This is a genomic window from Terrabacter terrae (genome assembly GCF_039529575.1).
GTDB lineage: Bacteria > Actinomycetota > Actinomycetes > Actinomycetales > Dermatophilaceae > Terrabacter > Terrabacter terrae.
The window spans coordinates 1-56,666 of sequence record NZ_BAAANB010000006.1 but is presented as its reverse complement, the minus strand read 5'-3'; the positions used below and the strand labels follow the sequence as shown (position 1 = coordinate 56,666).

The window sequence follows — 56,666 nt, the reverse complement described above, 5'->3', positions numbered from 1 at the left end:
CTGAAGCGGCTCGTCGTCGATGAGCTGTCGGCAGAGCGCGGCGACGTCGTGTCCGCCCCGATGGGCGTGGTCGAGCATGGTGGCCAGGGCGGGCCAGTCGCTCTGTGCGGCGAGTCGGTGGTCGAGTTCCCGGGCCAGTTCGTGCCACCGGTCGACCGGCTGCTGCTGCGCGGCGCTCTCGAGCCGCGAACGGACCTCGCGGATGGCGGTCAGCTGCTGCTGGGCGGCGGTCCGCGGGTTGCGGTTCCAGTCCTCGGCGTGGCCGGCGAGGCAGGCGCGGGCGGTCTGCAGCGGGACCCCGAATCGCTGCGCGACGTATCCGCTCCCGCTGGCCCATGTCGTGCTGGGTTGCGCGGCGAGGATCTGGCTGGCCTGTCGCAGAGCCGTCTGCTGGGGAAGGTTGTCGAGTCGCTCCTCGACGAGCAGCGAAGCCAGGGGCCGGGCGCGGTGGAGGGTATCGAGCAGCGCCTGCTGGCCTTCGCGGGTCAGGACGTCGGCGGGGTCGGATCCGTCGGGGAAGAGGGCCACGGCTGGGGCGAGTCCGTGCGGTGCGAGCATCCAGAAGTCCCGTTCGGCCGCGACCCGGCCGGGCAGGTCCCCGTCGGTGGCCACAAGCAGAGGTCGGCCCATCGCCGCCAGCTGCGCCGCCTGCTCGTGGGTGAGGGACGTGCCCAGGGTGGCGACGCCGACGAAGGCTCCACCGCCGGCCAGGGTGACCGCGATCGCATCCATCGGACCCTCGACGAGAACGAGGGCCGTGTCCTCGGGCAGCGGCCACGGCGGTAACCCGTAGAGCTGGGCGCCCTTGTGAAACAGGGGCGTGTCCGCGGTGTTGAGGTACTTCGGCACCGCAGGTTGGTCATCGCCAGCCGGTCCAGCAGGCGGCGTGTGGTCGAGGTTGGGGTGGCGGCGTCCGACGAAGCCGAGGACGTCGCCGTCGTGGGTGATCGGGAGCATGACCCGGTCCCGGAACCGGTCGATGAGTCTGCCGGTGCGGGCGCGGCTGGCGACCCCCGCGGCGAGCATCTCGATGTCGGTGACGCCGGCACGGCGCAGGGCGGTGACGAGAGAGGTCCACCCGGCGGGCGCGTACCCCGGCCCGAACGCGGACAGGGCAGTCGCAACGGGCCCGGTCGGGCGCCCGGCCGCCGATTCGGTTGCGGGCCCGAAGCGTTCGCGTAGGTAGGTGTCCGCCCAGCTGCCGGGCAGCTGGCCACGGAAGTAGTCCAAGGTGAGCTGGTTGACCTCGAGCATCCGCTCGCGGCTGACCGGGCTGTCGTCCCAGAGCGCGGCACGGGCCACCATGGCCTCCACGTCATCGTCGGCGGGGTCCAGGGCTCCCATCGTCTCGCGGACCATGGCGGCGAGCTGCAGCCGCACCTCAACCGGGGGAGCGGCCCCATCCGTGTCGCTGTCGTCACGGTGCGTGCTGGGTTCCAGGAGGTCCGGCCACTGGTCTGGGGTGGGTGTTTCACTCATGACCCCTGCACCGAAGACGATGCGGGCGGGTGGGAGTTCGTCCTCGGGTGGTGGGTCGTCGTCCAGGTCCTCGATGGGTGGGGGAGGGTCGGTGAGGACGGTGATCCGCCACACCATGGCTTGGCAGTCGTCCAGGTCACCGGCTTGGGGCTCGGGCCCGGCGGCTTGGTGGTCAGCTCCGGGGTTGCGGCCGGGGTTGGTGTCGAGCAGGTCCTGCAGGGCCCAGCCGCGTTGCAGGGCGTGGTCGATGCTGGTGACCAGAGCCGGCCACCACGGGCTGGCCTGCAGCTGCCCGGCGCGGGCGGGGCCGTAGGTGGCGGTCAGGCGGGGCACCCACGACGCCGTGAGTGCGGCATGGTTGTCGCGACGGTGGTGGTCGAGGTCGGCGGCGACGGCCGGGAAGATGTGTCGGCTGATCCGCCACCAGAGCGCGGCGGCGGCATGGTCATCGGGCAACGCCCCGACGGCCGTGGCGCGGCGGAGTAGGCCGAGCGCGTCGAGCCCGGCCCGGGCCATGGCGGCGAGCCGGTCGGCCAGGGTCGGGGTGAAGTCGTCGTGGCGGATTCCGGGTGCGGCGGCGTGAAGGAGCTCTTGCCATTCCTGCAGGGCGGGGGAGCGGGTGCCCCGCAGCGCGGTGGTGAGTCGGCGCTGCCACAGGGCTGCGGCCTTCTGCAGCTGTGGGGGCCCGGTGGGGCGCCGGTCGGTGTTGGGGACCTGCGTGGCGGCCCGCCAGACCTGCACGTCGGCGAGGACGGTGGGGTCGGGGCGGGCGGCCGTGTGGGTGACCCATGCGGGTGTGTGGGCCGCGGCGGCGTCTTTGACCTGGGCCGTGAGGGTGGTGACGAGCTCCGCTCTGCGGGTGAGGTATTCGCCCCACGTCGGGTGCTTCGCCAGGGCCGGCGGGATGCCAGGAAGCCAGGGGAGCGGGCCGGTGCTGGGTGTGTCACTGCCAGCGTGGCGCGGGTAGGTGGTTGGCAGGCTGGGGTCGTCGAGGCGCCAGTCGATGACGGCGGCCGGGTCGGCTGCGGTGTCGAGCTCCCGGGTGAAGGCGGCGGCACGCAGCGCGGCTGTGGTGTGGTCGTGGGCGGCGAGCAGGATCAGGTGCGCGCGCAGGGTCGGCCAGGCAGGCTGGTCGGTCAGTCCGGGGACAGCTTGGTCGGCGTCGCGTTCGAGGCCGCGGACGGTATCGGGGCCGAGGAGGTCTTCGGCGGCGTAGTGGACGGCGTCGGTGTAGCGGGCGGTCGCCTGGCCGAGCAGCAGGGCGGGGTCGGCGGCGACGCGGAGCTGGGTGGTCGCGGAGACGGGGGAGTGGTCCCGGGCCAGGATCGTCTCGAGGATGTCGGTGGCGGTCGGTGGGGCGAGGGTGTCGGGGTGGACCGCGGTGTGCGGGTCGCCGTCGCCGACGACCTGGACGTGCACGTGGTTCGCGAGCCGGCCGCGGGTGAGCATCGTGTAGAGCTGCTGGCGTGACTCCTGCCCGCTGGCGAGGCCGTGCATGGTGTCCGCGGAGACCCCTTGGGCGGCGTGGACGGTAGTGGCGTAGCCCAGCTCCGTGGACGCGGTCACGTAGCCGGCGGGGAGGGTGATGGTGTGTCGGTTCCTCACGTGTTGGACTCGTAGCCGGCCGTCGTCGCCGACGTCGAGGACGGTCCAGCGGTCGCCGTTCTTGACCCAGTCCGTCGGGGTCAACCTGAGTCGGCGGTCGTTGGAGCGGGTGATCACGACGTCCCCGACCGAGGCGGCGTTCCCGTCCGCCAGCGTGACCTCAGGGCCGGGATCGTGCCCTGGCTGCTGACTGTGGAGCCGGTGGGTGCGGGCACGCTGGTTGAGCTGGGCGACGAGCTCCCGGGTGGGGGCCAGCATGATCGCGTCCAGCCCACTGACGACGTCGTTCTGCCAGGCGGTGAAGACGTCCTCCGTGGTCGTGGCGCCGTCGCCGACGTGGACGCGGTGCTGGTCGAGGTAGAACCCGAGCGCCTCGGGTGCGCCGTCGCGCAGGGCGAGGGTGGCGGCGGCTTCGGCGGGGTCGGTGAAGCGCATCAGCTCGGTCAGGCGCAGCGCGCCCTGGCTGTGGGCGATGTCGCGCAGGACGCCACCGGCGCCGATCGCGGCGAGCTGCTGGTCGTCCCCGATGAGGCGGACCGATGCGCCGCGGGCAATGACGAACTGGACGACGGTGTCGAGGGTGAGGGTGTCGGCCATCCCCGCCTCGTCGATCAACACAAGGGTGGCGGCGTCGATGTGCGCTGCCCAGTCGGGCAGGTCGCCGTGGTCGATGGACCAGGTGAGCTTGGCCAGGGTGTCCGTCACCGCCGACGCCTGGCCCGGCGTCATGATGCTGCCGACGCTGCGAGTCGCGTCCGACGTCGGTGCGGCTGCGGGTGCGGGTGCGGGTGCGAGGGTGCTGATCTGGTCGCGGAGGACGGCCGCTGCGGCCGCGGACGGCGCAAGGCCGATGACGTGGCCGCCGCCGTTGGCCCAGGCGGTGGACAGTGCCCGGAGGGCGGTCGTCTTCCCTGCTCCGGCGGGTGCGATCGCCAGCTGCACCCGGGCGCCGGAGGTCGCCATGCCGCGCACCAGGGCGGCCTGGCCGGCGTTGAGGGTGGCCCCGTTCGCGGCCGACTCGAGCAGCGCCAGATCGACCGCTGGGGTGTCGACGGTGGGCCCGTCGAGGCGCCCGGCAGCATCGAGCAGGCGCTGCTCGGCGGCCAGGACCACGGCGGAGGTGTAGTGGTCGGCGCCGTGGACCGTGTAGACGCTGGAGTCGTCCCGGCGCCGCAGCTGCGCCGGCTCACGGATCCCGTCGCCCTGGCCGGTGAGGCGTACCGAGCGGCGCTCGAGGACGTCGTCGACGATCAGCCCCACGACGGCGTCCACGTCCCTGACAGCGAGGTCGGCGGGGTCGGTGGATCTCACCCGACGCTGCGCCTCGGCGCGGACGTGCCACACCTGCCATGTGCTCCGGGAGGCCTCCAAAGTGGCCACGATCGAGGCGGCCGTCGCGTCCATCCACGCCGCGTCGACCGGCCTCCGGGCCACCCCGGCGGCTGCCTTTCCGGGTGCTTCCGGTGTTGTGGTTGCGCGTAGCATGGCGTCGATCGCGTGGTCGTCGCCGAGGACCTCCACGGCTTGGCGCCGCCACGTGATCCGTTGCTCGGCGAGGGTGCGTGGGTCCTTCTTCGCCTGCCGGGTTTCCAGGGTGGCCTGCTGCGCGAGCTGGATCGACTCCACTGCTGTCGGGGGCCGGCCATGGTCGCGTTGGAAGGCTTGGGCGAGGTCGCTGCGGCGGGCCACGACGGCCGCCCGGCGGGCCGACCAGCGCTCGTTCAGGCGCGGGTCGACACCCACCACCTCCCGGACCGGACGCTTCCCAGCATCGGGGCTCTCACGCTCGGTGAAGCGCAGGCCGAGGCCGGCGTGGAGGTGTTTCTCGAGGGCGGTGTTGTAGGTCTCGGAGGCGGACACGTTGGCCTTGAACAGCACCCGCCCGTCGATGCTGAGCCACCCCCCGTCGAGGGTCTGGACCTTGTTCGCGACGGCGACGTGGGTGTGCAGGTCGGGGTCGCCGGCGCGGGAGTCGCGGTGCGTGAAGCTGGTCGCTACCAGTCCCCGGACCTCGACCTGACGGACCCCGTTGGTGCCTGTCCTGGTGAACAGGGCGTGCTCCTCGAGGAACCGCAGCGCGTCCCCGACGGCGGCCAGGTGGGCTCGTTCGATGGCGGCGGCGGTGGCCGGGTCGGCCACCGCCCACAGGGCGCTCACGCTCTTGACGGGGGAGAAGGTCAGGTCGTAGCCGGCGACCGCGGTCGTGCGGGGGCGGGAGTGTTTCGCGATCGTGGCGGCGATCTCACGCGCGCCGTCCGACCCGGGGGCGGGGTCGCGGCCGTGCTCGGCGCGGAAGAGCTCGGTGGCTAACTCGGTCCGGATCCGCGCCCGCTCCTCCAGCGGAACCACGGCGTCCGAGCCGTCACCGAGGTCGTCAGTGACGTCGGACCCCAGTTCCGTGGCGAGCTCCTGGATGCGGCGGGCCACCTCGATCCGGAAGGCGCTGACATCACTGGAGTACACCTTGTACGGCGCCCCGAGCCGGGTCACCGCCTGGTAGTCACTCTGGGTCAGGTCCGGGCCCGCGAGCCGATCCAGTCGTTGTTGCGCGAGGGGGTGGTGGCCGGAGCCGAAGAGCGCCTGCATCTGCTCTTGCGTGACGACATCGCCAGCCGCAAGGCCGTCGATGCCGACCATCCCGGACCCGACCCAGACCCCGGGCGTCTCGCCCTTCTGCGCGTAGTAGCTGGCCAGGCCGGTGTGGCCCTTGTCCGTCGCATCCTGGGCCGCGACCTGGCGGGTCAGGTAGTCGTACCCGCTCCCGGCCGTGAGCTTGTGGATGGACATCGTCACACCGACCAAAGCGTCCAGCCGGGGCTCTGGCGATCAGGTGGTTGAAACGGAAACGACCGGGAATGCATGAGGTGTGTGTGACATGGGGTTGCGGTTTCGCTGGGGGTTCGCGCCTGGCACGGCGGCGTCGATCACGCCAAGGATCCGGGACTTGGGGTGTGGCGGTTGGCCGGGACGGCACCTCGGCGTCTCTGGCGACGACATCGGATAGCACGGACTGATCCATTGGGAGTGATCGCCGGGGGCGATCCCGCGGCTTAGGTCGATGACAGGAGCCGTGCAGCAGAAGGGCCCATCATGAGTGAACAACCCCCCGGGCGACAGGAGCGGCCGTCGGTGCGTCAGGCGGCGCGCCGCGCCGCGCTGGACGCGCAGGCGAAGCTGCGCGCTAGCCGGCAGGAGCGGGACAAGCGGTTGGCTGCCAGTGCGACAGAGGTCCTCGTCGCGCTGGGGGAGCGGGACGCCGCCGTCGTCAGATTCGAGCAGCAGGCGTGTGCAGCGCTGCGGCAACTGCTCGACGATGAGCACCTCACGCCGGCCGAGGTGACGCAGTGGTGCGGCCCCAGCCTGACCCGGCAGGAGATCGCGCGGCTGCGCCGGCTCGGCGGCGGCCAGCAGCGCACTGACCGGAACCTCTCGCGGAAGCAGGTGGGCGACCCAGCGCCGGAGAGTTCCTCAGGTCTGGACCGCCCTTAGCGGTGACCCAGAGGCGATGCCGCAGCAGCAAGTGCCAGGTGATCGCCGACGGGCCCATGCGTGGCTTTGGGAGGTGACCGTGCCGTCCGACGCGAAGGAGAGCATCGTGAGCCAGGAGAACCTCGTGCTGCACAACATGAGCGAAGTGGTTGCCGCGGTCCCGCACTTCCTTGGAGTGCACCCGCAGGACTCCCTCGTGGTCGTCCCCGAGGTGACCGGCGGCGCCCCGGTCGCGAGGGTGAACCTGCCCCCTGGCGTCACCCAGACGGTGGCGGTCGCCGAGGGGCTCGCCCGGGCGTATGCCGGCGCCGGCGTCGGTGTCGTGCTGCTCGCGTACACCGACCAGCCGGACCTGGCACGCGAGGTGTGCGACACCGTCCGTGAGCGGCTCGAGCCGAAGATCCCGGTAATCGGCTCCGTGGCGGTCGACGGCGACGGCTGGGTGCGCCTGGACGGACCGCACCGCGGTCAGGTGACCCAGAGCGACCGAGACCTGATGACGGCAGAGTTCCTCCTGCTGGAGCGTCCGACACCGTTCGCGACCCCGCGGCAGCTGCGGCAGGCGTACGCCCCCGGCCCCCCAGTCCCGGACGAGCTGATGGTTCTGGCGGGCGAGCGTGCCGCAGCCGCTGCGCGCGGCGGCCGCCTGGGCGAGGTCGAGCGGGAGTGGATCACCACCACGCTGGGCCACGCGGCAGCCGGCCACACCGCCGTGGCGGACGCTGATGCGGCACGTCTGATCGCCGACGTGCAGCACACCCCGCTTCGGGATCATGCCTGGGCCTCGATGGAACGCTCGACCGCGCCCCGTCACGCTGAGCTGTGGCGCGACCTGCTGACGCGGTGTCCCGAGAATCCGACGTCACCGGAGTCCACCGTGGCTCCGGTGGCTCCGGTGGCTCCGGTGGCTCCGGTGGCGTCGTTGACCGCGTTCGCGCACTGGCTCGACGGCGACGCCGTCAAGGCACGCGCCGCCCTGGACCGGGTTCCGCCGGGCTCCGTGTACCAGATGGCGCGCCTCATCGACGTGGCCTTGGAACTGGGGATGGACCCACGGACCTGGACCGTCCCGGACGACCGGGAAGGTCCAGACCACGACCCGTCCGCATCGTCCAAGTCCGTGGGGCAGAGCCACGCGATCCACGAGCCGCCGAAGGCCCCACCCGGCCGCGGCCCTGCTGGACCACCCCGGTGAGACGCGGAGAACTGGTCGCCAGCCAGCCGGTGGCGCCGGCCGGCCGGGGCGCCGCGGCGAGGCCGGTGCGCCGGGCATGAGGCATCGACTCGTGATGAAGGCGATCGAGCCCCCGAGGGCCACCCTCCACGTGGGTGTCAATGACGACGATCACCGTTGCCGCGTGCGGTCGGGCGTGGGCGGGAGGTTCGATGGCCCGGCGTGCCAGACCCCGCGCTCGACCCGTTCGAGTCGCCTGTCAGCGTCGCGTCGACCTGACCGGTGGAATCGGCGGCTGCAGGGAGGCGTGAGCGAGATCGAGAGCGTGGACCCGTTCGAAAGTGGCGGCCGAGCGTGACTGCCGCAGCAGGAAATCAGCTAACGCCGGCGCCAGACCGGCGTGCGCGAGCTGTTCGTCCCCCAAGGCCTGCAGCCCCGCGGCCCACGCCTTCTCCCACCAGGGCACGAGGTAGCTCAGCCCGACGACAGCCGCACTCAACACGCCGGCCACGACCGCCTCGGGCTGCCCGGCAGTCACGCCTTGGCCGAGGGCGATCAGGCCCAGGACGAAGCGGGCCCGCCACATCAGGGCAACCACCGGCAGGCGCCCGCCGGCAGCGCTCACCAAGAGAGCGAGGCCGCACAGGAACCGCCAAGGGATGGTCCACAGCTGCATCGCCAGCTCGGACCGGAGCGCGCCGACCCGGACGAGACCCGCCGCGTGGGCGATCACGGCAGCCGCCTGATCCGGCGGGAGCCGGCCCAGACGAACCTGCGACACGAGCTCGCCGGAGACGAGACCGGCGCGGCGGCCGGCTCCTCTCGCGGACACCGACCGCACCCCGGGCCAGAGGTACAGGCGAACCAGCGGCGGACCCAAGCCGCGCTGGCAGAGCCGGACGACCGCAGGCGCCAGCGCTGCGCGCTCCGCGGGCGTCAACGCTCGTGCACCGAACAGCCCACGTACCGCAACGGGTTCGCCGGCGCCGGCGAGCAGGACGATCGTCAGAGACAGGACGCCGAGGAAGACGAGCGAACCGAGTGGGCCCGGTAGCGACGCGGCCAGCGCCGCCGTCACAACGGTGCTGACGACAATGCCCGGCGTATGCGCCAGCACCCTTGTCAGCGGTACTCCCATCACACCCACCCCCAAAGCCGAGCGACAACGCCCCCAGTCGCGTCGTGCTCCGGCTGATCGTCAGCACGCGGCTGCCCAGCTTTCGTCCGTGAGACCAGTGTCCGACCACGCACCGACACCCCGTGGGTTATCCACAGGCCCCCACCGGGGCGGCCCGCCCCGGCCGCTGTCTGCGTGGATGAAGACGGCCATCAGAACCGACAAAGAGAGGACGCGCCATGGCGCCGAGGGTGCAGACGAGGAGAACGGGCAAGGACGGCCTGGTGGTGCTCGAAGGGGCAGTCCTGCTGCTGGAGGCTGCTGCGGATCGCTGCCTGAGCATCTTGGCCGCCGACCCGGCCCCCGGGCCCGAGGAGTCCTTCGCCCTGTCGGATCTCGGCTTGGCCGTCAGGCTCGCAGCAGGCCAAGCCCGAGGCCTGCTGCCCGTCCACATCGAGCCCGACGACGTCCAGGCCCCCGGGTCGAGCCAGCACCGAGACAATCCGGTCGAGCTGGTGCGCGCGGCGGAAGCCCTGACTCGCACGGTCCCGATCGAGGCGCTGCCCGTAGGCAGCAGCCGCGTAGTCGTCGCGCTCTGCGACCTCCTTCGGGAGCACGGCTGATGCCCGCCCTCGAGGGCCGCAGCGTGGGGGAGCTGCTGCTGGACTCGGACCTGCTGGTGCGCGAGGTGCTGATGGACACCACGCTGATGGACGGCCGGGTCATGCTCCGGACCTGGGGCGAGGTCGTCGAAGCCGCCGCCGACCTGTGGCGCGCGTTCCCCAAATCCTCGCTAAGCGCAGCCCATTCCGAGCGCCGGGAGGTGGGGCTCATGGAGCGGCTCGAGACGATGAACGCCGACCTGATGAAGGCGGCTCGGAGGCGCCAATGGCCCGGGACTGGGCCCGCCGACGAGCGGCTGATCACGGTATGCGAGAACCTCACGATCGCGGCCGAGCTGTTGCCGAGGCGTCGCACCGACGTCCGCCCAATGCGCCCCGAGGTCGAAGCGGATCTCGACGCGGCAAAGGCACGGTTGATGCACGTCCTCTATGTCGGCGCCCACGGTGTGCAGGTCGCCCTGAACCGGGACCTGCGCGACCTCGCAGTCGCGCCCGCGGCGAAACGCGCCGCGCTGCCGGCCGAGTCGCTGAAGCGCACCGTGGAGGCGCGCGACCGGGTGGCGGCCTTCGAGCAGCTGGCCGGCGCCTACGTATCAGGCACCTTCCCCGCAGCGCTAGACGGCGAGTACAAACCGGGGGCGGAGCCGGATCGGCTGCGGCAGGCGCTGGCCAGCTGGGACATCCAGGCCCACCGCGCGCTCGTAGGAACCCCAACGGCCGCGACGATGATGCTCATCGCACAAACCCAGGGGCACACCGCCTTCGCCAGCCAGACACTGCTGCGCGCCGCGGCCGAGACCGGCTCGGTCGAACCCGGCCAGTACCGCACTCGCCTCGCGCCCGCGCTCGAGTCCGCCCAAGCGAGCTGGGTCGGGCTCGCGACGACTTGGGCGCAGCTTGCACCTCAGCGCGGACGCCGCGTCGGCCCTGACCTGGTCTTGGCAGCCAACGAGATCCGCGCCGCGATGCTCGAGATCATTCACGAGCGCACCGGTGTTGCGAGTGTTGAAACCCTCGCCGCGACAGTCGATCTGAAACGGGTCGCCCAGACACTGCAGCTCGGGCTCGCGACCTCCACGGACCTCGCGTACGCCCTCCGGGAGGCGACAGCGGCCCCGCATCTGCTCGCGTCGGCCCGCGGCGTCAACGCCATAGCCATGGCACTCGAGGCGCGCGGCTCGAACGGCAATGTCTCCACAGAGGCCTGGGTGCGGCCCGTCGACCACGCCCAGGACCGACCCATCGCGCTCCCCGACATGGTCCGGGATTCACTCACGCGCGCAGCCGATCAGGTCACCCAGGCAGTCAAGACAGCTGCCGGAGCCGCAGCCTTCGTCAGCGCCCCCGAAGGCATACTGGCGGCGAGAACCTTTGCCAGGCACTCCGATTCGTCAGCGCCTTGCCGTCCAGGCGGGGGCAACAAGCGGCCCACACCCTCACTAGTGGCCATCAACGCGACGCCCTCGGTTCAGGGGAGGACCGAAGGCGTCGCGCGCCGCCGGTAGCGGCTCGGCTCCCGAAGGAGGTGGTCCTGCTCTGGGCTCGACCCCGAAGGTTGCTGCGCGACGCATGCTCGTGATTGCAACCGAAGAGAGTACGCCGACGCTCCGGGTGAAGGGGTGGTAGTCACTGGTGGCGCGTGGGCCGGATCTTCAGGCTGGCTGGGACACCGACACCTTCCGACTGATGCAGAGACCAGCCTAAGCCGAGGAGGTCGACGGCCTGCTCGGGCTAACCGCCGACGTCGTCGCGCCTTGATGGACGCGACATCTCGTGAATGAGTTGAGCGATGGCCCGACCGCTGATGGCTAACTCCCGGCGGCATAGAAAGACGTTCTGCGCGGTCGGGTCTGGCGTGGCGAACGTCCTCCTGATGCGCTTGTCGGGCTTGGTGTCCCATCGCATCGAAGGAGGACGTTCATGTCTCACGGTAGTGGTGTTTCACGCGGGATCGGAACCGGAACGCGAGGCTTTCCCGGCTGCGAGAGGCGGTCCCGACCATGAACGCGATCGTGGGGATCGACCTGGCCGACCGCAAGCAGATGCTCGTCGTGACCGATCACGACTCGAAGGTGCTGGCGCGGCGGACGTTCCGGTGCAAGGCGTGGGACCTCGGCGCCGCGCTGGACTGGGCCGCCGACTGGGCCTCGTGTGCCGGGTTCGCCGGCGTCACGGTCGCGTGTGAGCCGACCGGCCACCGGTGGATGGTCCTGGCGCAGCTCGCCGACGAGCGGGGGATGTCGTTCGTGTGCGTGCAGCCGGCCGCGTCGTCCTGGGCGCGGAAGAGCGAGGACCTGACGACCGACAAGACCGACGACAAGGACGCCGTGCTGATCGCCCGGCTCACCGCGCAGCTGCGCTGCTACCTGCCCGAACCGGTCGACGACTCGAACGCGACCTGGGCCCGGCTGCGGCACCTCGGCGCCCGCCGCGAGGAGCTGATCGGCGAGCACGTCGCGGCCGTGCAGACGATCCGGGACCTGCTCGAGTGCGTGTGGCCAGCGGCGCTCGAGACGGCGAAGCACCCGTTCCGGTCGGCCACGTGGGTCGCCGCCGTGAGTGTCGTCGTCGGACAGGGACGCGGACGTGACGGCGGTGACCTGGCCCGGACCAGGCGGCTCGGGCTGGCCCGGTTCGAGCGGGCCGTCCGCGCCGAGGTGGCCCGGCGCGGCGGGGTCCGGCCGTGTCTGCGGATCGTCCGCCGCCTCTTCTCCTCGGCGTGCACGTCCGGGATCCGGCGCACGACCAGCCGGCCGGGGACCCGATCGGCCTTCTTCTTGCTGGCGAACGCGGTGAACGGGACCTCGGCGACCTGCGCCTTGGAGATCCACGCCCCGGTGCTCTCGTCGAAGATCGCGTCCGGGTACTTGACCGTGGTCCAGGCGTCGTCGCCGATGCCGGCGATCGGGGCCTTGATTGGGCTCGTCGTCCGCACGGTCACGGACACGTGGGCGCCGCCGGTGATCGCCGCGAGGATCGCGTCGCGGCCGTAGTAGGCCGAGTCCATCCGGACCAGGATCCCTTGGCCCCGGCCGAGCAGGCGGCCGGCTTGTTTCACGGCGTCGCCGACCAGGCGTTCCCGCCGCGGGGCGACCCGCAGGCACCCTTGCGCAGTCGTTGCGCCACGATCAGCGGGCGCCGAGCTGCTCGTGGTCACGGTGGCCAGCAGCGCGTTCAGACCGCGGACCCGGGTGTAGCCGGACCCGGCGCCCTGCTTGGCGTGGCCGTGGACCTCGATGATCGTGTCGTCCACGTCGAGGAACGCGTACCCGTCGGTGTTGCCGGCCTGCGGCAGGCGCGGAGCCACCCGACCAGCCGGACCAGCGCGAGCAGGAACCGGGGCGCGAGCGCGTCGAGCTGGCGCACATGCCCGAAGGTGAACGCGCGCAGGAATGACCCGAGCGTCGAGGGCGCGTACACCTTGGCGAAGAGCCGGCCCATTCCGCCGTGCCGAAGCAGGGCATGTCATCAATCGAGTCGGCGCCGGCGACCATCCCCGCCACCAGCGAGGCCACCTTCAACCCGGCATTCGCGCCCTTCTCGCTGGGCACACTCAGATGCTGCTCGGCCAGGCGCCGCAGTCCAGCCCGGTCGGCCAACGCCAGGACCGGGACCAGCCCGGCGGCCGACACGAGGTTCGGGTCGTCGAAGGCCACCGACGTGCGCGCGAGAGTGTGAGAGAGTCGCATCCCAAAGGTGCCCTTCCGGGGTTGAGGTTTTGGAACCCTCGCAAGTCCCAATCTCTCAGCACGGCAGGGCATCTCGTCGTTACGGCACGCTCACACCACGGCCCTCATCGGTGTCGAGGCTTAGTTCCAACCCGTACTTGGTCCACCGATCCTCGTGCGGGGCTCCTAGCGATCGGGGCGGTCAGATCGCGACACGGAAGGTGGAGATCAGGTTGACTTGGAGCCACACGACCATCGACTCCCACAGGCCGGAGATCATGAGCGCGCCGACGAGGAGCAGCATGACTCCCCCGAACGTCCGGATCCCGCGGCGGTGGGCGCGCAGCCATGCGCTCACGCCCGATGCCTTCTCCCACAGTGCGGCCATCAGGATGAACGGCAGCCCGAGCCCCAGCGAGTAGAAGCCGGCGAGCAGGAGCCCGCGTCCGACCGTGCCCGACTCTGCCGACAGTGGTGCGGCCATCGCTTGGATCGCCGCGAGCGTCGGGCCCAGGCATGGCGACCATCCGATCGCGAACGACGCTCCGAGCAGAGGAGCCCCGGCAAGTCCCGCTCTGGGACGCCACGAGAGCGATGCCGCATACGACTTGCCGACACCGAGAAACATGACACCCATGACGGTGACGACCACGCCGGCGGCCCGCAGGAGCAGCCCGCGGTACTCCTGGAACGCGAGGCCGAGCGCCGAGACGGCAGCGGCGGCGATGAGGAAGACGACCGTGAAGCCGAGAACGAACAACATGGCCCCGAAGATGAGTCTCCGGCGGGACCGGCTCTGCAGGGATTCGTCGGACAGTCCCGTGACGTACCCGAGGAACCCTGGAACCAGGGGCAAGCAGCAGGGTGAGGCGAAGGAGACGAACCCGGCCAGGGCCGCGATCACGGCAGCCACCAGGACCGGCCCGGTCGTGAGGTCAGCGCTCATCGGTCAATCCCGCTTCTCGTTCCGGCTTCTCGTTGACCGCATCGCCACTCTGCTTACGCCAGCGCTCACTGTGCGATGACGTCATCGATGAGCCCGGTCAGGGTCGAGGTGGTGAGGGGCCCGGAGACTCGCGCCGCAAGCCGGCCGTGGCGGTCAAGGACGAGAGTGGTCGGGGTTGCGGTCGCCTTACCTCGCAGGGACAGGATCGGCACCCCGCCGTCGTATGCCAGCGACGGGTAGGTGATCTTCTTCTCGTGCTGGAACGCGAGGGCCGTTTCGGGGGACTCCTGCTTGTCAAGCCCGATGAACTCGACCGGCAACTTCCGCGACCGGACATGTTCCCAGGCGCGTTGCAGCTCCGGTGCCTCCGTGATGCACGGGGGGCACCACGACCCCCATACGTTGACGACGATGACTTTGCCCTCCTTGCCTTTCGTCGACCACGAGCCGCCTTCGAGGGTGGTGCCAGTCAGGGTGATGGGATCCTCGCGACGGCTTGGTGGCACGGTCTCGATGGTGCCGTCGCCGGAGATGTAGCCCTTGCGATCTCCAGCCGCGGCTTGGGCGGAGACGGTGTTCGGGCCTGCGGAGCACGCGCTGGTCAGCACGGCTATGGCCAGGGAAACCGCGACCCAACGGGTGCACGTGAAGCGCATGGGTGATGTGACGGTAGTCATCGGCGCCGTCGTTCAGCTCAGCAGTGGCCCGCACACCGCGAGCAGGCCAAGGAAGAGGGGTGCGACGGTGACCGCGGTCATGGTCAGAGCCAGCTGTAGCAGGGCTTGGCTCCGGTTCCCTGCCGTGGTCGGCGTTGCCAGTCGCTCGACTCGAGCGAGCACGTCCACGCCACTGGCCGCGAGCACCCCGGCGGGGAGGCGGGCCGGTCCGGCGAGGCCCACCAGGGCTTTCACCAGGACGCGGGGGCCATGGGTCCGGGCGGCGACGTCGTCGGCCGACATCTCCAGGAGCCGGGCCACCTCGTCGGCTCCCCGCGTGAAGAGCTGCACCCGCGGCATGCAGGTGCGCAGACTGCGGGTGAGTGCGAGGAGCAGGTGGTGTCGTCCAGCGAGGTGCGCATGTTCGTGAGCGAGCACGGCGCTCACCTGGGCGGGGTCGAGTGCGGCCAGCGCACCGGTGGTGAACACGATGGTGTTCGGGTGTCCGGCGACGCAGTAGACAGCTCGTTCGGGCACGTCGAGCACCACGGCCCCGAGGTCGGGCCGCGTGGCTCCGGCGAGCCGGACCATCCGTGCATGGGCGTGGGTGGCATCTCGGGCTCGGCGCCAGGTGCGCCCCAGCCGCAGCAGCAGGACGCTCAGCGCGATCGCGGCAACCCCCGCGAGCATGAATACGGCCGTACGCACGTGCGGCCCATAGGCGCCGGTGGCGGCGGCCCGGATTTGGGTCAGGCACGTGGCCATCAGGGTTCGTCGCGGCAGCGACCAGTCTCGGACGAGCTCGGCACCCAGGAGTGCTGCCGCGGCGGCGAGGGAACCAATGACCGAACCGATGGCCGCCAGCCAGACGGCAACGCCCAACCGGGGGAAGGTGCCCGAGCGCGTGAGCCGGGCCAGCGGCGGCGGCGCCAAGACCGCGAAGGTGACGCCGTAGAGCAGTAGGCAGGCCGCGGCGCTCATGAGGGCCCCTGCTGGTCCACCGCATCCGCGAGGCGCCGTAGGGCCGCGGTCTCCTCCTCGCTCATCTGATCGATGAAGTGACTCAGGACCAGGCTGGGGTCTCCGCCGGCATCGAGTGCATCGCGCATCACCCGGGCGCCGTACTGCTCGCGCGTCAGCGTGGGCCAGTAGAGGAACGCTTTGCCCTGGCGCTGGCGCGCCAGCCAGCCCTTGCGGTGCAGGTTGTCCATGGTGGACATGGCCGTGGTGTAAGCGATCTGCCGCTCCTGCCCAAGCCGCTCGAAGACCTCACGCACTGTGCAATGCGTGCCGCTGTCCCACAGGTGGCTCATCACCACGGCCTCCAGCTCGCCGAATCCCCGCACCAAACCCTCCACTCCGCGCCGTCGATGTGACCGAACTATACGTCACCAGCCAGGTCACCTACTATCTCCGTACGCAGATAGTAGGTGACTAATGGACCGGCAGGAGAACGCAGTGCGCAAGTCTGTTCATGGAGCCCTTGATGGGTGAACTGATGTTCGGAACGACGCTGCTGGCGTCGTTCCTCGGCGGCGTCGTGGCTCTCTTTGCGCCGTGCTGCGTGTCGGTGATGCTTCCGGCTTACCTGGCCACCGGGTTCCGGCACCGTCGCGGCGTTCTGCTCGCAACGTTGGTGTTCGGGTCCGGGGTGGCGACGGTGATCATGCCGATCGGCCTGGGTGCGACGGCGTTGAGCCGGGTCCTGGTCACCCAGCATCTGTGGATCTTCCTAATTGGGGGCGTGCTGTTGATACTCGGCGGGGCCGCGACGCTGACTGGGTGGAAGCCGAACCTGCCGATGCCGGGCGCTCGCGCAGGCCGGGAGGGGCGCCTCACCTCGGCTTACACGCTGGGGGCGTTCTCGGGTGCGGCCAGCGCCTGCTGCGCCCCGGTGCTGGCCGGGGTCGCCATGCTGGCCGGGGCCGCAGCCTCGTTCCCGGCGGCGCTGTCCATCGGCGGCGCGTACGTCGCTGGGATGGTCATGCCTCTGGCGGTGGTGGCGCTGGCGTGGGACGCCCGCCGGCAGCGCGCCGCCGCCCTGCTCACCGACCGCCCGATCCGGCTGCGACTCGGCCGATGGCAACGACAGGCCACTATGGGCAGCGTCGCAGGCGGGGTGCTCATGATCCTCATGGGAGTGCTGGCGAGCGCTGTGGCGGTCGCGGGGCCGGGCATGCCGAGCGGGGGATGGCAGACCCAGCTGAGCGCATGGCTGCAGCATGTTTCCAGCAACGCCGTCCGCGCGCTGTCGTGGCTACCCGGCTGGGCCGTCTTTGCCGTCCTCGCGGTCGGCATCGCCCTGCTGGTGCGGCGCGCCGTTCGGTGGCATGTCGTTTCCTCCCACGCCACCGAGCTCGAGCCCACCCAGAACCCGCAGATGCGGAGCCCACTGGCAGCGGCAAAGGCGGGCAGCGACTCCAGCGGCGCGACCCCGGCCGAGGCCTGCTGTCCCCCTCCGTCCGGTTCCCTCGGTGAGGCTCCTGCCGAACCGACCGGCTCCCTCAAGGAGATCCCGCAATGAGCAACACCGACCGCACTGCTACCTCGCCGCGAGTTTCTCGCCGCCCGGGGCGAGCGCGCCCACCGGCCGGGACACCAGAGTCCGAATTCGATCCCCGACCCACCACACGACACCGCCGGGTCCTTCTCGCCGTAGCTGCGGTCATCGCCGGGACGATCCTGGCCCTCTACCTCGTGTTCCAAGGCTCACAGGTCAGCAAGGTGCAGACCCGCGCTCCAGGCACCGGAAGCGGTTATCACCACGTCGCCGGCCAGCCCGGCGCGGGCGCGGCCGCCCCCGAGTTCACGCTCGCCTCGAGCGACGGGGCCTCCGTGTCCCTGTCCCACTATCGCGGCAAGACGGTGCTGCTGTACTTCCAGGAGGGCCTGTCCTGCCAGCCGTGCTGGGACCAGATCAAAGACCTTGAGCAAAACCAGCAGGCCCTCAAGAGCGCCGGTATCGACGCCGTCCTGTCGGTCACAACCGACCCCGCCCCCCTGCTCGCGCAGAAGACGACCGACGAACGCATCTCGACGCCGGTGCTGTCGGACCCGGACCTGACGGTCTCCCGAGCGTATGACGCCAACGCCTACGGGATGATGGGAGACATGCGCGACGGCCACAGCTTCCTGCTCGTGGACCCCGAGGGCACCATCCGGTGGCGCGCGGACTACGGTGGCGAGCCCGACTACGTCATGTTCGTACCCACCGCGAAAATGCTCTCCGATCTCGCACGGGAGCGCACCTGATGGCCGGTTCCGAATCAGAGCAGGCGACCGGGCCAGTGACCCGGCCCGCGCCATGCCTGACCACCCACGTCCCGATCACCTTGCTGACTCAGCACGACTGCGTACTCTGCGATCACGCGAAGCAGGTCCTTGCACGCGTGGACAAGGACGTGCCCCTGAACGTCACCGAGGTCGACCTCGCCACGCCGGCGGGCCAACAGCTGGCCAAGGAGGCGGGAGTGATCTTCGCGCCAGGCGTGCTCCTTGACGGCCGGCCCTTCTCCTTCGGACGGCTCTCCGAGAGGCGGCTTCGGCGCGCGCTGCGTCCGCGCGGGTAGGGATGACTAGAGCACTCCGCAGCAGCAGCAGCTGTTTTCGGGCCTGGGCTGTCTTGCTGGCGGCAGTCGTGGCCTTGCTGGCATGTGCTCCACCAGCCAGCGCGCACCCCACTCTGCTGTTCAGCGACCCCGCCGCCGAGGTTGCGACGGGCGATTCGCCGGGTGCGATCACCTTGGTGTTCAACGAGGCGGTCACGGCCGGTCCCGGCGCACTCACCCTGCTCGACAGCGCCGGGCATGCGGTGCCGCTGGGACGGACGGAGACAGTGCGGGCAGGCCGGGCGGTCACCGGGGCTGTCCCTGAGCGGCTACGACTTGGCGTCTACCGGGTCCGGTGGCAAGTCACTGGCTCGGACGGAGATCTGATGGGCGACGAGTTTCGTTTCGCCATCGGGTCCGCGGTCCTCGGAGCCGCAAACGCCATCTCCTCGACGGCGACGTCCTGGCTCGATGCAACGTTGCGGTGGCTCTTGTTTGCAGGGCTGTCTCTTGCAGTCGGAGGGGTGGTCGCCGACCGGCTTGCCCGGGCCGTGAGGGCGAGGACACCGGGACTGCCGACGCCACGTTCGCTGGTGCCGACCGGTGCACTGACCGGGCTGCTGGGTGTGGTCACGCTTGCCGTCCTGCTCGTTGCCGGGACCGGAGAGCTCGGGTCGTTGTGGAGCGGTCAGGCGGGCATCGTGCTCCTGGTCGAGGCGGCCGGCCTGGGCATGGCATTCGTGGCCGGGCGAGTGTTGAGCGCATCCTCTCGGCTGCTGACGCTGGGTCCGCTCGCCGCGGTCGTGGCCGCCGAGGGGGTACGGTCGCACGCCAATGCTGTCGCGCCGATCTGGGGCGCTCTGCTCACCGGCGCGCATGTTGCTGCAGCCGCGACATGGGTCGGGACGCTGGCCCAGGTGGTCGTGACCACGTTCGCGTGGCGGTCAAGCCGAGGATCCGTGCGCGGCCTCTACATTGGCTACGCCCGCTTGGCGGCCTGGGTGTTCGCGGCCGTAACGGCCAGCGGGGCGCTCAGTGCGCTGGTACTCGTCCCGCTTCCGGCGTGGACCGGCACCTTCTATGGGCGGCTTCTGCTTTCCAAGCTCGCCCTCGTCGCCGCCGCTGCTGTACTGGCGCTCGGGGCGCGGCAGTGGCTCAGGCGCCGCAACACCCGAGCAGTGCAGGTACTGACCCGCCTCGAGGTCACCGGCCTGGCACTGGTCCTCGCCCTGTCGGCCACGCTGGTGTCCACACCACCTGCCAGCAGCCAGACACCGGTCGCGCCGCCAGCGCGCGGTCAGGTCATCCAGATCGGCACCATGGCGGGGCAGATCGGTCTGACCGTCCAAGCCAGCGAGCAACTCCTGGTCGTGCGGCTGACCTCCCCACGCACCGGCGACTACTACTCCGGCGATGAGCCCCAGACGTTCACCCTCTCCGGCCAGATCACCGCGCCCGGGCAGCAGGGCCGCCCGCTGGAGCTGACAGCGTGCGGAACCGGGTGCTTCACCGCTCCGGCTGACTGGCGACGGGGCGCCACCATCCTCGCCCTGCACGCCGGCGCAGACACGTGGCGCGGCGGCACGGTCAACGTCCTCGTCCCTTGGCCCGGCACCCAGGGCGCGACACACCTGAGCAGGGCCGTGTCCGCACTACGTGCCGTCGAGCACCTCACCGTGTACGAAGCAGTCACCAGCGACACGACAACCGCGCCGCCCGACCACCGTCCGCTACAGATGACCGGACGCTTCTTTGTCAGCCAAGAGCCCTACGCCGACGGGACCGCACCGATCGCGACCCAGATCTCACAGCCCGGTGAACCCGTCCGGCTCGCCTTGGGCTACCCGGCCGCAAATGTCTCCGTGACCCTCACCCTCGACGCCTCGGGCCGGATCAGCGAAGAGACCCTGACCGACGAGACCCACCTGATCCACCGCCGCCTCATCTACCCCGAGCGCGACTGATCCCCTCGCGCCGGAGCCGTCGCAGCTCTTCCTGCGACTCGGCCACCCCCATCGAGGACGTCACATGACGGGCGGACGCCAGGCGAGACTGTCCGACGAACGGTGTAACTGGCCCCGACGCTGACGATTCAGCGGGAAGGGTCTGATGATGACCGAGACACTGGTGGGTGTGAGCCCACCGCGGAAGGCAGGCAAGAAGACGCTCACCCCCGATGAGGTGGAGCGTGCGGCGGTGCGTGAGCTGGTCAAGGCCGCTCGCGCCAAGGGTGAGGAGCTGACCGGCCCGGATGGGCTGCTCAAGGCGATCACCAAACAGGTCCTCGAGGCCGCCCTCGAAGAAGAGATGACCGAGCACGTCGGCTACGACAAGCACGCCCCCGAGGGCCGCAACGGGGCCAACCCGCAACGGCACTCGCCCGAAGACGGTGCTGACTGACAACGCCGGCCCGGTCACGGTCGAGGTCCCGCGGGACCGGGCCGGTAGCTTCGAGCCGGTCATCGTCAAGAAGCGGCAGCGGCGCCTGACGGATGTCGACGCGATCGTGCTGTCGCTGTACGCGCGCGGGTTGACGACCGGAGAGATCAGCGCGCACTTCGCTGAGATCTACGGCGCGTCGGTGTCCAAGGACACCGTCTCTCGGATCACCGACCGGGTGCTCGAGGACATGCAGGCCTGGTCGGCGCGGCCGTTGCAGCGGGTGTACGCGGCGGTCTTCATCGACGCGATCATGGTGAAAGTCCGTGACGGGCAGGTCGGAAACCAGCCGTTCTATGCCGCGATCGGGGTCGACCTGGCCGGCCATCGCGACGTGCTCGGGTTGTGGCCGGGCAACGGCGCCGGGGAGTCGGCGAAGTTCTGGATGAACGTGCTGACCGAGCTGCGCAACCGGGGCGTCGCGGATGTGTTCTTCATCGTCTGCGACGGCCTCAAAGGCCTGCCCGACAGCGTCAACGCCGTTTTCCCGGCGGCGATCGTGCAGACCTGCATCGTGCACCTGATCCATGGCACGTTCTGGTGCGCGTCGAAGAAGTACTGGGAGGCGATCGCCAAGGACCTGCGCCCGATCTATCAAGCAGCGACCGCGGAGGCGTGGGCGGCGTTCGAGGCGTTCGAGGAGAAATGGGGCAAGGCCTACCCGGCCATCCCCAGGTTGTGGCGGGCCGCGTGGGAGCAGTTCATCCCGTTCCTGACCTACGACGTTGAGATCCGCAAGGTTGCTCTGCTCCACCAACGCGATCGAGAGCCTGAACGCCCGGTACCGGCGGGCCGTCAACGCCAAGGGCCACTTCCCGACCGAGCAGGCCGCGCTCAAGACGCTGTACCTGGTGACGCGGAGCCTGGACCCCAAAGGCCTGGGGCAGGCACGATGGGTCACCCGGTGGAAGCCGGCCCTGAACGCCTTCGCCATCACCTTCGCCGACCGGATGCCTGCGGCAGAGAACCTCTAACCATGAAAACGCCAGTTACACCGTTCATCTGACGGACCCCGCCAGGCATGCTCGCGCTCGCCTACCCGCTCAGGAGCACCACACGGGACAGGTTGGTCGACCGCTGCGGGCTCCTTTTTCGTCACTCCCAGACGCGTGATCGACGACCGCACCATGCCCTACTATCTGCGTACGTAGATAGTAGAATGGGTGCCTGGTGGTACGGCATCGTGGTGATGTTGTGGCCTCCGCCGCGCATCGATCATAAAGCGTGGTTCGTCCGTCCAAGGACGCAAGAGCGCGACTGGGACATCCTGCGCACACGGCCACGGAAGTGGCGAGATCAACACTGCCAACCCCCTGGGAACGCCGGGAGAACTGACACGGAGGAACGACATGATGTGGAGCTCCGGGATGGGCATCGGAATGGGGCTGGTCATGGCCGCCGGCACCATCGGGTTCTTGGCCTTGGTCGCCGTGCTCGTGCGAGCCCTCTTCACCGACCGCTCCGTCGGAGCCGAACCCACCGGGGTGCCCAGTCCGCTGAACGTGCTGGCCGACCGGTTGGCACGCGGTGAGATCACCGTCGAGGAGTACGAGCAGCGCCGGCGCGTCCTGGCCGGCGCGGCCGGCCCCCTGGACCGACCAGCCCCATGGGCGGACGTGGCCAGCCCGCCGTCACGTCTGTCCGCTCCCGATCCTCCCGATCCCACGAGGGACCGTCACCAAGGAACATGATGACTGCTTCCGGGCCCACCCTGCTCTTAGGCTCGATCCACCGATGTGCTGGTGGGGTGGCGTCGATCGCCGCCTCGGGTTGAGGCGGTGGCGAGGGACGTGGGGTATCGCCCGCCCTCGCTGTCGGGGTGTTCCACGTCGGGGTTCCTTGGGTCGCGCAGTCTGCAGCTGGGTTGTCAGGACGCAGTGATGGCGTGCGGGTCGGGACGCGGCCCCACAGTCGGGTCCAGGCTTCGTGCCAAGGCCACGCGTGGGGCAGTGCAGGATGATCCCGCGTGCGGAGGACGCGACCCGGGCGGGGATGTGGATCAGCTTGCGGCGGTGGTGTGCCCCGGGACACCCCAAAGCCTCCACTGAAGCCGGGGCGGTTCAGACCGTCGCGGTGGTCGCTTTCGCGAGCTCGGTCGCCGCGGTGAGGGTGGCGGCGGCGTGGGTGAGGTTGAACGCGATGACGGCGAGCACGAGCCAGGCGGCGTTCGCGGTGAACTTGCCGGAGGGCAGGTTGGCCAGGGCGGAGGCCTTGAGGTCGGCGTGGACCTGCTCGATGATCGCGTGTCCGCTGTGGGTCTTGTCGGCGGCGACGGTGCCCAGTTGCTCGGCGGGGAGGTGGTGAAGAAGGCGTGGAAGCGCCATACGTCGAACAGGGTGCCCTGTCCGGCGCTTTCTTGCGCTCGGCGTTGAGGTCGGGGCTGCGGCGCACGACGAGCCGGCCGGGGACGCGGTGGGCTGGCTGCTGTGCGGCGAACACGGGTGAACGGGACCTCGGCGACCTCGGCCCGGGAGATCCACGCGCCGCTGTCCTGGTCGAAGATGGCGTCGTGTACTCGATCGGTGTCCACGCGCTCTGCTCGATACCGGAGATGGCGGTCTTGATCGTGCTGGTCAGACGCACCGTGACGGACACGTCGGCGCCGCCGGCCACGGCGGCCCGCAGGGCCGGTCCGCCGAAGAACGCCGAGCCCATCCGGACCAAAACCCGCTGATCTTTCGCGAGCAGGCGCCGCGCGGTCTTGACCGCGTCCGGGACCAGCCGCTTGGCGCCTCGGGGTGAGCCGGCTGAGCCCTTCCGCAGCCGCTGCGCGAGGATCACCGGCGCGGTCCGGTCACGGTGAGCGTGGCCAGCAGCGCGTTCAGGCCGCGCACACCGCTGTGGCCGAACCCGGCGCCCTGCTTGGCGTGACCGTGGACCTCGATGACCGTGTCGTTGATGTCGACCAGCGCGTACCCGCCAGCCGGTTCCCCTCCGCTGCCGTCGGGCCGGCCCAGTAGCGCCGTCTGTGCGGTCAGAGCAGCGAGGAACCTGGAGGCGGCCGCGTCGAGCTGGCGCACGTGCCCGAAAGTGAACGCGCGCAGGAACGAGCCGAGGGTCGAGGGCGCGTACACCTTGGCGAAGAGCCGGCCCATTCCGCCGTGCCGAAGCAGGGCATGTCATCGATGCTGTCGGCCCCGGCGACCATTCCCGCGACGAGGGAGGCCACCTTCAACCCGGCATTCGCGCCCTTCTCGCTGGGCACACTCAGATGCTGCTCGGCCAGGCGCCGCAGTCCAGCCCGGTCGGCCAACGCCAGGACCGGGACCAGCCCGGCGGCCGACACGAGGTTCGGGTCGTCGAAGGCCACCGACGTGCGCGCGAGAGTGTGAGAGAGTCGCATCCCAAAGGTGCCCTTCCGGGGTTGAGGTTTTGGAACCCTCGCAAGTCCCAATCTCTCAGCACGGCAGGGCATCTCGTCGTCACGGCACGCTCACACCACGGCCCTCATCGGTGTCGAGGCTTAGCCTGGGCGGTGGGCTTCGCCGGTTGCACCAGTGCCCAGTTGCGTTCAGCACAGCCAGATCCGCAGGGAAGCGCGGCCGTGCCGACGGAGCGCGCGAAGGCGTGACCCGGCCACCAGCCGCATCCACAGCCCGGTTCGCGACCGCGACCGCGACACCATTCTGGTCCCACCCGTCAGGGGCTGGTCGAAGTGCCCGGAGTGGGCCAACCCGCGGAGGCCCAAAGGAGCGGCCCCGAAGGAAAACCGTGGCCTCCGCTGTGACCTACCGCCGCTTCATCTACCCCGAACGGGGCTGATCCTCCTGCCTGAGGCTTCGCAGCTCTTCCTGCAACTCGGCCACCTGCTCGGCCAGGCCGCCCGGGCCCGACGAGGATACGCCAGGCCGAGAGCATCCGGCTCGACCGCTCAGATGCGGACGGACGCAACCGAGGTAGGTCACGACGATTGCCGCGACGGCAAACGCCCCTGCCAGCCACACCGACATCAGGGCACGTCCGCCGGCCGACCGTCTCGGTGGTCTGTCCGCCGCTCAGCCTTCAGCTGCTCGATCTCGGCGCGCAATTGCTGCAGCTGCGTGACAGCCTGACCGTCTCGGGCGCCTTGGGTGACATGCCCATCCTGACCAGCGTGGTCGTGACGCTGGCCCCGCATCATCAGCCACATCATGAGGCCCATTCCGACCGGGCAGGCCAGGGCCGCGACGGCAATCAACAACGACTCCATATCGCCACCCCTCCTTTCTACTATCTACGTACGGAGATAGTAGAACACAATGCACTCACCGTGCGTCACAGCGAGCAGGCCGAGGGGGCCGGGTGGTCGCTGCTCTGCGTGTGACCTGGCGGGCCACGGAGCCGCCTCGGCCTCGCGAGTGCTGTGGGCTGGGGTCCGAGGCTGTGGGAGGGTTCGACTGCGAGGCGGCCACCGCCTCCTGGCGGCGGGAGTAGGCGGCCATGGCAAGCATGACGAGGACCCCGGCGATGAACCCGGCGACGGCGTAGGGCAGCCTGCCCTCTTTGCGGAGGCTGGGGAGGACCTCTCCGGCGGGGGCGGCGACCACGACACCCGCGGCGAAGTGCTGGATGGCGCTGACCAGCCGAGGCCCGGGCGGTCGGAGCGTGGAGATGGTCGTGCCGGCGGCGGCCGCCGCCACCGGGAAGGCGACGAGAGTCAGGGCTTGGGTCACGGCGCTCATCAGGTGTTCTTCCGTTGGCCCCGGTCACGTAGCCAGAGGGTGAGCATGGTGCCCAGGAGCAGGGCTGCGGTGGCGCCCCAGTCCCACCCGCGGGCTGTGTGGAGCGCTCGACCAAGGAATCCAGCGGAGGCCCGCCGTGCTGCATCCGCAGCCCGGGCGTGGCTGTACGCGCTGTGGATGGCACGGCCAGTACCTAGGGGCCCATGGTGTCGCCGGCGCGACTGCCCCGTTGGCGCTTCACGCGCCGGAGCGGAGGACTCCGGCGCCGAGCATGATGAGGAGGGCCACGCCGACGGCGGTGCGGTAGACGACGAATACCGTGAATCGGTGCTGGGCGATGTAGCGCATGAACCAGGCGATGACCGCGTACCCGACGCCGAACGCGATCAGGGTGGCGAGTGCGGTGGGTCCCCAGGGCGGCGTGCTGGTTGACCCGATCTTGGTCAGTTCCAGGGCGCCGGAGGCTAGGACCGCGGGGACCGCGAGCAGGAACGAGATGTGGGCGGCGGCTTCGCGTTGGAGGCCCAGGAGCAGGCCGGCGGTGATCGTGCCGCCCGAGCGGGAGACACCCGGGATCAGCGCGAGAGTCTGGGCGAACCCCAGAGCCAAGGAGGACCGTGCGGTCAGTCGCTCCAGTGGGTCACGGTTGGCGGCGATCCGGTCGGCGACCCAGAGGATCAGCCCGAATCCGATCATGGTGACGGCGAGCAGTCGCAGGTCGCGGAAGGCGGTTTCGATCTGGCTCTGCAGGGCCAGGCCGAGGACCGCGATGGGGACCGTCCCGATCAGCACGTACCAGCCCAGCCTCGCGTGGACGTCGCGGCGTAGACCTGAGGTCCACAGTGAGCGGGTCCAGGTCACGATGATCGCGGCGATCTCGGTGCGGAAGTAGACCAGGACTGCCGTCTCGGTGCCCAACTGCGTGACCGCGGTGAAGGCGGCGCCGGGGTCTTTCCAGCCGGCCAGGGCGGCAACGAGCCGCAGGTGGGCCGAGGAGGAGATGGGCAGAAACTCGGTGAGGCCCTGTACCAGGCCGAGAACGGCAGCGGTGAACCATGACACTTGCGGTGGGTCCTTTCGGGGTCGTGGGGCGCTTGATGCGTTCCTGCGCTGCGCGCAGGGCGGGGCGCCTTTGGCGCGGTAGGAATGGATGCCGCCAGCCGGTGGCGCTGGTGCCGGCTCTCTCGACGTTGCGCCGGCGCCGCTCTGCCGACGGCCGCCGCTGCGATGCTGGCGCTCGTAGGCAGCCCGTAATGGGGGCGCCGGCGAGGTGACGCCGTCGGCTGGGAGGACTGTCGTGGTGTGCGGGAGCGGGCCGTGGGCGGGAGCGGGCCGTGTGCGGCTACAGGCCGAAGGTGCCACCTTCTATGAGGATGACGGCGCCGAGGAGGATCAGGACGAGCGGGAACAGGATGTGTTCCCACCGCTCGAGGACGCGGGCGATGGGTGGGCGGGTCGCGATGTACCGGGCTGCCAGCACGAGCACGGAGATCAGTGCGAGGAAGACGACCGTGTAGGCCACGATGGCGGTGGTGCCGACGGCGAGGAAGACAGGGACGTACACGCCGATGTTGTCTCCGCCGTTGGCGAAGGTGACGGCGGCGACGGTCCAGACGCTGATGGGCTTGGTGCCGGCCGGTGCGTCGTCATCGTCATCGCTGCGCCAAGCCTGCCATGCGGCGCGTAGGCCGAGGATGAGGGGGATGAGACCGAAGTAGGCGATGGCGTCCGCAGGCAGGAAGGCGCTGGCGCCCAGGGTCATCAGGACCGAGGCTGTCAGGATGGCGCCAAAGCCGAGGTACTGCCCCGCCGTGATCCTGGCGGTGGTGCCGTGGGCCTCCGCTCCGCGGGCGAAGAACAGCGACAGCACGATGATGTCGTCGATGTTGGTGACCAGGAACAGTCCGACGGCCTGCAGGGCCGCGACAGTGAAGGCCATGTCTGCCTTTCGAGGGACGGCGGTTACGTTGGCGGACGGGTGCGGTTACGGTTTCGAGCAGCCGGTGGGCGACGTCGCTCCACCGCTGGCCAGCAACCGTCGAGGCGACCGGGGTGTGACGAGACGGGGCGGTTTCCTCGCTGGGCCAGGCGGTTGGGCGCGCGATGAGGAAGCCGCCTCACTGGGCTGCGGCCCGCGCTGTCAGTGGTGGCTCGAACGTGCCTCACCGGCCGCTGGCACCCGAGCCTGCCATCGCACGCGCGGACGGCCCTGACCGCCTGACGGAATGTCGACCCGTGCGGCACCCACCGTGCATGTCCGGCGCATTCATGCTCACCGGGACCGAGCCGCTGGTGGTGACTCCGGCCCTGGCCTTGTGGATCTCCCGCGATCGCCGTGCTGGGCCGCCCGTGGGTGCCGTTGAAGGGCCCGTCTGCCGGTCGCTGGGAGGCGGGCGAAGCTCATGGCGTCCGGACCGAGGCTGGCCCTTGGACCGCCGGGGCGTCCGCCGCCACCGGCGCGGGTGGCAGGTGCCGGGTTCGGCCGGCTCGCACCCCGTTGCCGATCACGAAGACCTCGGCCACCTCGTGGACCAGGACTACTGCGGCGAGCCCGAGGACGCCGAGCGCAGCGAGTGGGATCAGGATCGCGATGAGCCCGAGGGAGAGGCCCACGTTCTGAAGCATGATCCTGCGGGCGCGTCGGGCGTGGGTGAGGGTCTGGGGCAGGTGGCGCAGGTCCTCGCCCATCAGGGCGACGTCGGCGGTCTCGATGGCCACGTCGCTGCCCATCGCGCCCATCGCGATACCCACGTCGGCGGTGGCCAAGGCGGGGGCGTCGTTGACGCCGTCTCCGACCATCGCGGTCGGGGCGTCCTCGCGCAGTCTGTGGATGATGGCCGACTTGTCCTCGGGGCGGAGCTCCGCGTGCACGTCGGTGATGCCGGCCTGGGAGGCCAGCGCGGTGGCGGTGCGCTCGTTGTCGCCGGTCAGCATCGCGATGCGGTACCCGGCCTCGCGGAGCTGGGTGACGACCTCCGCTGCCTCGGGGCGCAGGTCGTCGCGGACCGCGACGGCGCCGATCAGGACCCCGTCGTGCTCAACGAGGACCGCTGTGGCTCCGGAGTGCTGCATGGCGGTGACCTGTTCGGCGAGCGCGCCGGCAGCGATCCAGCCTGGCCGCCCCAGCCGCGCCGCTCGCCCGTCGACGGTACCGGTCAGGCCGGCGCCGGTGACCGCTTCGACACCCTCGGCGTCCCCGTGCGCCGGCGCAGCGGCCACGATGGCCCGGGCCAGCGGGTGCTCGCTGCGAGATTCCAGGGCGGCAGCGACATCCAGCACCTGTGTGCGGGAGTGGCCGGCGGTGGTGGCCACCTCGACCACGGCTGGCTGGTTGCGGGTCAGCGTCCCGGTCTTGTCCATCGCGACGGCGCGGATCCGACCCAGTGCCTCCAGTGCGGCGCCGCCCTTGACGAGCGCGCCGATGCGGCTGGCGGCGCCGATGGCGGCCACCACGGTGACCGGGACGGAGATGGCGAGCGCGCAGGGGGACGCGGCGACCAAGACGACCAGGGCTCGTTGGATCCAAGTGCCGGGATCCCCGAGCAGGCTGCCGGTGATCGCGATGACCGCGGCGAGGACCATGATCCCCGGGACCAAGGGCTTGGCGATGCGGTCGGCCAGCCGTTGGGCGTTGCCCTTGCGGGACTGCTCCGCTTCGACGATGTTGACGATCCGGGCGAGCGAGTTGTCCTCGGCGGTGGTGGTGACCTCGACCTCGAGCACGCCGGTGCCGTTGATGGAGCCTGCGTAGACCGTGTCGTTCACACCTGCCTCGATCGGCAAGGATTCGCCGGTGAGGGCAGAGACGTCGAGGGCGGTGCGGCCGGCGCGTATCACGCCGTCGGTGGCCACCCGCTCGCCGGGCCGAACGAGCATCAGGTCGCCGACGACGAGCTCTGCCGGGGCAAGGGCGGTCTGGCTGCCGTCACGCAGGACAGTGGCCTCCGCGGGGACCAGCGACAGCAGGCCGCGCAGGCCGCGGCGGGTGCGGGCGACGGCATACTCTTCCAGTCCCTCGCTGATGGAGTACAGGAACGCGAGCGTCGCGGCCTCGGCGACCTCGCCGAGAATCACGGCGCCGACAGCGGCGATCGTCATCAGCGTTCCGACGCCGATCTTTCCTCGGACCAGCCGCCTTAGTGTCCCGGGGACGAAGGTCCAGGCACCCAAGGCAAGGGCGAGGGCGTTCAGCCCGGTGACCACGCTGTCGGGGGCGCCGCCGAGTCCGGCGAGGAACCCCGCGAGCAGGAAGACTCCCGAGGCAGCAGCAAACTGCAGCTCGCTGATCTGCCAGAGCCGTTCTGGCTCGTGCTCTTCGAGCTCGTCGCGATCGGATTCTTCGTGGCCGCAGCCGCAGGCGTCAGTCATCGGGCAGGTTCCTCGTGGGTGGTGGGGCTCGGGTCAGGGCCGGTGCTGCCGTAGTTCGGGCACAGCTCGACCGCGTCCCCGGTGAGGGCGAGGAGCTGCTCGCCGGCGCTGAGCAGGTCGAGCAGTTCGGCGTGGGCAAGTGAGTAGAACATCTGCCGCCCCTCGGGTCGGCCGACAATCAGCCCGCAGTCACGCAGGCAGGCAAGGTGGCCGGACACGGTGCCCTGGGCAAGTCCCAGTGCCCGAGTCAGGTCGACCACGCGCCGCTCACCGCCTGCCAACTGGCGGACGATCGCGAGCCGGTTACGGTCCGCGAGCCCGTGGAAGAGGGCTGCGCCACGCCGCAATCCAGGCTCAACCTCGGCCATTCCAGGCGTTGTCATTGGCATACTCCGATGATAGCGCGAACGGAACGCTGGCCTGACACCACGCCACCAGGAGACGGTTGAACGCTTTCTGGGAATGTCCGGACCTCGGCCGGACGGATCGACAATCTTTCCGGCAGCGCCTCGCCTCGCCCAACACGTTGCGCCTGCGGCCGGCGGTTCACGCGAGGGTGTTGAGACGGCCTCTCATCAGCGCCGAGCGGATCGCGGAGCGATGTGCGTGCGTTGCCGTCGTGGCTCAGTGCCGGGTTAGGACATGGCCGAGCGGCAGTGGTTTGCGGTCCGGAACGTTCGTCGCCGCCAACGAGGACCAGCTCTGGGGACCATGGAATCTGAACCCGGGTGAGATCCACTACGAAGAGCGCACCACGATGTGGAAGGCCGACAGCGGGGCTTCGTATCAGCCGGCCACCTCGCCGAGGACATAGACGGCGAGGAAGCCGAGGAAGAACATGGCGGCCAAGGCGGTGGTCTCGGTCTGTTCGTGGGCCTCGACGAGCAGCTCTTCGACGGCCAGGTAGAGGAGGGCGGCAGCTCCGAAGGCGAGCACGACCGCGAGCGTGGCGGGCCCGGCACCGGCGAGGAGGGCGGCTCCGCCGACCGCGCCGACGGCCGTCAGCAGGGCCAGCCCGACGACCGTCGCGGCGGACTGGGCCCGGTTCAGGCCGGCTTCGGTGAGCTCGCTGCCGAGGGACAGCGACAGGAACAGGATCTCGAGGGTGAGCGCGACTGTGAGGATGATGCCCTGCGCCGCGCCGAGGACTGCTCCCAGTCCCACCAGTAGGCCGTCGATGACGAGGTCCACCCCGACGGCGACGAGCAGGCCGAGGGGCAGGGCGGTCGCTGCTCTGCGTGTGACCTGGCGGGCCACGGAGGCGCCTCGGCCTCGCGAGTGCTGTGGGCTGGGGTCCGAGGCTGTGGGAGGGTTCGACTGCGAGGCCGCCGCGGCCTCCTGGCGGCGGGAGTAGGCGGCCATGGCAAGCATGACGAGGACGCCGGCGATGAACCCGGCGACGGCGTAGGGCAGCCTGCCCTCTTTGCCGAGGCTGGGGAGGACCTCTCCGGCGGGGGCGGCGACCACGACGCCTGCGGCGAAGTGCTGGATGGCGCTGACCAGCCGGGGTCCGGGCGGTCGGAGCGTGGAGATGGTCGTGCCGGCGGCGGCCGCCGCCACCGGGAAGGCGACGAGAGTCAGGGCTTGGGTCACGGCGCTCATCAGGTGTTCTTCCGTCGGGCCCGGTCACGTAGCCAGAGGGTGAGCATGGTGCCCAGGAGCAGGGCTGCGGTGGCGCCCCAACCCCAGGAGTGGCCCTCGGGCTCGGTGGGGGGAGGGGCGGTGTGGGCCGGGTCCCCGTCGGCGGGTGCGTCGGTGGCGGTGCCCGGCGAGGGAGTCTGGCCCGGGACCAGGGCCGCCGCGTCGAGCGTGGTGAAGACGGGGGCCTGTGACTCCGCAGGCGTCAGGTCGCCAGCGGTGGCCGCCACCGGTGCCAGGCTGGGGAGCAGCAGCGCAACAGCCGAAGGCGAGGGCGGTGGAACGCGGCCGGGGCCGGTGGCGGTGTGCGCGCACCGGCGTCAGACCTCGGCGAGGATGTCGTCGATGAGTCCGGGTCAGGACGCTGGCGGTGATGGGGCCGGAGATGGGCGCGGCGATGCGGGCCGAGGTGTCTAGGACCAGCGTCGTCGGGGTGGCGACTGCTTTGCCTTGCAGGGCCAGGATCGGCACACCACCGTCGTAGGCCAGCGAGGGGTAGGTGATGCGGTGTTGGCGTTGGAAAGCCAACCCGGTGGGCGGCGTCTCCATCTTGTCGAGGCCAAGGAAGCGAACCGGGGCTTTGCGGCGCTGGACCGTCTCCCAGACCATCTGCAGGTCGGCGGCCTCGACGATGCAGGGTGGGCACCAGGAGCCCCACACATTGATGACGAGCACGGTCTGGAGCAGGTTCGCGTTGGACCAGGGTTGGCCCTCGAGGGTCCTGCCGACGAGCCGGACCGGCGCATCCCTGGCGGCCACCGGGATCAGCTCGGTGGTGCCGTCGCCGGACACGTAACCCTTCCGGTCCCCGGAGCGCGCCTGAGCCGCACCCGGCCAGCAGCGCGGCGCCCCCGACGGCCAGCAAGCTAGACGCCAGCTGCAGCGCGCGGCGCCGGGTCAGCGGCGCGGTGTCGCTCACCACGAGGTCTGGGTGCAGGCGCTGGAGCCGGCGGGTTCGACCTGCAAGGTGGCGTGCTCGATGCCGAAGCGTTCCCGCATGACGGCCGCAGCCTCGGTGAGGATCGTGGCGGAGTCTGCGGAGGGCTTGCCTGCCCGCGGGTCGGCCGTGACGAGGTGGGCGGTGGCGACGTTCATGCCGGAGGTGAGCGTCCACACGTGCAGGTCGTGGACCTCTACCACGCCGTTGATCTGCGCAAGTGCCTGTTCGGCATCGTCGGGGTGCATCCCGGCCGGCGCGTGCTGGCCCAGCACAGCGAGCACCTCGCGGCCGAGCATGACCGCACGGACGGCCACGAACAGAGCGATGGCCAGGGCCACGACGGTGTCCCACCACACCTGGCCGGTGGAGGCGACGAGGAGGGCCGCGACGATGACCCCGACGGACCCGAGGGTGTCGGCCAGGACCTCGAGGTAGGCGCCTTTGACGTTGAGGCTCTCACCGGCGCCGGCACGTAGCAGCGCGATGCTGATCAGGTTGATGACCAGCCCGAGCGCGCCGACGACTAGCATCGGGCCGGAAGCGACCTCGGGCTCGGACCCGATGCGACCGATCGCCTCGATACAGATGTAGACGGCCACGCCGAGCATGAGCAGGACGGCCAGACCGGAGGCGAAGACCTCGGCCCGGTAGGAGCCGAACGTCCGTCGTCCCGTGGTGTCCTTGCGGGTGGCGACCCGAGTGGCCACCAGGGCGGCTCCCAGAGCTACGACATCGGCTGCCATGTGACCGGCGTCGCTGATCAGCGCCAGGGACTGGGAGGTCAGACCGACGACGAGCTCGACGACGAAGAAGGCGGCGACCATCCCGAAGGTCAGCTGCAGGCGCCAGCGGTGGGTTCCCGCGGCCGAACCGCCGTGCCCATGCCCGTGCCCATGACCGTGTCCGTGGCTCATGCGCCGGACCCCGACCGCGTGGAACCGGTGCGCCGCGAGTGCGAGCCGCGCGACGCGGCCCTTGTTGCACGGGCCGGACCGGCGTGCTCCACGGGTACGGGGCGGACGGCGGAGGGCCCGTTCGGTGTGTGCTCGCGGGTGATGTGCTCGTGGGTGATGTGCTCGCGGGTGAGGTCGAGCAGCATCCGCACGTGCGCGTCAGCGAGGCGGTAGTACATCAGGCGGCCCTCGCGCCGGGCCGTGACGACCTGGCAGGCGCGCAGCAGGCGAAGCGACTGCGACACCGTCGTCTCTGTCACGCCCGTGGACGCCGCGAGGTCACACACGCACAGCTCGCCGGTCTCGAGCAGCGCGTAGAGCAGCTTGGCCCGGGTCGGGTCCCCGAGGAGCTTGAAGACGGCCGACACCTGGACCAGGTCGGCCTCGGGGAGGGCGCGAGCTCGGACGTGTCGCACCGTCTCCGGGTGGACGCAGTGGTCGGTGCAGGCATCGATCCCGATCACCGTCTCATCTGAACGCATGCTCAGATGTTACGGTATCTCGACCACGTCGTGGAACCGACCGTCCGAACCGGGTGCGCGAGGTGGAGCACGACCAACTCGCGACTGCCCGCCGGTGCCCGTGACGGCGCCGTGCCGGCTCCTGCCCCGGAGGTCTCATGTTTGCGACCCAAGACAATCGCGGTTCTGACCGCGAGGAACGCCGCCAACGTGCCGCCCGGATGGCCGCCACGCAGAAGAGCCAAGAACGACGCCGCTCGCTCCTTCTCTGGGGCGGTGTCGTAACGGTCGTTCTCGCCATGGTGGCCGCCGTCGCGGTCGTGGTCGTGAAGGAGCGAGCGAGCCGCCCAACGCTTGACGCGGTCCGCTCCTACACGGTCAGCCAGGGCCATGTCACCACTCCGGTCGCCTACGCGCAGACTCCGCCCGCAGGGGGTGAACACGCGCCCGTGTGGCTCAACTGCGGCCAGTACACGTACCCGGTGGCCAACGAGAACGCGGTGCACTCCAAGGGTGGCGCGAAGACGTTCTTGTCCGCGCCGCAGGCCCGGGCGCTGGTCGCGACGGTCAAGCCGCGCGACCTCGTCGGCAAGACCCGGCGCCGCCTGGTTGTCGAGCTGATCGGTGACCTCGAGGTGATCGACCGCAAGATCAAGACGGCCGAGAAAGAGCTGACCGTGCTCGTCCAGGACCGCGGCTCCACGCTGCTGGAACTGACCGGGATCGGCCCCACCGGCGCCGCGCGGCTACTGGCCGACGTCCGGGACATCCACCGCTTCCGCGACAAGGACCGGTTCGCCTCGTGGAACGGCACCGCGCCGCTGGACGCGTCCTCCGGGGCGCAGCAACGCCACCGGCTGTCCCGGGCGGGCAACCGCCGGATCAACCGGACGCTGCACATCATGGCCGTCGTGCAGCTGCGCAACCCGACTCTCGGGCGGGAGTTCTACGACGCGCGCAAAGCCGGCGGGACACCATCGCTGATGGCGATGCGGTCCCTGAAACGACGCCTGTCCAACGCCTCGACGACCGCCACCACGGACTGCATCGAGACCAACCTGTTCCAGGCCTCGGGCAAGATCGCCGTCCACGCCGGCGTGCAGGTGACCAAGGCCTACTACCAGGAGTCCGGCACCGGGCACATGGTGGACCTCTTCGCCTACTCGACGCCCGGTCAGAGGCTGATCGTCAGCGGGACCGGGGTCTCCGACACGAAGATGCTTGAAGATGCCGCGGGCAAAGCGCCGCGAGGTCATCATCGACTTCACGAAGTACGCCGACGGCACGCCCACGACCAAGGGCGACGTGGTCTACCTGACCAACGTCATGAAGATGGACGACGGGCGCAAGTGGGACGCCTCCTCACGCTTCTCTTCGGACCCCGCCTACAAGGTGCCGGTGCTGAAGTTCATCATCGGCGACCCGGCTCCGGACTACAGCATCATGCCGCCACCGAACCGGCTGATGCGGGCCCTGCCGCCGCTGCCGAGCAACTGGCGCAGCCTGATGGACAACCGGCTCATCTTCGAGGTCGAGCGGGGCAGCGCCGGTGCCGACGTCGAGTGGCTCATCAACGGCAAGCCGTTCGAGCCGGGCACGGTCGCGAGCAGCCTCAAGAACCCGGCGGGCAAGGCGCCACTGGCAGAACAGAAGATGAACAGCTTCAACCTGTGGGAGATCCGCAACGGCGGAGGTGGCTGGGTCCATCCCTTCCACCTGCACATGGAAGAGCATCGGACGGTCATGCGCAACGGCCGGGACGTGTCGGTCAAGGCCGATCCGGGGCACCCCGAAGACGTGTCGCGTGAAGACCTGGTGGCCCTGGACCCGAGCGAGTCCGTGATCGTCTACCGCGGCTTCCGCGACTTCCACGGCCCCTACGTCGCGCACTGCCACAACCTCGCGCACGAGGACCACGCGATGATGTTCGGCTGGGAGATCACCTGAGCCGGACGACCGACCGCGGGTGGCCACCCATCGGGTGGCCACCCCGATCGCCTTGACGCACTTACCGTTTCACCGCAGACACGAGGCTGATCCGCATGGCGACTCATTTTCTCCACCCCCTCAGACCACGCGTGGCGAGCGCGGAGGCGCAGCCTTCAGCGCGGATCTCGTCAGCTCCGTCGGCCTCACCCGTCTCCGGGGTGCCGTGGCTGACGGTGATCTCCCTCGCGGTCGTCCTCGCCTTCGCGGACGGGTTCTGGGTGATCTCGCTCCGCGGCGCGGTCGGCGCGATCGAGCGCACGAGTGAGCCGTTCGCGACGTGGGTGCGGGAGTCGGCGGTCATGGTCCCGGTGTACGCCCTGGCCGTCCTCGCCGCCCTCACCCTGGCCCTGCGACGGTTCGGCTCCGTCCTGCGCGGTGCCCGCGCCGTCGTCTCCTCGGCCTGGCTCGTCGCCCTCGCCGCCTCGGTCGTGGGCGCCGGGCACCTCGCCGTCAGCTCCGCCGTCGACTTCCGCCTCCAGTCCGGCCTCATCGAGCACATGGGATCCATGAGCCGCACCTGCGGCGCCGACTGCATCGCCCGGCTCCAGTCCGATGGTTTCTGGCTGCAGGCCCGCGCCACGGGCTACGGCGCCGCCCTCGTCCTGCTGACGAACGTCGTCGTCGTGGTGTGGATGGTCGCGATGCGGGGAGGGCGGCTGCGGGTCGTCTCGCCTCGGCGCGGACACGCCTCCCGCGTGGACGACCGCGTCCTCGGCCTCGCCGGAGCGCTCGTCGGTGCCGCAGTGATCCACCTCGTGGTCGTGCCCGAGCACCTCGCCGAGTGGGCCGCGGCCGGCCTCTTCTTCCTCGTGCTCGCCGTCGCCCAGCTCGTCGTGGCCGGGGCCGCGCTGGTGCGTCCGGGGCGTCTCTCCTGGCTCGCAGCCGTCGTGGTGTCCGCCGGCCCCGTCGTGCTCTGGGCCGTCTCGCGGACCGTGGGGCTGCCGCTCGGCCCCGAACCGGGCGTGCCCGAAGCCCTCGGCATCGCCGACCTCGCCGGCGCGCTGCTCGAGACGGCAGCGGTCGCCCTCGCGCTCTCGCTGCGCTCCCGCCCGGACCGGTCCGTCGACGCCGAAGGGACCCACACGCACCGGACCGGTCTCGTCGTCGTCGCCCTGCTGGCCGTCACCGTCGTGGGGGTCGCCGGCAACGGCATGCTGCTCCTCGGCGGCGACCCCCACGCGGCGAGCACCGCACAGGTCGAAGCCTCCTCGCCCGGTCAGGGCTGAGCCGGCCGCACTCACCAGCATCCGGTGTCCCGGGTCCGATCTCAGGATCCGGGCGGCCGGGGTCAGGCGCCGATGCCGCTCCATCGTCCTCGTTGCTCTCGGCTTCGGTGTCTTCACCCTGGCGCCAGCGCTGAAGATCCCCGGCAATCCTCCGGCCGTGGGCGACCCGGCAACCGTCGGCCGCCGCACACTGATCTACGTGCTGACGATCCTGATCGCCCTCGCGCTGGTGCTCGCCGCCTTCGAACTGGACCGGGCACCTCACGATCCGCGGACTAGCTGGCCCGGTCCGAACCAGCATCGTCCTGGTCGCGTTCCTCACCGTCGCCGGCACGATCTTCGCAGTCACCCCAGGCACCCCCGACACGATCGCGGCGGACATGCCGGCCAGGTTGATCTGGGACTTCCGGATCGCCTACCTCGCCGAGCTCGGGCTCATGCGGGCCACGCTCGGGGTGGTCTTCGGCCTGCTGGCCACCCGCAAGCAGGTTCCCACCGCTGATCCTCACGGGGCCCTAACGGCGTGACGGGAAGGGCGACGTCATCACCGGATGTGCTTCGACCGGCCACCTGCCACTTCGCACCGCCGCCGCGGCGGAGACGTTCAGCGCTGAATGGGTGGCCGCCGCGGCGATTGCCGTTCAGCTGACGGTGATCCTGAGCTCCATGCCCACCGAGCGGTGGCTCCCTACCGGACACCACAGGGTGTAAATGCCCGGGACGAGGTCGACGGTGATGGCGGCGTCAGCCTCGCCAGGATCGAGGATGCCGGTCGAGGCCGTTTCGACGCCAAGTCCCTCGATCGCGACGGCGTGCGGCGCCTTCCCGCGCTCTCGTGCGACGAACGTGAACGTGCCGGGCTCAAACGCCTTCTTGTCGAGTCTGATCGCAAACTCCGTCGGATCCGCCATGACCTGCGTGCCTTCGATCGTTGGCGTGCTTTCGACGTTGCTGGAGTCGGCGGAGTCGGCGTCTGAACCACGACACGCAGAGAGCATGGCTGCTAGCGGCAAGACGATCAGCCAGCCAGCCAGCTTGCACTGAGGAGTTCTGCACCGCATTGTCGTCAACGATCCCACCACCTCACACAGGATCTGCCGCGCCTCTTCAGGCTACGCCCAGCCGTGACCCGCGGGCCGCGGTGATCGTGGTCCACGTACACCTCGCACAGCCAGGCGAACGTCGCGGGGTCTGACTCTCCTCGCCTCGGCACGCCGGTGGCGATGCCCGCGATGATCCGCGACGAGCGCGCTGGGTGCGGGGTCGTGGAAGCCCTCTGCGGACGCCGGCGCCCTGCGGGACGGCGGGGGCGCCGGCGACCGGTGGTGTCTTACGGTGCGTAGATGTACCTCATCCCGCTGATGTCGGTGACGGTGCGGGTGTTGTAGTTGAACGGTCCGGCCAGTGCGTTCATCTCGATGATGGTGACCCGGTCGCCGTTGACGGCGGTGACCCAGCCGAGGTGGCCGGCGCTGGATGAACCGTGGACGCCGGGTTGCATCACGACGATGGACCGGGTTCGCGGTGTCCCGCTGACGGTGTAGCCGGCGTTGGCGGCTCTGGTGCCCCAGACGAGCGCGTTGCCCGTCCAGCCGCCGGGGTAGTAGCCCTCAGACTGGTACCACTTGTTGAGCACACCCCAGGTGCATTGCCCTGCTGATCCCCAGTTGTAGGGGGAGCGGCCGCCGGCGGTGGCGCTCGGCGCGGCGTTGCTGGCGCTCGGCGTGGGGTTGCTGGCGCTCGGCGTGGGGTTGCTGGCGCTCGGCGCGGGGTTGCTGGCCCCCTTACTCGTACCGGTGGTCTTGGTCAGGCTCCGGCGCGTCAAGTCTCGCGAGGCGCGGGACTGGGCCTCACGTTTGGCGTCTACGGCCCGTTGCGCGGCTTGCTGCTCCTTCTCCGCGATCACATCGGTGATGACCTTCGCTGCCGCAGAACGCGGACCCGGGCGCGGCCGGGTGAAGCCGATCGAGGTCAGGGCAGAGGGAACCGTCGTGGCCTGCACGGCAGTCTGGCCGCTGGCCCATGTCGTGGCCGGGGGTCCCGTGACGGCTGGTGCGTTCGCTGACGCGGTGCTCTGGCTCTCGGCTTCGGCCGGTGGGGCGAGGGTGCTGACCAGCCCGCCGGCGGCCGCGAGGATCGCCGCCCCCTTCATGGCGGGCTGTGCGGACTCGCGCGCGATGACCGCGAGCTCGGCGATGGGGTTGGCCCCACCGGGTGGCCGATGCCGGCCGGGGCGTCGGGTGGTGTTCATGTGCGACCTCTCTCGCGCCTACGGGGTTAGCTGTCGGGTTCGGGCCGGAGGTTGTGGCCCGGCCGGTGCGTCAGCACCGGCTTCACCCCGAGGACGTCGGTGAGAACGTCCGGTGGTGGTTTCCCCGCTCCTGCCGTGCGTCTGGGTGTGGACTCGTGGTGGTGGCAGGACTCGGCGCCACCGCGAGTGCCCTGATGGGCTAGGTAGGTAAATGGGTAGACCATGGAGACACCGTCGGAGCGGTGTCTTCAAGCCTTTGGACCCAGTTGGGCAGATGGTGTCGTATCAGCCCGATCTGGACGTGTTGAGGGTTCGGCGATCTGTCTCCTTCTGTGGTTGCGGCCCTGTGGGTGTAACGGCGCCGCTCTGGCGGGCCACTTGGAGCCGGTTTGAGTGGTCAGACGATGGTCCTGAAGTTGTTGATCAGGCGTGACTGGAGCCAGGTGATGACAGGCTCCCAGAGGCCGCCGAGCATGAAGACGCCGACCGTGAGCAGGATGATGCCGCCGGTCAGCCGGATGGGCCGGCGGTGTCGACGCAGCCAGTCGCTGGCGCGGCTGGCCCGTTCGTATCCAGCGGCCATGGCGAGGAAGGGCAGGCCCAGGCCGAGGCAGTAGGCGACCGCAAGGGCGATGCCGCGGCTGACTGTCCCGGACTGCGCGGACAGTGGTGCGGCCATGGCGAGGATCGCGGCGAGCGTTGGGCCTTGGCAGGGGCCCCACCCGATGCCGAAGGCGACCCCGAGCAGCGGCGCTCCGCCCAGCCCAGTGGCGGGGCGCCACCGCGGCGTCAGCGACCACGACCTGCCCACCCCGAGGGAGAGCAGGGCGGTGACGATGACGACGGCTCCGCTGATGCGCAGCAACCCGGACTGGTGTTCCTGCATTGTCAGGGATGCGGCGGCGACGATTCCTGCGCCGATGATGAAGACGGTGCTGAAGCCGAGCACGAAAAGTAACGTCCCCAGGACCATGCGGCCGCGGCGTCGCTCGGCCAGCGGCTGCTCCGACAGCCCCCGGTCACGTACCCGAGGAAGCCGGGGACGAGGGGCAGGACGCAGGGGGAGGCGAACGAGACGATCCCAGCGAGGACCGCGACACCGAGTGCGACGACGACGGGAGCGGAGGTCAGATCGGCGGGGCTCATGCAGCGCGCACGTCCTCGACCAGACCGACAAGGGTTGAGGCGGTCAGCGGCCCGAGCACGCGCGCCGCGATCCGGTGTTGCCGGTCCAAGACCAGGGTCGTCGGGGTGGCAGGTGCTTTCCCGTCGAGGGAGATCATCCGCTGACCCCCGTCGTAGGCGAGGGACGGGTAGGGGACGCGGTTGGCGCGGATGAACGCCATCGCGGACTCGGGGCTCTCCTTTGTATCCAGCCCGATGAAGGCCACGTCCTTGAAACGGCCGGTCAGCGTGCGGTAGGCCTTGTCCAGTTCGGGGGTCTCGGTGATGCACGGCGGGCACCATGAGCCCCACACGTTCAGGACGACGACTTGGCCGGGATGTTCCTGCAGTGACCAGGTGCGACCATCGACGGTCGGTCCTGCCACGGTGAGTGGCCGCCCGCGGTCGGCGCGGTCGATCCGTTCGACGCTGCCGTCTCCGGAGACGTATCCCTTCCGGTCCCCTGCGCGCGCCTGGGCGGCTACCGAGTTCGCGCCTGAGGTGGTGCCACATGCGGCCGCGGTGAGCATCAGTCCGAGGCCCGCGGCCGCCCAGGCCAGGCGCGCACCGCCAGCGGCTCGCCGGGCCCTGCCGGTCACGACGCGTCTCCCGGCTCGGACGGGCTTCCGCCGACGCGATCTCGTCCTGGGGTCGGAGTGGCTGCTGAACCGAGGCCCGAAGGTTCCGCGACCGTGGCCGCGGTGTCGCTGTCACCTGCGCCGGTCGTGGGACCGGTCGTCAGTGCATCCGTCTCGGTCGCCGCGGACCGCCTCGGGCGCTGCCGCGCCACCGCGGTGGCGATCGACACCGCCGCGACTGCCACGACGATGACAGCGATCAGCTGGGTGCCGGTCAGCCCGGCGAACGGTCGCTCGTCGATCCCGCGCGCTGCGTCGAGCGCCAGCCGCTGCCCGGCGTAGAGCAGCGCGAAGAGGCCGATCGCGACTCCGGGCACTACACGGGTCCACCTCGCGGCCGCGACGAGGAGGAGCGCGATGACGGCGGCGGCCATGAGGTCGTAGGCGGGGGTGAGGTGGTAGGCACAGCCCACGTAGAACGCTCCCAGGTCGGTGCAGCTCTCGCCGAGCCCCGGTGCTCGCGCGGGACTGGGGGAGAAGCCGGGCGCCAGGATCGAACCCGGCTGGACCACGTAGCCGATGCCCCAGCTCCCGGTCAGGGGGCGACCGAGATGGTCCCCGAGCATCAGGTCCCCGACCCGGCCCACCGCGATCCCGACTGCCAGGGGGGCCGCCGCGGCGTCAATGACCGGAACCACGCGCACACCTCGGCGGCGCAGCACGATCAGCGCGGCGAGCATGCCACCGAGCAGCCCCCCGAACAGGGCCATGCCGCCGCGCCACACCTCGAGCATCTGCCAGAGCGACCCGAACTGGCTCGGGTGCGAGATCACGTAGTCGATCCGCGCACCAGCCAGACCGGCCACGACGCCCCAGCCGACAGCAGCCTCGGCCGCACCGATGTCCAGCCCCCGCGCCAGCAGCGTACGGCGCAACAGCACCCACCCCACGACGATGCCGGCCACCGACAGCAGGCCGTGAGGGGAGATACCCAACACCGTCGGCACGGTCGGGTAACTCCACTCGACGGCGCCCGGCGCCGTCAGCGCCGCCAGAGTCGTCACCACGTCACGTCCACGACATGTCCCTAACCCCATTCACGAGCACGGGCGCCCGGTCAGGACAGGCCCTTCATGGTGGCGATCTCCTCGGTCTGGGCCTTGACAACGGCCTCGGCGAGGGTCTTGACGTCGGGATTCTGCGTCGTGGTGAGGACCTGCCGGGCCATGGTGATGGCGCCCTCGTGGTGTGCGGTCATCATCGTCACCCACTGCTTGTCGAACTCGGCACCGTCGGCGGCCTTGAGGGCGTCCATGTCGGCTTGGGTCATCATGCCCTGCCCGGAAGTCCCGCCCATCCCATCGTGGCTCATCCCCGTCGTGGGCAGCGGCGCACCCCAGGACTGCAGCCATCCGCGCATCGTCTCGATCTCTGGGTCCTGACCAGCCTTGATCTGGGTCGCCAGCTGCCGCACCTGCGCCGAGGCGCTCTGCTTGCCCAGCGCGATGTCGGCCATCTCCACGGCCTGCTGGTGGTGCGGCACCATCATCTGCGCGAACATCACGTCTCCGGCCCGGCCCGCATTGGACCCCGTGGGTGCAGCCGAGCCTGACGCCGCCGTGCCGGTCGGCTCACCAGTCATGCCGGACGCGGCGTGGTCCGTGCCCGGCATTGACCCCGACCCGGAGCAGGCGGTGAGGACGACGGCCAAAACGACCGCGCCGACAGCGGGGACGAATCGACGGATGGATGAAGGCATGCAGATAACTCCTCGAAGACGTCGGGAGTTGACCGGAGCCCGCGTGGGGCTCCTCGGTCAACCGTGTGGGCGTCACCGGCGACATCGACGGGACGACGAACCTCCACCCTCGTCCGGGCTCGCGGACGAACCGTCAGGTTTCCATGAAGGTTTGATGAAGATGATCGCCGATGCGTAATCACTGCCTGCCCTGGTCGGTGCGCTCTTGGCCACGGAATACACCTAGTCGCTGATTCGGCGCCAGCGCCGGACCCAGCTGTACCAGCTGGGTCGCGGACCGATTCCGGCGGCGCCGCGGGTCTCGGGGGTCCCGAAGGCCAGACGGCCGGCCGCCCGGTCCACCTGCCAACCCCAGAGCAGAGGGAGCTGGGCGATTCGGGTGCGCTGGGCATGCATGACCGCCACGAACAACAGGAGGCTGGCGATGACCACCGTGGTGAGGTCCGCGCCGTCGTGCGCCAGGTGCGGGCGCACGGCAGGGATGAGCGGCGCCCCAACCGCCAGCCAGCCCGCGCGGCGCTGCGTCGGCCGGGCGAGCCGGAACGCCAGGCTCGCGGCCAGGGCCGCCGCTCCCACGAGCAGCAGTGCGAGCGGAAGCAGGGCGTGGGCGGGGATCCCCGCGGTGGTCACTTGTTTCGCTTGGGTTCGATCTGCCCGGCCAACCAGATGCCGGCCATGAAGATCAGCCCGGCGATGGGGTAGCCGGCCGCGAGATCGGTCCAGCCGGACGGGCTGCCGGCCAGGTGCATCACGAGATGGACCGCGGCGATGATCCCGCCGACGACCATGAGCAGCTGCCCGAGTCGGACTCGGCGCCGGTAGCGGTCATAGGCCGCCGCGGGGTCAGCGGCTGAGGAGCTGGGTGACACTGGGAGCTCTCCTTCGTGGTCATTCGGCTTAGGCGGTCGGCCCGGGCGGTGGCGTGAGGGGTTTGGGTGCTAGACGAGGATCTGGGTTTGGGCGCCGAGGTCGTTGGTGCGCCATACCTGTGTTCCGACGACGAGGAGGATCTCGATCTGTTCGGCGCCGAGCAGGGTCGCGGTGATCGCGGAGACGTCCCCGACGCTGCGCGGGCCCACCTTCCAGGTGGCGCCGGCGTCCCGGCTGACCATCAGGGCTCCGGTGGTGCTGGCGCCCACGATGGTCCGTGGCCCGGCCCAGGCGACGGTGACCAGCAGCTGCGGCGTGGACACCGTCTGCCAGGTCAGCCCGCGGTCGGCGGATGCCAGTAGGCCTCGTTCTGTCGTGGCCAGGACGGTCCCATCGGGTCCGGCGGCGAGGTCCCGTGGTGGGGCTGGGATCTGCCGGTCCTGCCAGTCGACCCGGTCCGGGCTGAAGTGTAGGGCGTCGTCGAAGGCCATCACTCCCGGGCCTAGCGCGGTCAGCGCGTGGAAGTCGGACTGGCCGCCGCGCGAGCGAAGGGTCCAGGTATGGCCCCGGTCGGTGGACTGGATCAGGCCTATGGGTTGCGGCAGATCGCTGTCCGGGGCCGGATGGCCGGAGGCGAGGTACGTGCCATCGGGGGCGATGGCGAATCCCATCAGGTCGAAGGGCGGGCCGACCGCGACGAGCTGGCCCGCCCCGGCAAACCGGAAGAGCCCCTGATGGGTGGCGACCAGGATGGTGTCGCGGTCGCGCACCGCGCGGTGGATGTGGGTGATAGCCACATCACCTCGCGGGTTGGTGGGCGCGGCCGGGTTCCCCTGCTGATCTGGCTGTTCCGAGCCTGGCGGGGCGATGGTGCAGCCGGAGAGGACTGCCAGGGCAGCCGCCGGCAGACCGGTGAGGACCAGTCGGCGGGGCAGGCCCGTCGAGAGAGTCACCGCTGGTACCTCAGCTCGAGCATCATGCCGGCCTCCGCGTGGTAGATATTGTGGCAGTGGGTCATCCAGGATCCGACGTTGTCCGCGTCGAGCTCGATCGGCAGCGCCTGCATCGGCCGCAACAGCACCGTGTCCTTGCGTAGGCCCGAGCCCGCGAGGGCAAACGTGTGCCCGTGCACGTGGTATGGGTGGGCCATCATGGTCTGGTTGACGAGGTTCAGGCGGACCCGCTGCCCCTCACGGACGAGCACCGGTTCGTTGCGCCCGTGGGGGGCCCCGTTGATGCCCCACGCGTACGGGCTCATCTGCCCGGTCAGGGCCACCGGCGCGGTCACATCCGCTGCGCGGGGAGTCAACCGTGCGGACTCGGCCGGCTGCAGCTGCGCGCCGATCAGCGCGGTCCCGGTGAGCTCTTCCGGTCGTGCAGTCGTCGGGGGCGCGGCCCCGGCCGGCGAGGTCCGTAGCACGGCCATCGCCTGACCGGTCTTGCCGAACGGGACTGCGACGAACGGAAACACGCCGTCCTTGACGGTGACCAAGGCGTCGTAGCGTTCGCCCATCCCGAGGTGAAGGGCCCGGGTCCGGGTGGGTTTCACGGCGAACCCGTCGCTGTGCGTGATGGTCATGTCGTGGCCACCGAGGGCGACCGTGAAGATCGTGTCCGCGGCGGCGTTGATGATCCGCATACGGACACGTTGACCGGGGCGCGCCCGCATGACGGTCGGTGCGGTCGCGACCCGGCCGTTGACCAGGTAGTACGGGTAGCTGACGTCGCCGGCGTCGCCGAACGGTTCAGGCCCCATCTGCATCTCGCTCGTGGAACCCGACGATGTCCCCGTTGTGGCGTCAGGCATTGAGCCCATCGACCCGTGGTCCATCCCGCTCATGCCGGGCACTGACGTCCCCGGCATGCCTTCCATGCCGCTCATCCCGGACATGCTCTTTCCGGACTTCAGGTCGGTGAGCACCTGCTCGGGGGTCCGGCCCGTTCCATCGATCCAGTCGTCCAACACGATGATCCATTCGGTGTCGTAAGCGCCCGGCTCGGCTGGGTCATCGATGATCAGCGGAGCGTAGAGGCCCCGGTCCAGCTGCACTCCCACGTGCGGGTGGTAGAAGTGCGTGCCGGGGTCGGGTGCGGTGAAGGTGTACGTGTACGACCCGCCTTGCGTGATGGGGTCCTGCGTGAGACCGGGGACGCCATCGGCGGCATTGGCCAGCCGGATCCCGTGCCAGTGCACGGTGGTTTCCGCAGGCAGCTGGTTGTTCAGGCGTACCCGGATCAGGTCGCCGGCGCTGGCGCGGATCAGCGGGCCCGGGATCGAGTCGTTGTAGGTCCATGTCGACACCACGGGGCCGCCGAGGTCCACCGTGGCGGGCCGGGGGGTGAGGACCTTCTCGACGATTCTCTGCCCGCGGGTGGGCGTGACGGCGGGGCCGGTTCCGAAGGTTGCCGCTGTTGTCGATGCGCCCGTTGCCGTGCCGGCCGCTGGAGCCGGGATGCCGCTGCTGCACGCGGCGAGGGCTGTGGCGGACCCCATCCCGCCCAGGCCGAGGAGCAGGGTGCGTCGGGAAACATTGCTCATGATGTCCGGTGACGGTCCTTTGTCGGATCGGGAACTGACAGGGGTGACTTCGGGCTGGCTGCGCTGGGGCTGCCTGCGCTGGCGCTTGCTGGGCTCGATGAGGGGAGCGGGCGGTCGAGCGGCGCGGACACGCCGGTCAGGGCGCGGCGGCGCTGCTCGTACTCTTCGAGGGTGATCTCACCGCGTGCCAACCGGTCGGCGAGCACGTGCAGCGGGCTCGGGACCAAGGCGGGTCCGGGCCCGGGCGCGCGGTCGCTGAGGATGGCGCGCACGAGGATGGCGATCAAGACCCAGAACCCGATGGTGCCCGCGGCCATGAGCAGCCACATTCCGGGGCCCATCCCGGAGGTCCACATCATGTCGTTCCTCCCTCTCGTGGCCTCGCTTGGCCTACTGCTTTGATCGTGCCCCGTTGACACCCCCGGCGGGATCGGGACCCTGCACGTCGATGGAGGAGGGACCCCATGCCGTGGTTGACATGCGATCCGTCGCAATGACAAGGGTCGGCTCGGGTGGTTGGTGTTCGACGCAGATTTCATGAAGATCCAACGAAGGTTGCCGCCTCTGACCCTGGCGCGTGTACCGGTTCCGCGGCTGGGCGTGGACACTGTCGGCATGAGCAGTCCGGCCACCGAGTTCCCTCCCGCGCGCGTCCTGGTCGTAGATGACGAGCGCTCGCTCGCGACGCTGGTCGGCACCTACCTGAGCCAGGCGGGGTTCGCTCCGGCCCTGGCTCACTCCGGCCCGGAGGCGGTGGCCGCGGCCCGGGAGCAGGCCCCGGACGTCCTGATCCTCGACCTGGGCCTGCCGGGCCTGGACGGGGTGGAGGTGTGCCGACAGGTCCGCACCTTCAGTGACTGCTACATCCTCATGCTGACCGCCCGCACCCACGAGACGGACAAGCTCATCGGCCTGTCCGTCGGCGCCGACGACTACATCACCAAGCCGTTCAGCCCCCGCGAGCTGGTGGCCCGTGTCCAGGCGGTGCTGCGTCGCCCGCGACCGGCTCGCACGGACCCAGCACCCGCCAATAACAGCACGGTCAGCGTGTTCGGCCCGCTGCGCATCGACTACGAGAGCCGGGAGGTGACCCTCGACGGGGACCCGGTGGCGCTGACCCGCACCGAGTTCGACATCCTCGCGGTGCTCAGCGAGCGACCGAACCTGGCCTGGTCGCGGCGTCAGCTGATCGACGAGGTGTGGGACGCGGCGTGGGTCGGCGACGAGCACATCGTCGATGTGCACATCGCCCATCTGCGTCGCAAGTTCGGTGACGACTCGGCCAGCCCCCGGTTCATCACCACGGTGCGCGGTGTCGGCTACCGGATGGGCCGAGGATGAGCCCCCCAACCGGCGGCCGTAGCGGCGCCGTCGGCCGAAGGTGGTCCGGTGTCCGGCGCGCGTGGGGCACCCAAGGGCTGGCTACTAAGCTCATGGCGGCCCTGGTCGCTGTCCTCGTGGCGAGCATCGTCACCGCCGCGGTGGTCGCCGCGCTCGTCGGCCCGCCGATCTTCCATGAGCACCTGATCGAGGCCGGGCACGCCGCGGACTCGCCCGAGCTCACCCACATCGAGGAGGCCTACCGGGACAGCAGCCTCACCTCGCTGGGTATCGCGCTCGTCGTGGCGGTCGGCTGCGCGTCCGTCGTCGCGTGGTACGTGAGCCGTCGCCTGCAGGCGCCACTGGGGGCGCTGACTCGCGCGGCCCGGGAAGTCTCGCGCGGGCACTACGACCGCCGGGTGGCGCTCACCGGGGCCAGCCGCGAACTTGACACGCTTGCCGAGGCGTTCAACACGATGGCCGCGCGACTAGAACAGGTCGAGGACACCCGCCGGCAGCTGCTCTCAGATCTGGCCCACGAGATGCGCACGCCCGTCGCCACAGTCCGTGCCTACAGCGAAGGCCTGCAGGACGGGGTGGTGGGCTGGGACGAGAACGTCGCTGCGGTCCTGCTTGATCAGAGCGACCGGCTGGGACGGCTCGCCGATGACCTGGACGATGTGTCCCGCGCCGAGGAGGGACGCATCCCGTTGGATCTGCGGCCGAGCCGCGTCGGGGACCTCGTGTGGTCCGCCGCGGACGCGGCCCGCGCCGCGTACCAGCTCAAGGGCGTCAACCTCGTCGTCGACGCAGATCCGGCAGCCGGTCTGACCGTGGACGTCGATGCGCAACGCTTCGGGCAGATCAGCGCCAACCTGCTCGGCAACGCGCTGCGGCACACCGCAGCGGGAGGCACCGTGACGCTCGCCGCGCTCCGGGTCGATGCCGAGGTCGACATCCGCGTCACGGACAACGGCGAGGGCATCCCGCCCGAGCAATTGCCGCACGTGTTCGAACGGTTCTATCGTGGCGACACCGCCCGCGACCGAGCACACGGCGGCTCGGGCATCGGCCTGACCATCAGCAAGGCCCTCGCCGACGCGCTCGGCGGCTCCCTCACCGCGGCCAGCCCCGGCACCGGGGAGGGCTCGACCTTCACCGTGACCCTGCCCATCACCTCCATCGGCAGGCCTCCACGACCCACCACCACCGAGGCCGCCACCGAGGCCGCCACCGCGGCGGGCCGGACCGGAGCGCGCCGCTCTACCCCGCCGTCACCAGGCCCGCAGGAGATGCCATGACCCCCGAGACCCTCGCCGCCAACGCGAACCTCGCCCTCTACTCCTCGATGTTGGTCTACACCCTCGCCATGCTCGCCTTCAGCTGGCACCTTGCCGCCCGGACCGGGGCCACCACCCAGGCCAGCCAGGCCACCGGGACCCTGGAGGCCCCAGAACAAGCCAGCGCCCCTGCCCGGGAACAGGCCCTTGCCGCGGTTGCAGGGCCTGGCGCCAGCCACACCCAACTCGAAGAGCCCGCGCACGACCGCAGTCCGGCTCGGACAGGGGCCCCAGCTGGTCCACCCGTACCTGCCGGGCCGGACCCGACGCACAGCCGGGCCAGCCGCCAGCGCGGCAACGTCGCGCTGATGCTGACCTACCTCGCGACACTTCTGCTCATCGGGTCGGTGCTGCTGCGCGGAATAGCCGTGATGCGCCCGCCGTGGGGCAACATGTTCGAGTTCGCGACCGCCGCCGCGGCCGCGGTCGGCGCCGTCTACTGTGCCCTGGCCAAGCGCCACCAGTGGCAGTGGCTCGGTCTCTTCATCGTTGCCCCCATCCTGCTCGTGCTGGGCCTGTCCGTGACTGTGCTCTACACCGAGGCCGGTGAGCTCATGCCAGCCCTGAAGTCCTACTGGCTGGGCATCCACGTGTCCATCGCGTTCCTAGCCGTCGCGTTCTTCACCATCGGCTTCGCCCTCGGCGCGCTCTCTCTCGTGCAACAGCATCGGGCCGGCAAACCGTCCACACGAGTCCGGTTCCTCGACACCCTCCCGGACGCGCCAGCGCTCGAACGCGGCGCCTACTCGATCAACATGGTGGGCTTCATCCTGTGGACCTTCACCTTGATCGCCGGCGCGATCTGGGCCAAGGAGGCCTGGGGCGCCTACTGGCAGTGGGACCCCAAGGAGGTCTGGACCTTCATCATCTGGACGGTCTATGCCGCCTACATGCATGGCCGTGCCACCGCCGGGGTCAACCACCGCAAAACCACCTACATCGCGGTGGGCGGCTACGCCGCCGTGATCATCAACTTCACCCTCGTGAACCTGATGGCCACCTTCGCCGGGATGCACAACTACTCCGGGATGTGACGGTGAGACCGCGGCAGCCAAGATCGCCCGACGTCGAGCCGAGCCTCGACGAGCGGCAGTGGCTCGACCCGCGGCAAGCCGTACACCGACCCCAGGACCGGCCCGATCACTTACGGTGTCACAGCCACAACCCAGGCAACGGAGGATGAGATCACCCAACGCATGGCCGAGGTGCGAGCAGGGACGATGACAAACCCGTCAACCACTCCGGGGCAATCCTGAGGACGCGCCCCACCCGTAGGTTCGCGGCCGCGGCTGCCGCTGGCGCAGAGACTCACGACTTGAATGATCAGCTTCAGCAACCATCGCTGGCCCGGTGCCACGTCGGCTTGGTCGCAACCGACCGTCGATCGGTCGAGTGTTACCGCCGGCTGGGGTCGAGCCGTCGCAGCCGCAGGCTGTTCGAGACGACAAACACCGAACTGAACGCCATCGCGGCACCGGCGATCAGCGGGTTCAGCAGGCCGACGGCCGCGAGCGGCAGGGCGGCCACCTTGTACGCGAACGCCCAGAACAGGTTGCCCATGATGGTGCGCAGGGTGGCCCGCGAGAGCCGGATCGCGTCCGGGGCCGCCCGCAGGTCTCCGGTGACGAGGGTCAGATCGGAGGCCTCGATGGCCACGTCGGTGCCGGTGCCCATCGACAGGCCCAGGTCAGCCTGTGCCAGCGCGGCAGCGTCGTTCACGCCGTCGCCGACCATGGCCACGACCGCACCGTCACGCTGGAGTCTCGCGACGACCTCGACCTTGTCCTGCGGGAGGACCTCGGCGATGACGTCGGCGGCCGTGATGCCGACCGCCGAGGCGACCGCTGCCGCGGCGGCGGCGTTGTCACCGGTGAGCAGCACCGGGCGTAGGCCCAGCTCCTGCAGCTCGGCGATCGCGGCGGCGGATGACTCTTTGACCTGGTCCGCCACGACGATGACCGCGGTCATCTCTCCGTCCCAGCCAATCCAGATCGGGGTCTGGCCGAGCTGTTCGGCGGCTGCTGCGGCGTGCACGAGGTCCTCCGGGGCGCTCATTGTCCAGTCGTGCTGGAGCCAGGTTCGTCGCCCGGCGATCGCGGCGTGCCCGTCGACGACGCCTGACACGCCCTTCCCTCCCGCGTTCAAGAACGACTCAAGCCTGCTGAGGTGGGATCCGCTGGTCGTGGCGTGGGCGGCGACCGCGCGCGATCGGGTGTTCGGAGGCGTCCTCGAGGGATCCCGCGATGTTCAGCACGTCAGCGGTGTCGACGCCGGCGGTGGTGTGGATGGCCACGACGCCCATTTGCCCGGTGGTGACGGTGCCGGTCTTGTCGAGCACGACGGTGTCGACGCGGCGGGTGGATTCAAGGACTTGGGGGCCCTTGATGAGGATGCCCAGCTGGGCGCCGCGGCCGGTGCCGACGAGCAGCGCGGTCGGGGTTGCGAGTCCGAGCGCGCACGGGCAGGCGATGATGAGGACGGCGACGGCGGCGGTGAACGCGGCCGTTGTGGTGTGTCCGGTGCGCAGCCACGCCGCCAGGGTAAAGGATGGACAGGCCGATGACGATGGGGACGAACACGGCCGAGACGCGGTCGGCCAGACGCTGCACCTGAGCCTTGCCGTTCTGGGCGGCCTCGATGAGGCGTGCCATCGCGGCCAGCTGGGTGTCCGCGCCGACCCGGGTGGCGCGCACGAGCAGGCGTCCACCCGCGTTGACGGTGGCGCCGACGACGGCATCGCCGGGTCCGACCTCGATGGGGACGGACTCGCCGGTGAGCATGGACGCGTCGACCGCGGACGTGCCGGAGATGACCGTGCCGTCGGTAGCGATCTTCTCCCCGGGACGGACGACGAACTGGTCACCGACGACGAGCTGCTCGATAGCGATCCGGGTCTCGACCGGCTCACTGCTTGGCGGGCCAGGCACGTCCTCATGCCCCGCGCCGTGCAGCTGATCCGTTCGCGCTGGTCCGCTGGTGCTGTTGCGCAGGACGGCGACGTCCTTGGCACCCATGTCGAGCAGCGCGCGCAGCGCGGCCCCGGAGGTGCGCTTGGCGCGGGCCTCGAAGTACCGGCCGGCGAGGATGAACGTGGTGACGGCGGCGGCGACCTCGAGGTAGATGTGCTCCGAGCCAGCGGTGTCGGAGCTTGGGAGCAGCTCGAACGGCATTCGCATCCCGGTCATGCCGGCGTGCGTGAACAGCAGCGCCCACAAGGACCAGAGGTACGCCGCGATGACCCCGAGGGAGATGAGCGTGTCCATGGTCGCGGCGCCGTGCCGGGCGTTCATCCAGGCGGCGCGGTGGAACGGCAGCGCGCCCCAGACAGCGACAGGGGAGGCCAGCGTCAGGGAGATCCACTGCCAGTTGTCGAACTGCAGCGCTCGGATCATGGACAGGGCCACGACAGGGACCGTCAGCGCCGCCGACACGCTCACGGGTGCGCCACGCGGCGGCCTCGGTTATGCGCGGGTCCACCGGTTCGGAAGGGGTCCCGCTTCAGGAAGTTCCGGGGATGCCGGGCGCCGCGGCCGGACCTGCTGTGGGCGTTGGGGGACTAGGCAGCTTGGCTGTGTACCCGGTCGAGGTCACCGTGGCGATGAGGTCACCGACGCTGACGTTGTCGGCGAAGCGGACCTTGGCCTTCTCGGTGGCGTAGTTCACCGTGGCGGCCACGCCGTCGAGTTTGTTGAGCTTCTTCTCGATGCGGGCTGCGCAGCTGGCGCAGGCCATGCCGCCGATGATGAGCTCGACCTCGGCGTGAACCTCGTCGTGGTGGGTCAGGTCGAGTGCGCCGACCTCATGAGCCCTCGGGGGCCTCCCTGCGGGGGTCGTCGTCGTGGGGGCGATGGTGGTGGCCTGGTCGTGGTTGGACGGGGTGGACATGGTCTTCCTTCCGTGCCGTTCGGCTGTATGCCGGCGGGCGGCGCCCCGTGCCTCGATGTGTCTGGGCGTGTCTGGACGCATCTCTGTGGGCGTGTCTTTGACATGTCGGTGCACCAAGACGTGGGTGCACCGAGACGAGGGGCGCCGCTACGCCATCGAGCATCGTCACGCGAGCTGGTAGTTGCCCGCCTCATCCAGGGCTGCGCTGACCTGCTCGGTGGTCAGCTGCTGGTCCGCCGTGACCCGGACCGTGGACGTGCCGCCGGCGACCAGGTCGACGTTGACGTCGCTGACGCCCGGGATCTGGCTGATCTCCGAGGTGACCGCGCCGACGCAGTGGCCGCAGGTCAGGCCGGTCACGAGAAAGGTCTGGGTGTCGCTCATGGGGTCTCTCCTTGGGTCTCTCTGGGTGTTCTTCTTGGGCGTGGAGGCCGTGGTTGGTTGGTAGTGGGCTGGGTGGCGCTACTCAGGAGCGAACCAGCCGCCCGATCGCGGCGGAGGCTTCGTCGAGCTTGGCGGTCAGGTCGGCGTCCGGCTTGTTGGCCGCATCGGCCAGACAGTGCTTGAGGTGGTCATCGAGCAGTCCGAGGGCAACGGCCTCGAGGGCCTTCGTCGCCGCCGAGACCTGAGTCAGGATGTCGATGCAGTAGGTGTCGTCCTCGACCATGCGGTGAAGCCCGCGAATTTGGCCCTCGATCCGGCGCAGCCGCTTGAGTTGGGTGTCCTTGCTGTGGATATAGCCGGGCTCGGTGTGGGGCTGATTGCCGCGGGCCATCGTGTGCCGGGACGGGCGCAGTAGAGCCCGTGGCCCCCACGCGTCACGGCAGCCGTCACGCCTGCCGTCACGCCTGCCGTCACGCCTGTCACGACACCGGATGCCCTTCCAGCACGGTTCCTGATGGAACGGCGCGCAGCTGACGAAGTGTCGGCACTGGGCTCGTTGGGGCCGACGGCTGCCGGTGTGATCGTGCGTGCTCGTGCGCTGTTCTGCATGGGGTCCTCCTTCTCGCTCAGTATAGGCACTACCCCCCACGGGTATATTGCAGGGGTTGGATCCGATTCGGCGGCGGCGCTCTCGCGCCTCATGATGGTGATCTCATGAACGTGTACCAGTGGTTCAGGCACCGCGACGGCTCGCGCCCGAGTCCCCTAACTCCTAGTCAGCCGGGCGGAGCGTCTGTCCCGGGACCGATCGCGGGCACAGCCACCGTTCTGGTCGTGCTGGTCGCGCTGGCGGCGCTGATTGTGCTGACGATGCCAGCCACCAACAGCAGTGTGAACACGGATCGCACGACCTGGTGGTCTACGGTGTGGGCGGGTGTGAGCTCTCTGGTGGAACCACGGTGGCTGCCTCCGTTGCTGGCTCGGTCGGGCTGGCTCGCTCCGGTGGTGTTCGTGGCCGTGTTCGTACCGGTCACACTGCTCGGGTTGCCCCGCACGGTCCTAACGCTCACGGCTGGTTGGGTCTTCGGCGTGTGGGCGGGGGCGTTGCTCGCTTGGGGAGCGGGAGTGCTCGCGGCCTGCGTCGGCTACGAGCTGGCTCGGGCGGCGGCCTCGCGACGCGGCAGGGCCGGTGGGAACCTGGGCGCAGCCGGTGCGCTCGACGGCCTACCCAATCTCCCGACGGCGGCGTCGTCAGGCTGGGGCGGGGCTCGGCCAGCCGGCATGGGGACGGGGTGGCGCGCCAGCGGTCGGCTGGCCGCGCTGGCGCAGCGGATGGAGTGCGAGAGCACTTCGCGATCTAGCCTGCTCGGAGTCCTCAGCGCCCGCCTGGTGCCAGTGCTGCCTTTCGCCCTGGTGAACTACGGCTGCGGCGCGCTGCGGGTTCCGCGATGGCTCTTCGTTCTGGGGTCTGCCCTCGGACTGCTTCCGGGAGCGTGGGCATACGCCGTCGTCGGTGCTGGGCTGTCGACGCAGGGTAGGCCGCAGGTCGCGACCGCCATGGCTGCTGCCGTGGTGGGCGTGGTCGCCCTAGGCGCCGCGATCGTGAAGCGCCGACGACGGAAAGTGTGCCCCGCCGCCTGACGGCTTGAACCGCGCTCATCGGCTTAGGACCGGCCGACGGCAGGATTTGAGGGGGCCTGCACCGCCGCCGGCGCGCGGCCGCGTGGTGCTCCTCGGTGCGTGTCCGTTACCTGGGCGGTGAGCCGAAGGTTTCTGCATTTGGGGCTGGCCGAGTCCGCGGCGGGTAGAGCTCCCTGAATCGTGGTCAGCCTGGGCGCCGAAGGGATGCCGATCCTTTGACCCTGTAGACCGCGGCGACGTCACGGTCCGGGCCGACTGTGAACTCGGCGCCTTACGAAAGCACCCAGCGCCAACCGTGGGTCTTGGGGGATGGCCACCGTGAGGTGCGTGTGACCGTGCAGCAGGCCCCTCGACCCGGCGACCCTTTTCCGCGGCCTCACACAGCATCGGGGCTTAGCGCCGGCTGTCGGTTCGGACTTCGGCGATCATCCGCATAATCGTGTGGGTATGCGGATGACGTGGATGAGGAAAGCGGGGGCTGCAATGTTTCGGGCGACTCGGACCGGCGCGGGATGCACCGTGCCAAGGCGCGGGTCCCGAGTGCAGAGGACTGTGACCGGCTGGGGTCCGTTCTGTCCCTGATCGCCGGGCCCACCAGAATCCGCCTGCTCTATGCCCTCGACACGGCCGATGAGCTGTGTGTCGGTGATCTGGCACTGGTCCTGTCTGCGTCGGAGGACTCCGTCGGCTATGGCCTGCGGGTGCTGCGGACGGCAGGGCTCGTCACGCGCCGCAAGGAGGGCCGCACGGTCTACTACCGACTGGCAGACGGCTTCCCGGAGCTGTTGCGCTCGGACTGTCTTCGTCAGTTGGTGCACCTCACCCGCGCAGGCGCCTACGGAGGAGGAGCCTGAGTGGGAGCTCGTCCGCGGAGTCAGCCGACAGAGATCTTGGAGGCGATGTGTACCTCGGGGTAGCGCTGCTGTTGCTGGTGACAGGAGCCGGCCTGGCCCTGCTCGTCCTCGTCGCCCGCGTGGTCGCCGTGAGTCCGGAAATCTTGCCGGTTCTGCCGTTCCAGTCCGGCCACCCGCCGACGGAGCATGCCCTCTCGCGTTTCCACGTGCGGTGGTATCCCGCGACTCTGGTATTCCTCGCCTTCGACGTCGAGATGCTGTTCATGTATCCCTGGGCCGTCGTCGTGGCCGAGCTCGGTGCTAGGGCGGTCCTGGAGATGTTCGTGTTTCTGGCCGCGCTCATGGTTGCGGTGCTCTGGGCCTGGCGTGAGGGTGCGCTCCGATGGGTCTGACGGACTGGCTGGCCCGTCAGGCCGTGCGCCGGTGCTCCGTCCTGCTCGTGGAGATGCCGGGCGGATGGCGGACCCGCGTCTACGCGGAGCGCTGCGTTGTGGGACGGGGATGTCACCTCGCCGACACACCCGCCGGTGCCGACATGCTGGTCATCTGCGGACAGCTACCGCCGGAACTGGAGGACAGCGTCGAAGCGGTCTGGGAACAGTTGCCCGGCCCACGCGTGCGGATCACCTTGGCTCCGGACGAGACCGAGCAGGGCGTCGTGGCGGCGGTCGAGGCGGCACTGCCGCGCCTTCGCGACATGGCCGCCCAGCGCGAGGACGCCGCGGGCCGCTCGCTACACGAGGGCATGGACCACGAGGGCATGGACCACGAGGGCATGGACCACGAGGGCATGGACCACGGCGGCATGGACCACGGCGGCATGGACCACGGCGGCATGGACCACGGCGGCATGGACCACGGCGGCATGGACCACGGCGGCATGGACCACGGCGGCATGGACCACGGCGGCATGGACCACGAGGGCATGGACCACGAGGGCATGGACCACGAGGGCATGGACCACGGCGGCATGGACCACGGCGGCATGGACCACGGCGACATGGACCACGGCGACATGGACCACGGCGACATGGACATGGCTCCGGACGGCATCGCGCTGGCCGAGGGCGCCGACGACCGAGACGGTCTCGAGATGGATGA

General features: G+C 70.2%; 46 protein-coding genes, 10 pseudogenes and 1 riboswitch (1 of these 57 running past the window's edge). Of the genes and pseudogenes, 23 read left to right on the top strand and 33 right to left on the bottom strand.

Annotated features, from left to right (window positions below; genetic code table 11):
• On the bottom strand, nt 1–5,871 hold the 5' portion of the coding sequence (gene mobF, locus ABD194_RS08165) for a MobF family relaxase (RefSeq protein ID WP_343989869.1). The gene continues 180 nt to the left of window position 1, outside the view; the window shows 5,871 of its 6,051 coding nt (coding positions 1–5,871); the start codon lies at nt 5,869–5,871; the stop codon falls past the left edge of the window.
• Nucleotides 5,872–6,213: 342 nt separating this feature from the next.
• Between mobF and ABD194_RS08160 the strand changes: the two genes are divergently transcribed.
• Together ABD194_RS08160 and ABD194_RS08155 are read left to right on the top strand one after the other, a co-directional pair.
• A complete protein-coding gene (locus ABD194_RS08160; RefSeq protein WP_343989866.1) occupies nt 6,214–6,573 on the top strand; it encodes a hypothetical protein in 360 nt (119 codons plus the stop codon).
• 106 nt (nt 6,574–6,679) lie between these two features.
• Nucleotides 6,680–7,768, top strand: coding sequence for a DUF4192 domain-containing protein (locus ABD194_RS08155; protein WP_343989863.1), 1,089 nt, complete (start codon nt 6,680–6,682; stop codon nt 7,766–7,768).
• Between the two features lie 238 nt (nt 7,769–8,006).
• Here ABD194_RS08155 and ABD194_RS08150 read toward each other — a convergent pair whose 3' ends face one another.
• Nucleotides 8,007–8,885: a hypothetical protein gene (locus ABD194_RS08150; protein WP_343989860.1), complete on the bottom strand. Its 879-nt coding sequence runs from the start codon at nt 8,883–8,885 to the stop codon at nt 8,007–8,009.
• Between the two features lie 263 nt (nt 8,886–9,148).
• On the opposite strand from ABD194_RS08150, the gene ABD194_RS08145 reads away from it, so the two are divergent.
• From ABD194_RS08145 to ABD194_RS08135, 3 genes and pseudogenes are all read left to right on the top strand, one after another.
• Nucleotides 9,149–9,487: a hypothetical protein gene (locus tag ABD194_RS08145; protein WP_343989857.1), complete on the top strand. Its 339-nt coding sequence runs from the start codon at nt 9,149–9,151 to the stop codon at nt 9,485–9,487.
• On the top strand, nt 9,487–10,992 hold the full coding sequence (locus ABD194_RS08140) for a hypothetical protein (RefSeq protein ID WP_343989854.1): 1,506 nt from the start codon (nt 9,487–9,489) through the stop codon (nt 10,990–10,992). The genes ABD194_RS08145 and ABD194_RS08140 overlap by 1 nt, the downstream gene beginning before the upstream one ends.
• Nucleotides 10,993–11,487: 495 nt before the next feature.
• A pseudogene (locus tag ABD194_RS08135) lies at nt 11,488–11,976 on the top strand (IS110 family transposase); the annotation flags it as partial.
• 221 nt (nt 11,977–12,197) lie between these two features.
• On the opposite strand, the pseudogene ABD194_RS08130 reads toward ABD194_RS08135, so the two are convergent.
• From ABD194_RS08130 to ABD194_RS08110, 5 genes and pseudogenes are all read right to left on the bottom strand, one after another.
• Nucleotides 12,198–13,176, bottom strand: a pseudogene (locus ABD194_RS08130) (IS1380 family transposase); the annotation flags it as partial.
• Between the two features lie 181 nt (nt 13,177–13,357).
• Entirely contained in the window at nt 13,358–14,101 is a 744-nt protein-coding gene (locus ABD194_RS08125) for a cytochrome c biogenesis CcdA family protein (RefSeq protein ID WP_343989851.1), read from the bottom strand.
• A 65-nt stretch (nt 14,102–14,166) separates the two neighbouring features.
• On the bottom strand, nt 14,167–14,778 hold the full coding sequence (locus ABD194_RS08120) for a TlpA family protein disulfide reductase (RefSeq protein ID WP_343989848.1): 612 nt from the start codon (nt 14,776–14,778) through the stop codon (nt 14,167–14,169).
• Between the two features lie 12 nt (nt 14,779–14,790).
• Nucleotides 14,791–15,738, bottom strand: coding sequence for a M56 family metallopeptidase (locus ABD194_RS08115; RefSeq protein ID WP_343989845.1), 948 nt, complete (start codon nt 15,736–15,738; stop codon nt 14,791–14,793).
• Nucleotides 15,735–16,103 carry a BlaI/MecI/CopY family transcriptional regulator gene (locus ABD194_RS08110; protein ID WP_343989843.1) on the bottom strand — a complete coding sequence of 123 codons (369 nt, stop codon included), beginning with the start codon at nt 16,101–16,103 and terminating at the stop codon, nt 15,735–15,737. Before ABD194_RS08110 ends, ABD194_RS08115 begins: the two co-directional genes overlap by 4 nt.
• Nucleotides 16,104–16,243: 140 nt before the next feature.
• On the opposite strand from ABD194_RS08110, the gene ABD194_RS08105 reads away from it, so the two are divergent.
• The 6 genes and pseudogenes from ABD194_RS08105 to ABD194_RS08080 all read left to right on the top strand — a co-directional run bounded on the left by ABD194_RS08105 (nt 16,244) and on the right by ABD194_RS08080 (nt 22,435).
• On the top strand, nt 16,244–17,281 hold the full coding sequence (locus tag ABD194_RS08105; protein ID WP_343989841.1) for a cytochrome c biogenesis CcdA family protein: 1,038 nt from the start codon (nt 16,244–16,246) through the stop codon (nt 17,279–17,281).
• On the top strand, nt 17,278–18,009 hold the full coding sequence (locus tag ABD194_RS08100) for a peroxiredoxin family protein (RefSeq protein ID WP_343989838.1): 732 nt from the start codon (nt 17,278–17,280) through the stop codon (nt 18,007–18,009). The genes ABD194_RS08105 and ABD194_RS08100 overlap by 4 nt, the downstream gene beginning before the upstream one ends.
• Nucleotides 18,009–18,326, top strand: coding sequence for a glutaredoxin family protein (locus tag ABD194_RS08095; protein WP_343989835.1), 318 nt, complete (start codon nt 18,009–18,011; stop codon nt 18,324–18,326). Before ABD194_RS08100 ends, ABD194_RS08095 begins: the two co-directional genes overlap by 1 nt.
• A 68-nt stretch (nt 18,327–18,394) precedes the next feature.
• Nucleotides 18,395–20,269, top strand: a complete 1,875-nt coding sequence (locus ABD194_RS08090; protein ID WP_343989832.1) for a copper resistance CopC/CopD family protein — start codon at nt 18,395–18,397, stop codon at nt 20,267–20,269.
• A gap of 148 nt (nt 20,270–20,417) precedes the next feature.
• Nucleotides 20,418–21,718 (top strand): annotated as a pseudogene (locus tag ABD194_RS08085) (IS256 family transposase).
• A 375-nt stretch (nt 21,719–22,093) separates the two neighbouring features.
• Complete coding sequence (locus tag ABD194_RS08080) at nt 22,094–22,435, top strand: SHOCT domain-containing protein (RefSeq protein WP_343989829.1); 342 nt, start codon at nt 22,094–22,096, stop codon at nt 22,433–22,435.
• Between the two features lie 214 nt (nt 22,436–22,649).
• Here ABD194_RS08080 and ABD194_RS08075 read toward each other — a convergent pair.
• The 12 genes and pseudogenes from ABD194_RS08075 to ABD194_RS08020 form a co-directional block, all read right to left on the bottom strand.
• Nucleotides 22,650–24,087 (bottom strand): annotated as a pseudogene (locus ABD194_RS08075) (IS1380 family transposase); the annotation flags it as partial.
• Nucleotides 24,088–24,693: 606 nt separating this feature from the next.
• The gene (locus tag ABD194_RS08070) at nt 24,694–24,933 is read right to left on the bottom strand and encodes a hypothetical protein (RefSeq protein ID WP_343989826.1); all 240 of its coding nucleotides are present in this window, start codon (nt 24,931–24,933) and stop codon (nt 24,694–24,696) included.
• A 55-nt stretch (nt 24,934–24,988) separates the two neighbouring features.
• Nucleotides 24,989–25,405: a hypothetical protein gene (locus ABD194_RS08065; protein ID WP_343989823.1), complete on the bottom strand. Its 417-nt coding sequence runs from the start codon at nt 25,403–25,405 to the stop codon at nt 24,989–24,991.
• A 237-nt stretch (nt 25,406–25,642) separates the two neighbouring features.
• Entirely contained in the window at nt 25,643–26,467 is an 825-nt protein-coding gene (locus ABD194_RS08060) for an undecaprenyl-diphosphate phosphatase (protein WP_343989820.1), read from the bottom strand.
• Nucleotides 26,468–26,747: 280 nt separating this feature from the next.
• Nucleotides 26,748–27,344, bottom strand: coding sequence for a cadmium resistance transporter (locus tag ABD194_RS08055; RefSeq protein WP_343989817.1), 597 nt, complete (start codon nt 27,342–27,344; stop codon nt 26,748–26,750).
• A 461-nt stretch (nt 27,345–27,805) separates the two neighbouring features.
• Nucleotides 27,806–29,773, bottom strand: a complete 1,968-nt coding sequence (locus tag ABD194_RS08050; protein WP_343989815.1) for a heavy metal translocating P-type ATPase — start codon at nt 29,771–29,773, stop codon at nt 27,806–27,808.
• Entirely contained in the window at nt 29,770–30,141 is a 372-nt protein-coding gene (locus tag ABD194_RS08045; RefSeq protein WP_343989813.1) for an ArsR/SmtB family transcription factor, read from the bottom strand. Before ABD194_RS08045 ends, ABD194_RS08050 begins: the two co-directional genes overlap by 4 nt.
• A gap of 418 nt (nt 30,142–30,559) precedes the next feature.
• Complete coding sequence (locus ABD194_RS08040; protein WP_343989811.1) at nt 30,560–31,375, bottom strand: ZIP family metal transporter; 816 nt, start codon at nt 31,373–31,375, stop codon at nt 30,560–30,562.
• Nucleotides 31,375–31,641, bottom strand: coding sequence for a hypothetical protein (locus tag ABD194_RS08035; RefSeq protein ID WP_343989881.1), 267 nt, complete (start codon nt 31,639–31,641; stop codon nt 31,375–31,377). The genes ABD194_RS08040 and ABD194_RS08035 overlap by 1 nt, the downstream gene beginning before the upstream one ends.
• A 226-nt stretch (nt 31,642–31,867) precedes the next feature.
• Nucleotides 31,868–32,071 (bottom strand): annotated as a pseudogene (locus ABD194_RS08030) (TlpA family protein disulfide reductase); the annotation flags it as partial.
• Nucleotides 32,072–32,326: 255 nt separating this feature from the next.
• The gene (locus ABD194_RS08025) at nt 32,327–33,265 is read right to left on the bottom strand and encodes a cation diffusion facilitator family transporter (RefSeq protein WP_343989809.1); all 939 of its coding nucleotides are present in this window, start codon (nt 33,263–33,265) and stop codon (nt 32,327–32,329) included.
• A 146-nt stretch (nt 33,266–33,411) separates the two neighbouring features.
• Nucleotides 33,412–33,786, bottom strand: a pseudogene (locus tag ABD194_RS08020) (ArsR/SmtB family transcription factor); the annotation flags it as partial.
• A gap of 137 nt (nt 33,787–33,923) precedes the next feature.
• Here ABD194_RS08020 and ABD194_RS08015 point away from each other — a divergent pair.
• The 5 genes and pseudogenes from ABD194_RS08015 to ABD194_RS08000 all read left to right on the top strand — a co-directional run.
• Nucleotides 33,924–34,703: pseudogene (locus tag ABD194_RS08015) on the top strand (transposase); the annotation flags it as partial.
• A 289-nt stretch (nt 34,704–34,992) separates the two neighbouring features.
• Entirely contained in the window at nt 34,993–35,712 is a 720-nt protein-coding gene (locus ABD194_RS08010) for a multicopper oxidase domain-containing protein (RefSeq protein ID WP_343989807.1), read from the top strand.
• A gap of 215 nt (nt 35,713–35,927) precedes the next feature.
• Complete coding sequence (locus ABD194_RS08005) at nt 35,928–36,980, top strand: hypothetical protein (protein WP_343989805.1); 1,053 nt, start codon at nt 35,928–35,930, stop codon at nt 36,978–36,980.
• Nucleotides 36,981–36,999: 19 nt separating this feature from the next.
• Nucleotides 37,000–37,227: pseudogene (locus tag ABD194_RS21615) on the top strand (CbtA family protein); the annotation flags it as partial.
• Nucleotides 37,228–37,360: 133 nt separating this feature from the next.
• On the top strand, nt 37,361–37,507 hold the full coding sequence (locus ABD194_RS08000) for a hypothetical protein (RefSeq protein ID WP_343989803.1): 147 nt from the start codon (nt 37,361–37,363) through the stop codon (nt 37,505–37,507).
• Between the two features lie 114 nt (nt 37,508–37,621).
• Here the strand turns inward: ABD194_RS08000 and ABD194_RS07995 are convergent, their stop codons facing one another.
• The 11 genes from ABD194_RS07995 to ABD194_RS07945 form a co-directional block, all read right to left on the bottom strand.
• Nucleotides 37,622–38,062, bottom strand: a complete 441-nt coding sequence (locus ABD194_RS07995; RefSeq protein WP_343989800.1) for a cupredoxin domain-containing protein — start codon at nt 38,060–38,062, stop codon at nt 37,622–37,624.
• 248 nt (nt 38,063–38,310) lie between these two features.
• Nucleotides 38,311–39,231 (bottom strand): CHAP domain-containing protein, encoded by a 921-nt coding sequence (locus tag ABD194_RS07990; protein WP_343989798.1) that lies wholly within the window; start codon nt 39,229–39,231, stop codon nt 38,311–38,313.
• 2 nt (nt 39,232–39,233) lie between these two features.
• A riboswitch (cyclic di-AMP (ydaO/yuaA leader) is annotated at nt 39,234–39,389 on the bottom strand.
• A gap of 239 nt (nt 39,390–39,628) precedes the next feature.
• Nucleotides 39,629–40,204 carry a cytochrome c biogenesis CcdA family protein gene (locus ABD194_RS07985; RefSeq protein ID WP_343989796.1) on the bottom strand — a complete coding sequence of 192 codons (576 nt, stop codon included), beginning with the start codon at nt 40,202–40,204 and terminating at the stop codon, nt 39,629–39,631.
• A 169-nt stretch (nt 40,205–40,373) separates the two neighbouring features.
• Nucleotides 40,374–40,925: a TlpA family protein disulfide reductase gene (locus ABD194_RS07980; protein WP_343989794.1), complete on the bottom strand. Its 552-nt coding sequence runs from the start codon at nt 40,923–40,925 to the stop codon at nt 40,374–40,376.
• Nucleotides 40,926–40,990: 65 nt separating this feature from the next.
• Nucleotides 40,991–42,040, bottom strand: a complete 1,050-nt coding sequence (locus tag ABD194_RS07975; protein WP_343989792.1) for a prolipoprotein diacylglyceryl transferase family protein — start codon at nt 42,038–42,040, stop codon at nt 40,991–40,993.
• A gap of 50 nt (nt 42,041–42,090) precedes the next feature.
• Nucleotides 42,091–42,732 (bottom strand): DUF305 domain-containing protein, encoded by a 642-nt coding sequence (locus ABD194_RS07970; RefSeq protein WP_343989790.1) that lies wholly within the window; start codon nt 42,730–42,732, stop codon nt 42,091–42,093.
• Between the two features lie 222 nt (nt 42,733–42,954).
• On the bottom strand, nt 42,955–43,362 hold the full coding sequence (locus ABD194_RS07965) for a hypothetical protein (RefSeq protein ID WP_343989788.1): 408 nt from the start codon (nt 43,360–43,362) through the stop codon (nt 42,955–42,957).
• Nucleotides 43,359–43,601, bottom strand: a complete 243-nt coding sequence (locus tag ABD194_RS07960) for a hypothetical protein (RefSeq protein ID WP_343989786.1) — start codon at nt 43,599–43,601, stop codon at nt 43,359–43,361. The genes ABD194_RS07965 and ABD194_RS07960 overlap by 4 nt, the downstream gene beginning before the upstream one ends.
• Nucleotides 43,602–43,670: 69 nt before the next feature.
• Nucleotides 43,671–44,555, bottom strand: coding sequence for a F510_1955 family glycosylhydrolase (locus ABD194_RS07955; RefSeq protein ID WP_343989784.1), 885 nt, complete (start codon nt 44,553–44,555; stop codon nt 43,671–43,673).
• Nucleotides 44,552–46,141: a multicopper oxidase family protein gene (locus tag ABD194_RS07950; protein ID WP_343989782.1), complete on the bottom strand. Its 1,590-nt coding sequence runs from the start codon at nt 46,139–46,141 to the stop codon at nt 44,552–44,554. Before ABD194_RS07950 ends, ABD194_RS07955 begins: the two co-directional genes overlap by 4 nt.
• Nucleotides 46,138–46,500: an SHOCT domain-containing protein gene (locus ABD194_RS07945; RefSeq protein ID WP_343989780.1), complete on the bottom strand. Its 363-nt coding sequence runs from the start codon at nt 46,498–46,500 to the stop codon at nt 46,138–46,140. The genes ABD194_RS07950 and ABD194_RS07945 overlap by 4 nt, the downstream gene beginning before the upstream one ends.
• 256 nt (nt 46,501–46,756) lie before the next feature.
• On the opposite strand from ABD194_RS07945, the gene ABD194_RS07940 reads away from it, so the two are divergent.
• The 3 genes from ABD194_RS07940 (at nt 46,757) to ccsB (ending at nt 49,835) form a co-directional block, all read left to right on the top strand.
• Nucleotides 46,757–47,482 carry a response regulator gene (locus ABD194_RS07940; protein ID WP_343989778.1) on the top strand — a complete coding sequence of 242 codons (726 nt, stop codon included), beginning with the start codon at nt 46,757–46,759 and terminating at the stop codon, nt 47,480–47,482.
• A gap of 92 nt (nt 47,483–47,574) precedes the next feature.
• Nucleotides 47,575–48,762, top strand: a complete 1,188-nt coding sequence (locus tag ABD194_RS07935; RefSeq protein ID WP_343989776.1) for a sensor histidine kinase — start codon at nt 47,575–47,577, stop codon at nt 48,760–48,762.
• Nucleotides 48,759–49,835, top strand: a complete 1,077-nt coding sequence (ccsB, locus tag ABD194_RS07930) for a c-type cytochrome biogenesis protein CcsB (protein WP_343989774.1) — start codon at nt 48,759–48,761, stop codon at nt 49,833–49,835. The genes ABD194_RS07935 and ccsB overlap by 4 nt, the downstream gene beginning before the upstream one ends.
• Before the next feature lie 361 nt (nt 49,836–50,196).
• On the opposite strand, the pseudogene ABD194_RS07925 reads toward ccsB, so the two are convergent.
• From ABD194_RS07925 to ABD194_RS07915, 3 genes and pseudogenes are all read right to left on the bottom strand, one after another.
• Nucleotides 50,197–52,584 (bottom strand): annotated as a pseudogene (locus ABD194_RS07925) (heavy metal translocating P-type ATPase).
• 267 nt (nt 52,585–52,851) lie between these two features.
• A complete protein-coding gene (locus ABD194_RS07920; protein ID WP_343989772.1) occupies nt 52,852–53,070 on the bottom strand; it encodes a heavy-metal-associated domain-containing protein in 219 nt (72 codons plus the stop codon).
• A gap of 82 nt (nt 53,071–53,152) precedes the next feature.
• The gene (locus ABD194_RS07915) at nt 53,153–53,461 is read right to left on the bottom strand and encodes a metal-sensitive transcriptional regulator (protein ID WP_343989770.1); all 309 of its coding nucleotides are present in this window, start codon (nt 53,459–53,461) and stop codon (nt 53,153–53,155) included.
• A 323-nt stretch (nt 53,462–53,784) separates the two neighbouring features.
• Between ABD194_RS07915 and ABD194_RS21610 the strand changes: the two genes are divergently transcribed.
• From ABD194_RS21610 to ABD194_RS07900, 4 genes and pseudogenes are all read left to right on the top strand, one after another.
• Nucleotides 53,785–54,711, top strand: coding sequence for a TVP38/TMEM64 family protein (locus tag ABD194_RS21610; RefSeq protein WP_425579963.1), 927 nt, complete (start codon nt 53,785–53,787; stop codon nt 54,709–54,711).
• Between the two features lie 458 nt (nt 54,712–55,169).
• Nucleotides 55,170–55,565 (top strand): ArsR/SmtB family transcription factor, encoded by a 396-nt coding sequence (locus tag ABD194_RS07910; protein WP_343989768.1) that lies wholly within the window; start codon nt 55,170–55,172, stop codon nt 55,563–55,565.
• A gap of 47 nt (nt 55,566–55,612) precedes the next feature.
• Nucleotides 55,613–55,957, top strand: a complete 345-nt coding sequence (locus ABD194_RS07905; protein WP_343989766.1) for an NADH-quinone oxidoreductase subunit A — start codon at nt 55,613–55,615, stop codon at nt 55,955–55,957.
• Nucleotides 55,948–56,666: pseudogene (locus ABD194_RS07900) on the top strand (hypothetical protein); the annotation flags it as partial. The gene ABD194_RS07905 and the pseudogene ABD194_RS07900, both read left to right, overlap by 10 nt.

Bases quoted from the DNA above. Each gene is read 5' to 3' on its own strand.
- ABD194_RS08025 (WP_343989809.1), bottom strand. From the start codon at position 33,265: ATGAGCCACGGACACGGTCATGGGCACGGGCATGGGCACGGCGGTTCG.
- ccsB (WP_343989774.1), top strand. From the start codon at position 48,759: ATGACCCCCGAGACCCTCGCCGCCAACGCGAACCTCGCCCTCTACTCC.
- ABD194_RS08100 (WP_343989838.1), top strand. From the start codon at position 17,278: ATGAGCAACACCGACCGCACTGCTACCTCGCCGCGAGTTTCTCGCCGC.
- ABD194_RS08095 (WP_343989835.1), top strand. From the start codon at position 18,009: ATGGCCGGTTCCGAATCAGAGCAGGCGACCGGGCCAGTGACCCGGCCC.
- ABD194_RS08000 (WP_343989803.1), top strand. From the start codon at position 37,361: ATGCCGGCCAGGTTGATCTGGGACTTCCGGATCGCCTACCTCGCCGAG.
- ABD194_RS08045 (WP_343989813.1), bottom strand. From the start codon at position 30,141: ATGGCCGAGGTTGAGCCTGGATTGCGGCGTGGCGCAGCCCTCTTCCAC.
- ABD194_RS08140 (WP_343989854.1), top strand. From the start codon at position 9,487: ATGCCCGCCCTCGAGGGCCGCAGCGTGGGGGAGCTGCTGCTGGACTCG.
- ABD194_RS07920 (WP_343989772.1), bottom strand. From the start codon at position 53,070: ATGAGCGACACCCAGACCTTTCTCGTGACCGGCCTGACCTGCGGCCAC.
- ABD194_RS08065 (WP_343989823.1), bottom strand. From the start codon at position 25,405: ATGAGCGCCGTGACCCAAGCCCTGACTCTCGTCGCCTTCCCGGTGGCG.
- ABD194_RS08010 (WP_343989807.1), top strand. From the start codon at position 34,993: ATGCCGCGGGCAAAGCGCCGCGAGGTCATCATCGACTTCACGAAGTAC.
- ABD194_RS07945 (WP_343989780.1), bottom strand. From the start codon at position 46,500: ATGATGTGGACCTCCGGGATGGGCCCCGGAATGTGGCTGCTCATGGCC.
- ABD194_RS08070 (WP_343989826.1), bottom strand. From the start codon at position 24,933: ATGGAGTCGTTGTTGATTGCCGTCGCGGCCCTGGCCTGCCCGGTCGGA.
- ABD194_RS07990 (WP_343989798.1), bottom strand. From the start codon at position 39,231: ATGAACACCACCCGACGCCCCGGCCGGCATCGGCCACCCGGTGGGGCC.
- ABD194_RS07980 (WP_343989794.1), bottom strand. From the start codon at position 40,925: ATGCTCACCGCGGCCGCATGTGGCACCACCTCAGGCGCGAACTCGGTA.
- ABD194_RS08125 (WP_343989851.1), bottom strand. From the start codon at position 14,101: ATGAGCGCTGACCTCACGACCGGGCCGGTCCTGGTGGCTGCCGTGATC.
- ABD194_RS07935 (WP_343989776.1), top strand. From the start codon at position 47,575: ATGGCGGCCCTGGTCGCTGTCCTCGTGGCGAGCATCGTCACCGCCGCG.
- ABD194_RS21610 (WP_425579963.1), top strand. From the start codon at position 53,785: ATGAACGTGTACCAGTGGTTCAGGCACCGCGACGGCTCGCGCCCGAGT.
- ABD194_RS08115 (WP_343989845.1), bottom strand. From the start codon at position 15,738: ATGAGCGCCGCGGCCTGCCTACTGCTCTACGGCGTCACCTTCGCGGTC.
- ABD194_RS08040 (WP_343989811.1), bottom strand. From the start codon at position 31,375: ATGAGCGCCGTGACCCAAGCCCTGACTCTCGTCGCCTTCCCGGTGGCG.
- ABD194_RS07950 (WP_343989782.1), bottom strand. From the start codon at position 46,141: ATGAGCAATGTTTCCCGACGCACCCTGCTCCTCGGCCTGGGCGGGATG.
- ABD194_RS08080 (WP_343989829.1), top strand. From the start codon at position 22,094: ATGATGTGGAGCTCCGGGATGGGCATCGGAATGGGGCTGGTCATGGCC.
- ABD194_RS07940 (WP_343989778.1), top strand. From the start codon at position 46,757: ATGAGCAGTCCGGCCACCGAGTTCCCTCCCGCGCGCGTCCTGGTCGTA.
- ABD194_RS08120 (WP_343989848.1), bottom strand. From the start codon at position 14,778: ATGACTACCGTCACATCACCCATGCGCTTCACGTGCACCCGTTGGGTC.
- ABD194_RS07970 (WP_343989790.1), bottom strand. From the start codon at position 42,732: ATGCCTTCATCCATCCGTCGATTCGTCCCCGCTGTCGGCGCGGTCGTT.
- ABD194_RS08150 (WP_343989860.1), bottom strand. From the start codon at position 8,885: ATGGGAGTACCGCTGACAAGGGTGCTGGCGCATACGCCGGGCATTGTC.
- ABD194_RS08055 (WP_343989817.1), bottom strand. From the start codon at position 27,344: ATGGCCTTCACTGTCGCGGCCCTGCAGGCCGTCGGACTGTTCCTGGTC.
- ABD194_RS08105 (WP_343989841.1), top strand. From the start codon at position 16,244: ATGGGTGAACTGATGTTCGGAACGACGCTGCTGGCGTCGTTCCTCGGC.
- ABD194_RS07915 (WP_343989770.1), bottom strand. From the start codon at position 53,461: ATGGCCCGCGGCAATCAGCCCCACACCGAGCCCGGCTATATCCACAGC.
- ABD194_RS07985 (WP_343989796.1), bottom strand. From the start codon at position 40,204: ATGGTCCTGGGGACGTTACTTTTCGTGCTCGGCTTCAGCACCGTCTTC.
- ABD194_RS08050 (WP_343989815.1), bottom strand. From the start codon at position 29,773: ATGACTGACGCCTGCGGCTGCGGCCACGAAGAATCCGATCGCGACGAG.